The 56,705-nt window shown below is 71.0% G+C and carries 52 protein-coding genes, 1 tRNA gene and 4 pseudogenes (2 of these 57 running past the window's edge); 39 read left to right on the top strand and 18 right to left on the bottom strand.

All coding sequences use genetic code 11. From position 1 onward, the window contains the following. The 3 genes from OG332_RS46450 to OG332_RS46440 form a co-directional block, all read left to right on the top strand. Window positions 1-446, top strand: the 3' portion of a protein-coding gene (locus OG332_RS46450) for an acyl-CoA carboxylase subunit beta (protein ID WP_327411547.1). Its footprint begins 1,129 nt before the window's first position; the window shows 446 of its 1,575 coding nt (coding positions 1,130-1,575); its start codon lies off the left edge, out of view; it ends in the stop codon at window positions 444-446. After that, window positions 443-661: an acyl-CoA carboxylase epsilon subunit gene (locus OG332_RS46445; protein WP_327411548.1), complete on the top strand. Its 219-nt coding sequence runs from the start codon at window positions 443-445 to the stop codon at window positions 659-661. Before OG332_RS46450 ends, OG332_RS46445 begins: the two co-directional genes overlap by 4 nt. 66 nt (window positions 662-727) lie before the next feature. Next, window positions 728-1,534: an SDR family NAD(P)-dependent oxidoreductase gene (locus OG332_RS46440; protein WP_327411549.1), complete on the top strand. Its 807-nt coding sequence runs from the start codon at window positions 728-730 to the stop codon at window positions 1,532-1,534. 90 nt (window positions 1,535-1,624) lie between these two features. Here OG332_RS46440 and OG332_RS46435 read toward each other — a convergent pair whose 3' ends face one another. Continuing rightward, entirely contained in the window at window positions 1,625-2,623 is a 999-nt protein-coding gene (locus OG332_RS46435; protein WP_327411550.1) for an AMP-binding protein, read from the bottom strand. Window positions 2,624-2,944: 321 nt separating this feature from the next. Between OG332_RS46435 and OG332_RS46430 the strand changes: the two genes are divergently transcribed. From OG332_RS46430 to OG332_RS46415, 4 genes are all read left to right on the top strand, one after another. Further along, window positions 2,945-3,763 (top strand): NAD(P)H-binding protein, encoded by an 819-nt coding sequence (locus tag OG332_RS46430; protein ID WP_327411551.1) that lies wholly within the window; start codon window positions 2,945-2,947, stop codon window positions 3,761-3,763. Between the two features lie 158 nt (window positions 3,764-3,921). Then, window positions 3,922-4,557 carry a hemerythrin domain-containing protein gene (locus OG332_RS46425; RefSeq protein WP_327411552.1) on the top strand — a complete coding sequence of 212 codons (636 nt, stop codon included), beginning with the start codon at window positions 3,922-3,924 and terminating at the stop codon, window positions 4,555-4,557. Further along, complete coding sequence (locus OG332_RS46420; RefSeq protein ID WP_327411553.1) at window positions 4,554-5,048, top strand: anthrone oxygenase family protein; 495 nt, start codon at window positions 4,554-4,556, stop codon at window positions 5,046-5,048. Before OG332_RS46425 ends, OG332_RS46420 begins: the two co-directional genes overlap by 4 nt. A 131-nt stretch (window positions 5,049-5,179) precedes the next feature. Then, window positions 5,180-6,178, top strand: coding sequence for an AraC family transcriptional regulator (locus OG332_RS46415; RefSeq protein ID WP_327411554.1), 999 nt, complete (start codon window positions 5,180-5,182; stop codon window positions 6,176-6,178). Window positions 6,179-6,228: 50 nt separating this feature from the next. Here the strand turns inward: OG332_RS46415 and OG332_RS46410 are convergent, their stop codons facing one another. The 6 genes from OG332_RS46410 to OG332_RS46385 all read right to left on the bottom strand — a co-directional run bounded on the left by OG332_RS46410 (window position 6,229) and on the right by OG332_RS46385 (window position 12,336). Next, a complete protein-coding gene (locus OG332_RS46410) occupies window positions 6,229-6,930 on the bottom strand; it encodes a 4'-phosphopantetheinyl transferase family protein (protein ID WP_327411555.1) in 702 nt (233 codons plus the stop codon). Then, entirely contained in the window at window positions 6,927-7,763 is an 837-nt protein-coding gene (locus OG332_RS46405) for an alpha/beta fold hydrolase (protein WP_327411556.1), read from the bottom strand. Before OG332_RS46405 ends, OG332_RS46410 begins: the two co-directional genes overlap by 4 nt. After that, complete coding sequence (locus tag OG332_RS46400; protein WP_319732797.1) at window positions 7,760-8,233, bottom strand: SRPBCC family protein; 474 nt, start codon at window positions 8,231-8,233, stop codon at window positions 7,760-7,762. Before OG332_RS46400 ends, OG332_RS46405 begins: the two co-directional genes overlap by 4 nt. A gap of 96 nt (window positions 8,234-8,329) precedes the next feature. Continuing rightward, the gene (locus OG332_RS46395; protein WP_327411557.1) at window positions 8,330-9,856 is read right to left on the bottom strand and encodes an FAD-binding protein; all 1,527 of its coding nucleotides are present in this window, start codon (window positions 9,854-9,856) and stop codon (window positions 8,330-8,332) included. A 10-nt stretch (window positions 9,857-9,866) separates the two neighbouring features. Then, a complete protein-coding gene (locus tag OG332_RS46390) occupies window positions 9,867-11,429 on the bottom strand; it encodes a flavin-containing monooxygenase (protein WP_327411558.1) in 1,563 nt (520 codons plus the stop codon). 10 nt (window positions 11,430-11,439) lie between these two features. Beyond that, window positions 11,440-12,336, bottom strand: coding sequence for a class I SAM-dependent methyltransferase (locus tag OG332_RS46385; protein ID WP_327411559.1), 897 nt, complete (start codon window positions 12,334-12,336; stop codon window positions 11,440-11,442). Window positions 12,337-12,541: 205 nt separating this feature from the next. On the opposite strand from OG332_RS46385, the gene OG332_RS46380 reads away from it, so the two are divergent. The 3 genes from OG332_RS46380 to OG332_RS46370 are packed head-to-tail and all read left to right on the top strand — an operon-like array spanning window position 12,542 to window position 14,547. Further along, window positions 12,542-12,796 carry a hypothetical protein gene (locus OG332_RS46380; protein ID WP_327411560.1) on the top strand — a complete coding sequence of 85 codons (255 nt, stop codon included), beginning with the start codon at window positions 12,542-12,544 and terminating at the stop codon, window positions 12,794-12,796. 15 nt (window positions 12,797-12,811) lie between these two features. Then, window positions 12,812-13,798, top strand: coding sequence for a 3-oxoacyl-ACP synthase III family protein (locus tag OG332_RS46375; RefSeq protein ID WP_327411561.1), 987 nt, complete (start codon window positions 12,812-12,814; stop codon window positions 13,796-13,798). Further along, window positions 13,795-14,547: an SDR family NAD(P)-dependent oxidoreductase gene (locus OG332_RS46370; RefSeq protein ID WP_327411562.1), complete on the top strand. Its 753-nt coding sequence runs from the start codon at window positions 13,795-13,797 to the stop codon at window positions 14,545-14,547. Before OG332_RS46375 ends, OG332_RS46370 begins: the two co-directional genes overlap by 4 nt. 185 nt (window positions 14,548-14,732) lie before the next feature. On the opposite strand, the gene OG332_RS46365 is transcribed toward OG332_RS46370, so the two are convergent. Further along, complete coding sequence (locus OG332_RS46365) at window positions 14,733-15,650, bottom strand: AfsR/SARP family transcriptional regulator (protein WP_327411563.1); 918 nt, start codon at window positions 15,648-15,650, stop codon at window positions 14,733-14,735. 294 nt (window positions 15,651-15,944) lie between these two features. Here OG332_RS46365 and OG332_RS46360 point away from each other — a divergent pair, with 294 nt between their 5' ends. From OG332_RS46360 to OG332_RS46305, 12 genes are all read left to right on the top strand, one after another. Beyond that, a complete protein-coding gene (locus OG332_RS46360; RefSeq protein WP_327411564.1) occupies window positions 15,945-17,156 on the top strand; it encodes an aminotransferase class I/II-fold pyridoxal phosphate-dependent enzyme in 1,212 nt (403 codons plus the stop codon). A gap of 47 nt (window positions 17,157-17,203) precedes the next feature. After that, on the top strand, window positions 17,204-18,457 hold the full coding sequence (locus OG332_RS46355; protein WP_327411565.1) for a beta-ketoacyl-[acyl-carrier-protein] synthase family protein: 1,254 nt from the start codon (window positions 17,204-17,206) through the stop codon (window positions 18,455-18,457). Next, on the top strand, window positions 18,454-19,311 hold the full coding sequence (locus OG332_RS46350) for a MaoC family dehydratase (RefSeq protein ID WP_327411566.1): 858 nt from the start codon (window positions 18,454-18,456) through the stop codon (window positions 19,309-19,311). The genes OG332_RS46355 and OG332_RS46350 overlap by 4 nt, the downstream gene beginning before the upstream one ends. Further along, window positions 19,308-20,909, top strand: a complete 1,602-nt coding sequence (locus tag OG332_RS46345; RefSeq protein ID WP_327411567.1) for an AMP-binding protein — start codon at window positions 19,308-19,310, stop codon at window positions 20,907-20,909. Before OG332_RS46350 ends, OG332_RS46345 begins: the two co-directional genes overlap by 4 nt. Further along, on the top strand, window positions 20,906-21,163 hold the full coding sequence (locus OG332_RS46340; protein ID WP_327411568.1) for a phosphopantetheine-binding protein: 258 nt from the start codon (window positions 20,906-20,908) through the stop codon (window positions 21,161-21,163). Before OG332_RS46345 ends, OG332_RS46340 begins: the two co-directional genes overlap by 4 nt. A gap of 45 nt (window positions 21,164-21,208) precedes the next feature. Beyond that, the gene (locus OG332_RS46335; RefSeq protein ID WP_327411569.1) at window positions 21,209-22,252 is read left to right on the top strand and encodes a hypothetical protein; all 1,044 of its coding nucleotides are present in this window, start codon (window positions 21,209-21,211) and stop codon (window positions 22,250-22,252) included. 100 nt (window positions 22,253-22,352) lie between these two features. Next, window positions 22,353-23,198, top strand: a complete 846-nt coding sequence (gene trpA / locus OG332_RS46330) for a tryptophan synthase subunit alpha (protein WP_442816321.1) — start codon at window positions 22,353-22,355, stop codon at window positions 23,196-23,198. Between the two features lie 75 nt (window positions 23,199-23,273). After that, complete coding sequence (locus OG332_RS46325) at window positions 23,274-23,648, top strand: ectoine synthase (RefSeq protein WP_030721055.1); 375 nt, start codon at window positions 23,274-23,276, stop codon at window positions 23,646-23,648. A gap of 62 nt (window positions 23,649-23,710) precedes the next feature. Next, a complete protein-coding gene (locus tag OG332_RS46320) occupies window positions 23,711-24,862 on the top strand; it encodes an acyl-CoA dehydrogenase family protein (protein WP_327411571.1) in 1,152 nt (383 codons plus the stop codon). Further along, complete coding sequence (locus tag OG332_RS46315) at window positions 24,859-25,713, top strand: N-(5'-phosphoribosyl)anthranilate isomerase (protein ID WP_327411572.1); 855 nt, start codon at window positions 24,859-24,861, stop codon at window positions 25,711-25,713. Before OG332_RS46320 ends, OG332_RS46315 begins: the two co-directional genes overlap by 4 nt. Next, entirely contained in the window at window positions 25,710-26,432 is a 723-nt protein-coding gene (locus OG332_RS46310) for an indole-3-glycerol-phosphate synthase (RefSeq protein ID WP_327411573.1), read from the top strand. The genes OG332_RS46315 and OG332_RS46310 overlap by 4 nt, the downstream gene beginning before the upstream one ends. After that, complete coding sequence (locus OG332_RS46305) at window positions 26,429-27,262, top strand: alpha/beta hydrolase (protein ID WP_327411574.1); 834 nt, start codon at window positions 26,429-26,431, stop codon at window positions 27,260-27,262. Before OG332_RS46310 ends, OG332_RS46305 begins: the two co-directional genes overlap by 4 nt. A 109-nt stretch (window positions 27,263-27,371) precedes the next feature. Here OG332_RS46305 and OG332_RS46300 read toward each other — a convergent pair whose 3' ends face one another. From OG332_RS46300 to OG332_RS46290, 3 genes are all read right to left on the bottom strand, one after another. Beyond that, window positions 27,372-28,007, bottom strand: a complete 636-nt coding sequence (locus OG332_RS46300) for a DUF6875 domain-containing protein (RefSeq protein ID WP_327411575.1) — start codon at window positions 28,005-28,007, stop codon at window positions 27,372-27,374. Next, a complete protein-coding gene (locus tag OG332_RS46295; protein WP_327411576.1) occupies window positions 28,004-28,606 on the bottom strand; it encodes a hypothetical protein in 603 nt (200 codons plus the stop codon). Before OG332_RS46295 ends, OG332_RS46300 begins: the two co-directional genes overlap by 4 nt. Before the next feature lie 107 nt (window positions 28,607-28,713). Further along, window positions 28,714-30,108, bottom strand: coding sequence for a pyridoxal phosphate-dependent decarboxylase family protein (locus OG332_RS46290; protein WP_442816088.1), 1,395 nt, complete (start codon window positions 30,106-30,108; stop codon window positions 28,714-28,716). Window positions 30,109-30,423: 315 nt separating this feature from the next. On the opposite strand from OG332_RS46290, the gene OG332_RS46285 reads away from it, so the two are divergent. From OG332_RS46285 to OG332_RS46250, 8 genes and pseudogenes are all read left to right on the top strand, one after another. After that, complete coding sequence (locus OG332_RS46285; protein ID WP_327411577.1) at window positions 30,424-31,893, top strand: multicopper oxidase family protein; 1,470 nt, start codon at window positions 30,424-30,426, stop codon at window positions 31,891-31,893. A gap of 199 nt (window positions 31,894-32,092) precedes the next feature. Continuing rightward, window positions 32,093-33,301, top strand: a complete 1,209-nt coding sequence (gene metK / locus OG332_RS46280; RefSeq protein WP_327411578.1) for a methionine adenosyltransferase — start codon at window positions 32,093-32,095, stop codon at window positions 33,299-33,301. 177 nt (window positions 33,302-33,478) lie between these two features. Continuing rightward, entirely contained in the window at window positions 33,479-34,459 is a 981-nt protein-coding gene (locus OG332_RS46275) for a carbohydrate kinase family protein (protein WP_327411579.1), read from the top strand. After that, window positions 34,456-37,919 (top strand): annotated as a pseudogene (gene metH / locus OG332_RS46270) (methionine synthase). The gene OG332_RS46275 and the pseudogene metH overlap by 4 nt, the downstream one beginning before the upstream one ends. Before the next feature lie 156 nt (window positions 37,920-38,075). Then, entirely contained in the window at window positions 38,076-39,239 is a 1,164-nt protein-coding gene (locus tag OG332_RS46265) for an IS701 family transposase (protein ID WP_327419062.1), read from the top strand. Window positions 39,240-39,410: 171 nt separating this feature from the next. After that, entirely contained in the window at window positions 39,411-40,292 is an 882-nt protein-coding gene (gene metF, locus OG332_RS46260; RefSeq protein WP_442816322.1) for a methylenetetrahydrofolate reductase [NAD(P)H], read from the top strand. Window positions 40,293-40,297: 5 nt separating this feature from the next. After that, complete coding sequence (gene ahcY, locus OG332_RS46255) at window positions 40,298-41,716, top strand: adenosylhomocysteinase (protein ID WP_327411581.1); 1,419 nt, start codon at window positions 40,298-40,300, stop codon at window positions 41,714-41,716. A gap of 159 nt (window positions 41,717-41,875) precedes the next feature. Beyond that, window positions 41,876-42,490 (top strand): anthrone oxygenase family protein, encoded by a 615-nt coding sequence (locus OG332_RS46250; protein ID WP_327411582.1) that lies wholly within the window; start codon window positions 41,876-41,878, stop codon window positions 42,488-42,490. Window positions 42,491-42,618: 128 nt separating this feature from the next. On the opposite strand, the gene OG332_RS46245 is transcribed toward OG332_RS46250, so the two are convergent. Next, window positions 42,619-43,116, bottom strand: coding sequence for an anthrone oxygenase family protein (locus tag OG332_RS46245; RefSeq protein WP_327411583.1), 498 nt, complete (start codon window positions 43,114-43,116; stop codon window positions 42,619-42,621). Window positions 43,117-43,278: 162 nt separating this feature from the next. Next, window positions 43,279-43,968, bottom strand: coding sequence for a nuclear transport factor 2 family protein (locus OG332_RS46240; RefSeq protein ID WP_327411584.1), 690 nt, complete (start codon window positions 43,966-43,968; stop codon window positions 43,279-43,281). A gap of 179 nt (window positions 43,969-44,147) precedes the next feature. On the opposite strand from OG332_RS46240, the gene OG332_RS46235 reads away from it, so the two are divergent. The 4 genes from OG332_RS46235 to OG332_RS46220 all read left to right on the top strand — a co-directional run bounded on the left by OG332_RS46235 (window position 44,148) and on the right by OG332_RS46220 (window position 49,617). Then, a complete protein-coding gene (locus OG332_RS46235) occupies window positions 44,148-44,888 on the top strand; it encodes a hypothetical protein (protein WP_327411585.1) in 741 nt (246 codons plus the stop codon). A 432-nt stretch (window positions 44,889-45,320) separates the two neighbouring features. Beyond that, entirely contained in the window at window positions 45,321-46,235 is a 915-nt protein-coding gene (puuE, locus tag OG332_RS46230; protein WP_327411586.1) for an allantoinase PuuE, read from the top strand. Between the two features lie 865 nt (window positions 46,236-47,100). Continuing rightward, entirely contained in the window at window positions 47,101-48,498 is a 1,398-nt protein-coding gene (locus OG332_RS46225; RefSeq protein ID WP_327411587.1) for an IS1380 family transposase, read from the top strand. 276 nt (window positions 48,499-48,774) lie between these two features. After that, a complete protein-coding gene (locus OG332_RS46220; RefSeq protein WP_327411588.1) occupies window positions 48,775-49,617 on the top strand; it encodes an IS5 family transposase in 843 nt (280 codons plus the stop codon). A gap of 19 nt (window positions 49,618-49,636) precedes the next feature. On the opposite strand, the gene OG332_RS46215 is transcribed toward OG332_RS46220, so the two are convergent. Then, window positions 49,637-50,080, bottom strand: coding sequence for a transglycosylase SLT domain-containing protein (locus tag OG332_RS46215; protein WP_327411589.1), 444 nt, complete (start codon window positions 50,078-50,080; stop codon window positions 49,637-49,639). A 641-nt stretch (window positions 50,081-50,721) separates the two neighbouring features. Here OG332_RS46215 and OG332_RS46210 point away from each other — a divergent pair. The 4 genes from OG332_RS46210 (at window position 50,722) to OG332_RS46195 (ending at window position 52,626) form a co-directional block, all read left to right on the top strand. Further along, on the top strand, window positions 50,722-51,357 hold the full coding sequence (locus OG332_RS46210) for an alpha/beta hydrolase (RefSeq protein WP_327411590.1): 636 nt from the start codon (window positions 50,722-50,724) through the stop codon (window positions 51,355-51,357). Between the two features lie 165 nt (window positions 51,358-51,522). After that, a tRNA-Trp gene (locus OG332_RS46205) sits at window positions 51,523-51,597 on the top strand. A 264-nt stretch (window positions 51,598-51,861) separates the two neighbouring features. After that, window positions 51,862-52,284 (top strand): VOC family protein, encoded by a 423-nt coding sequence (locus OG332_RS46200; protein WP_327411591.1) that lies wholly within the window; start codon window positions 51,862-51,864, stop codon window positions 52,282-52,284. Window positions 52,285-52,377: 93 nt separating this feature from the next. Continuing rightward, window positions 52,378-52,626 carry a DUF4240 domain-containing protein gene (locus tag OG332_RS46195; RefSeq protein ID WP_327411592.1) on the top strand — a complete coding sequence of 83 codons (249 nt, stop codon included), beginning with the start codon at window positions 52,378-52,380 and terminating at the stop codon, window positions 52,624-52,626. 30 nt (window positions 52,627-52,656) lie between these two features. Here the strand turns inward: OG332_RS46195 and OG332_RS46190 are convergent. From OG332_RS46190 to OG332_RS46180, 4 genes and pseudogenes are all read right to left on the bottom strand, one after another. Beyond that, a pseudogene (locus OG332_RS46190) lies at window positions 52,657-53,568 on the bottom strand (IS3 family transposase); the annotation flags it as partial. A 67-nt stretch (window positions 53,569-53,635) separates the two neighbouring features. Beyond that, window positions 53,636-53,857, bottom strand: a pseudogene (locus OG332_RS48105) (transposase); the annotation flags it as partial. Between the two features lie 191 nt (window positions 53,858-54,048). After that, window positions 54,049-54,969: an IS3 family transposase gene (locus tag OG332_RS46185; protein ID WP_327411594.1), complete on the bottom strand. Its 921-nt coding sequence runs from the start codon at window positions 54,967-54,969 to the stop codon at window positions 54,049-54,051. After that, on the bottom strand, window positions 54,966-55,469 hold the full coding sequence (locus tag OG332_RS46180) for a transposase (RefSeq protein ID WP_327411595.1): 504 nt from the start codon (window positions 55,467-55,469) through the stop codon (window positions 54,966-54,968). Before OG332_RS46180 ends, OG332_RS46185 begins: the two co-directional genes overlap by 4 nt. On the opposite strand from OG332_RS46180, the pseudogene OG332_RS46175 reads away from it, so the two are divergent. After that, window positions 55,395-56,705 (top strand): annotated as a pseudogene (locus OG332_RS46175) (IS4 family transposase); it runs 317 nt beyond the window's last position. The gene OG332_RS46180 and the pseudogene OG332_RS46175 overlap by 75 nt on opposite strands.

The raw sequence follows: 56,705 nt of genomic DNA, 5'->3' as shown, positions 1-56,705 counted from the left end.
GTGTCGGCCAGGAGCACGGCGGCATCATCCGGCACGGCGCCAAGCTGCTGTACGCATACTGCAACGCCACCGTCCCGCGGATCTCCCTGGTCCTGCGCAAGGCGTACGGCGGCGCCTACATCGTCATGGACTCCCGCTCCATCGGCGCGGACCTCGCACTGGCCTGGCCCACCAACGAGATCGCCGTCATGGGCGCCGAGGGCGCGGCGAACGTCATCTTCCGCCGGGAGATCGCCGCCGCCGCCGACCCCGACGCGACGCGCGCGCAGAAGATCAAGGAGTACACGACCGAGCTCATGCACCCCTACTATGCGGCCGAACGCGGCCTGGTCGACGACGTCATCGACCCGGCCGAAACCCGCTCGGCGCTCACCTCGGCACTGGCCATGCTCCGTCCCAAGTACGCCGACCTGCCGTCGCGCAAGCACGGCAACCCGCCGGTATGACGGCCCGGGAGGCAGCCGCCGCCAAAGCGGGGGCGGAGCCGTGGAGGATCACGCGCGGTCACCCCGACGCGGCGGAGACGGCCGCCGTGCTGGCGGTCCTGAGGGCCCTGCTGGCCGGCCAGGCGGGCGAGCGGCCGGAGCCCCCGCGCGCCCGGGCCGCCGGATGGGACCGCACCGGCGGGTTCCGGCGCGCGGGGACCTGGCGCGAGCGCTGATCCGTCGCGCCCCGAGTGCTCTGCGGCACGCTCTGGACGTCCTGGTGAGCGACGGAGGGAACAAGGATGACGGTCAAGGCGAGAACGCAGGCCCCCGAACGGCCCGTGGCGCTGGTCACCGGGGCGACCAGCGGCATCGGGCTGGCCGTCGCCCGGGACCTGGGCGCCCGCGGCCACCGGGTGTTCGTCTGCGCGCGCACCGAGGCAGCGGTCAAGCAGACCGTCGCCGACCTGCAGTGCGAAGGGATGAGCGTGGAGGGCGCGGCCGCCGACGTACGCGACCGCTCGGCCGTGGCGGCGGTGGTCGCCTCGGCGGTGGCGGTGTACGGGGCGCCGGTCAGCATCCTGGTCAACAACGCCGGCCGCAGCGGCGGCGGCGCCACCGCGGACATCACCGACGAGCTGTGGCACGACGTCATCGACACCAACCTCAACAGCGTGTTCCTGCTGACGCGCGAGGTCCTCAACGGCGGCGGCCTCGGGGCGCAGCCCTGGGGCCGCATCATCAACATCGCCTCCACCGCGGGCAAGCAGGGGGTCCTGCTCGGCGCCCCCTACACCGCCTCCAAGCACGCCGTGGTCGGCTTCACCAAGGCGCTCGGCAAGGAACTCGCACCGACCGGGACCACCGTCAACGCGGTCTGCCCGGGATACGTGGAGACGCCCATGGCGGCGCGCGTGCGCAGCGGGTACGCGCAGGCGTGGGACACCACCGAGGAGTACGTCCAGGAGCAGCTCGAATCCAAGATCCCGCTCGGCCGGTACTCCACCCCCGAGGAGGTGGCCGCTCTGGTCGGCTACCTGACCACCGATCTGGCCGCCTCCATCACGGCCCAGGCCCTCAACGTGTGCGGAGGGCTGGGGAACTTCTGACGCGGCCGCGGGCGGGGAGGCGCAGGGGGGAGGGCCGCGGACGGTCGTCGTCCGCGGCCCTCCCCCGCTGTCTGTCGCCCGCCCCCTGGCTCACAGGACGGTCGGCGGCCCCGAGACGTCCCAGGCGACGGCCTGCGGGGCGATCCGTGCGTCCCGCCAGCCGGCCAGGGCGGGCGCGTCCACCTGCTCGTCCGAGAGCAGTACGTGCCGCAGCGCCGGCAGGCTGCTCCGGCTCCCGCGCGCCGCCGCGGCCAGCCGCGCGAAGGCGGACGGCAGTTGCGTCAGCACGGTCACCTCCTGCTCGGCCAGGAGCCGGGCGAAGGCGCGGGCGTCGCAGGCCGTGTCGCGGTCCACGACGACGGCGCGTCCGCCGGACAGCAGGGGTCCCCAGATCTCGCGCATGCCCAGGTCCAGGCTGAGGGAATGGAAGCAGGTCCACACGTCGTCCGGTCCCGACTCCAGGAGCGGGAGCAAGGCGTCCACCCAGGACAGCACGTCCATGTGGCTGACGGGCCGCACGGCCAGCGCCCGGCCCGGGTCGCCGCCCGTGGGGAGCGCCAGGAAGGCCGTGGCCGGCGGGATCTCGCGGCGCCACGCCGCCTCGGGCCGCGCCGCGATGACGAACCTGCCCGCCTTGGCCAGCGGGATCTCCTCGCGCAGCAGTCCGCCGTCCGAGATGACCATCTCGGCGCCGGCGTCGCGCATCAGGAACTCCTGGAGGCCCGCGTTGTGTCCGGGCTCGAGCGGCAGTACCGCCGCCCCGGTGCGCAGTGCGCCCACCACGGCGGCGGGGGCTGAGCAGGTGCGCTGTGCGCGCACGGCGACCACCGTACCGGGCCCCGCACGGCCGGACAGGCGCCCGGCGATGTCGTCGGCGAGCCAGTCCGCTTCGAGGTAGGTCGTCTGCTCTTCGCCGTCCCGGGCGCATACGCGGGCCGGATGGCGGGCGGCGGCGGCCGCGAAGCGGATGTCGATGCGGTCCCGGCGCGCGGACCGCCGGGCGGCCGGGTCGAGCCCGATCCGTCCGAGCAGGCCGGTCAGGTCGGCGGACAACTGGTCGAGCTCCGGATGATCCGGAGTGGCGTTCATGCGGCCTCCCAGCGGGCGGGTCGTGACTCCGGGGCCGATGGTGTCGCAGGAGACCGGAGAACGGCTCAAGTCCTGCCGTACAGGACGGCTTGACGGCTGGTCAGGAGGTGCTGGACGTTTGCTCGAGGGTCTGTCCACAGGGGGTCGAGGATCGCTGGGGAGGCCTGGCCGGCCTCCTGGGGGCATGCCTACGCTTCTGGAGCTCACGCCGAAGCCACCCTCTCTCCGTCGCGCTCCGAGGTGACCTCTCGTAGACGCAGGCATATGGAACTGAGCTTTGTGGCTATGGCCCGTCTCGCGAGACTGGACTTGACTGTACTCATGACTCAGAACACGCAGATCACCCTCGTCATCGGCGGTCACGGCAAGACCGGCCGGCGCGTCGCCGAGAAGCTTTCCGCCCAGGGCCGCGAGGTCCGGATCGGTTCGCGCAGCGGCCAGCCCGCCTTCGACTGGCACGAGCCCGCCACCTGGGGACCGGCGCTGGAGGGCGTCGACCGGGTGTACGTGACCTACTACCCCGACCTCGCCTTCCCGGGCGCCGCCGAACAGGTCGGCGCTTTCGCCAAGGTGGCCGTCGCCGGCGGTGCGCGCCGCCTGGTGCTGCTGTCCGGGCGCGGTGAGGAGGCCGCGGAGGTGTCGGAGGAGAACCTGAAGGCCTCCGGCGGCGACTGGACGATCGTCCGCTCGAGCTGGTTCAACCAGAACTTCAACGAGAGCTTCTTCCTGGAGCCCGTGCTGGCCGGCGAGATCGCCCTGCCGACCGGTGACGCCGTGGAGGCCTTCGTCGACGCCGACGACATCGCCGACGTCGTGGTGGCGGCGCTGACCGATGACAAGCACATCGGCAAGACCTACGAGCTGTCGGGTCCGCGCCTGCTCAGCTACAGCGATGTGGCCGCCGAACTGACCAAGGCCACCGGGCGCGAGATCAAGTACATCTCGGTCACCAACGAGGAGTACCGCGCCGTGCTGCGCGAGAACGGCCTGCCGGAGGAGTTCGCGGACCTGTTCACCATGATCCTCGACGGGCGCAACGCGCACCTGGTGCACGGTGTCGAGGAGGCTCTGGGCCGCAAGCCCAAGGACTTCTCCGACTTCGCGCGCGACGCGGCGGCCTCCGGGGTCTGGAACGTCTGACGGCACGGCGCCTCACCACCTGCTCGATCCCTTATCGCTCCTTGACCGGGCGGCGACTCTGCTACGGCCGCCGCCCGGTGCTCGGGGTGTCCGGGCACGCACGACCGCACCACCGCACACCGGCACCACCGCGCACGACAGACAGGCAGGAGGCTCCCGTGCCGGCTCCCCCGTCGTATTCCAGCGAACACGGGCTGGAACACCTTCCCCCGCACTTCCACGGCTTCGCCCTGATGCACGTCGCGATGCGGCGCGACGCGGCCCGGCTGCGCGCCGCGGCCCCCGCGTGGAGCGGCGCGGGCACCGCGTGGTGGCAGCGGCTGCGCGAGGTCATCGAATGGCACCACACCAGCGAGGACGACGTCCTGTGGCCCGGACTGCGCCGCCGGGACGCCGACTTCGACGCGCAGGCGCGTGAACTTCACGAGGATCACGAGGAGTTGGATGCGGCGATGGCGGCCGTGTCGACGGCGATCGCCCGCCGCGGCGACGGCCTGGTCCGGGCGGCGCAGACCTTCGAGGGCGTGCTGCGCGACCATCTGCGCGACGAGGAGCGGATCGTCTTCCCGGTCTTCGACCGGCTCGGCGAGCGGGCCTACCTGGCCGAGGAGCGCAAGGTCGTCTCCAGTGCCCCGATGCGCGTGATGACGTATCTGCAGCCGTGGATGTTCGACGGCGCGTCCCGGCAGTCGGTCGCGCACGTGTCCGCCACGATCCCGCCGCCGGTCCGGCTGATCGGCGCCACGCTGCTGAACCGGCGGTACGAGCGCACGTTGAAGGGAATCCTGAAGTGAGCAGCACGACCACGCAATCGGTGACGCTGGTGGCGGCGACGGTGGGGACCGGGCTGATGGCCGGCCTCTACTTCGCGTTCGACATCTCGGTGATGCCGGGTCTGGGGCGCGGCGACGACCAGACGTATGTGACCGCGATGCGGAACATCAACGAGGCGATCGACAACGGCCTGTTCGGCCTGCTCTTCCTGGGCGCGTTCCTGGCGACGGGGGTGGCGGCCACGCAGCAGCAGCGCGGCGGCCGCCTCGACGCGGCGCGCTGGGGTTGGCTGGCCTTCGCGCTGTACGGGCTGTCGCTGGCCGTCACCGCGATCGTGAACATTCCCCTCAACAACCAGCTGGCCCGGGCCGGCGCCGACGCGGCGGCGGCCCGCTCCCGCTTCGGGGGCCGCTGGGCCTCGGGCAACGTCGTGCGCACGGTGGCCTGTACGGCGGCGCTGGCCGCGCTGGGGCGCGCGCTGACGTTGCACGGCCGCGCGTCGGCGGCGTAGACCCCCGCGATCGGCGCCCGCTCTCTTTCCGTCCCCCGCGGGAGAGCGGGCGCTTCGGCGCGTGCGGGCGGGGGCGCGGGAGGCGGGGGCGGGGGTTTCGGAGCGGGCGCACGACGCGAGAGGATGGGCGTATGGACACGCTGACCGGACTGCTGGAGGGCCCCAAGGCCCGGGGGGCCTTCCTGCTCAAGTCCGTCTTCAACCCGCCCTGGTCGCTGCGGGTGGAGGACCGGGCGCCGCTCTCGGTCGTCACGATGGTGCACGGCAGCGCATGGCTGGTTCCCGCCCTCGGCACTGCGGTCGTGATCCGGCCGGGCGACGTGGCGGTCGTACGGGGCCCGGAGCCGTACACGGTCGCGGACTCCCGGGACACGCCGGTCCAGATCACCGTCGGCCCGGAGCAGCGGTGCAGCACCGAGGAGGGCGAGGACGTCACCGAGACGATGGCGCTCGGCGTGCGCACGTGGGGCGACGACTTCCAGGACGCCGGCTCGGCCGTGATGCTGAGCGGCACCTACCAGGCGCCGAGTGAGATCGGCCGGCGGCTGCTGAGCGCGCTGCCGACGATCCTGGTGCGTCCGGCGGAGGCCGCCGACACCACGCTGGTCGCGCTGCTCGCCTCGGAGATCTCCAAGGACGAGCCGGGCCAGGAGATCGTGCTGGACCGTCTCCTGGACCTGCTGCTGATCGGGGTGCTGCGCACGTGGCTGGCGGCGCCGGGCAGCGGCGCGCCCTCCTGGTACCGGGCGCAGAGCGATCCGGTGGTCGGCCCGGCGCTGCGGCTGCTCCACGAGAATCCCGCGCACGGGTGGACGGTGGAGGAACTCGCCCTGAAGGTGGGGGTGTCGCGGGCTTCCATGGCCCGCCGGTTCGCCGACGTCGTGGGTGAGCCGCCGGTGGCCTATCTGACCGGGTGGCGGCTCGCGCTGGCTGCGGATCTGCTGCGGGAGCCGGACGCCACCATCGCGACGGTGGCCCGGCGTGTGGGCTACAGCTCGGCCTTCGCCCTGTCGACGGCCTTCAAGCGGGTGCGGGGCATGAGTCCCCAGGAGTTCCGTACGGGTGCGCACCCCGTGGCCGCGCCGAAGGCCCCGCAGGAGGTGCGCACGGTGGTGCTGCCCCGGCCCTGACCGCCGGCCGGCAGCGCTGCGGCGGTCAGGGCCGGGTTCGGGCCCGCGCGCTACGAGGGCGCTCCCGAGGAGATCAGCGCGGCTGCCGTGGCGCTCGGGGGCGGCTGGTGGCCCTGGCGCGCCACCGCGGTCAGGATCAGGTCCGGGCCGGCCAGCCAGCGGCCCTGGTAGACCGGGTCCACGGGTGGGGGGAGCGGGGGGTGCAGGGTCGCCGCGAAGCCGCCGTCGGGGAAGAGGGTGAGGGTGGCGTCGCGGAAGCCGAGCCAGATGCCGGTGGCCGGGTACCAGGCCTTGTACGCCGCCTCCTTGGCGGAGAAGAAGACGCGGTCCCAGGGGATGGAGGGGTCGGTCGAGGCGAGGGCGGCCAGGTGGGCTTGTTCCGTCTCGGACGCGATCAGGGCGAGGACGCCCCGGGGCAGTGGGCCCGCCGGTTCCGCGTCGATGCCGACGGCGGCCATCACGGAGGCGGGGGCCGCCACCGCGGCGCGGTAGCCCTCGCAGTGGGTGATGCTGCCGACCACTCCGGTCGGCCACTGGGGGGCGCCGCCCGGTCCCGGGAGCAGGGCGCCGGCGGGGCGGCCGAGGTCCGACAGGCAGCGGCGGGCGCAGGCGCGGGCCGTGGCGAACTGCCGGCGCCGGTGGGCCCGTCGGCCCTGCATCAGGGCGGCTTCGGCCGGGAAGAGAGGAGCGGGCGCCGCGTCGTCGAAGGCTTCCGACGACGTGACGCCCGGGGGGAGGAGTTCCTCGATCATCGTGAGGCGAGCTCGGTGACGGCCGCGACCGCGAGGAGCGGACGCTCCAGTGCGAGCATGTGTCCCGCGCCGGGGACCGGTTCGAAGCGGGCGCCCGGCAGGACCTCGGCGAGGGTCCGGGCCAGGGCGATGTCGATCACCTTGTCGCCGTCGCCGTGCAGGACCACGGCGGGGGTGGCGACCGCCTTCAGTGCCTCGCGGACGTCCCAGCCGCGGGTGCAGCGGAAGAAGTCCGCCCGCACGCGCGGTGTGGTGGCGGCGAACATCTGCCGGTTCACGTCGCGCACGACGGGATCCACGCCCTTGCCCATGGTGGAGCCGAGCAGTTTGCCGCCCAGCCAGGGCCGGCGCAGGGCCCGGGAGAAGAGCCGGCTGCCCATCATCTTCACCTCGCTGTCCGGGGTGTCCTGGCCGTGCGCCGCCGTGCCCAGCAGCACCAGGCCGCGCAGGCGGCCCGCCGAGGGGGAGGTGGCGGCGTAGGAGAGGGCGGTGAACCCGCCGCCCGAGTGGCCGACGAGCACCGCCTCGCGGGCGTCGGTCTCGCCCAGGACCGCCGCGAGGTCCGCGCTCAGGCGCTCCACCGAGACCGGGGTGCGGCCGAGTGTGGACGCGCCGTGGCCGCGCTGGTCGTAGAGCACGACCCGGTGTCCGGCCCGGATCAGCCGGTCGGCGACGGTGCCCCAGGCGCGGCGGGTGTGGGCCCAGCCGTGCAGCAGGACCACGTCGGCGCGGGCCGGTGCGCCCGCGAGCGGTGCCAGTACGGTCACGGCCAGGTCCGCGCCGTCGTCGGTTGGGACCGTCAGCTCGCTGGTGAGCTCCGGGGCGGCGGTCACCGGGGTGCCGCCGACAGCTGCCGGTCCAGCGACTCGAATGCGGCGAGGGTGGCCTTGGAGTGCTCGGCGCCGAGGTCCGCGACTTTGGCCAGGGCCTTGAGCCAGCCGTGCGGGCTGCCGGTGAAGTGCATCGAGACGCGGGTGCGGCCGCCGGGCAGGGGTTCGAGCAGGAAGGTGCTCGGGCCGCGGAAGACCCCGTCGACGTACTCGATGTCCAGGCGGCGGCCGGGCTCCACGGCCACCGTGCGGGAGGTGAAGCGCAGCTTCAGTCCGCCCTTGTCGACGCCTTTGGTGTGCACGACCACGCCCACCGTGCCGCCGACCTCGTCGGGGGCGCCGGAGAGGGCGGTGAACGTGTTGTGCGGGACCCACCACTTCTTCGCGCCGCGGAATTCGGCGACGAGCGCGTCCCAGACGGCATCCGCCGGGGCGTCGATCACCGCCTCGTCGATCAGGTCGTACGTGCTCATCTCAGGGGCCTCCACTCGATACGGGAATGGCGGTGGGGGCGGGGGTTGCTCTCCCCCGCCCCCACCGCCGGGACTCCACGGCCGGCCGGCCTGCCGTCAGGCGAAGAAGCCCTGGCCGGGCGTGAAGATGTTGTTGGGGTCGAACTTCTTCTTGGCGTTGACGAAGCCGGCCCAGCGGTTGCCGAAGTGCTTCTGCCAGTCGGCGCCCGTCATCGGGATCGAGCCCACCAGGTAGCGCTTGGCGCCGCTGGCCACCGCGATGTCGTACAGGCGGCGGTTCTGGTCGATCATGCCCTGGATGTTGGGCTCACCCGGGTTGGGGAAGCGCAGCAGGTCGAAGAGGTAGGCCACGGACTCGCCCGGCATCATCGCCAGCGGCCGCTTGATCTTCGAGGTGAAGAACGGGTAGAAGAGCAGGAATCCGCCGCCGAGGGAGTTCGCGTCCAGCTCCTGCTCGACGCGCTTCATGAACGCCTTGGTCTTCGAGGCGGGCAGGAACATGCTCAGCCACGGCTTGGGCGTGTACCAGTGGCCGCCCTCCTTCAGGTACGCCTCGTAGGCGTCGAGGCGGAACATGTAGTCCCGGAAGGACACGTCCTCGATGACCGCGTCGGCGCGGACGTCCTTCAGGTCGCACAGCAGCCTGGTCCGGTTCGGCGGCGTCGTGTTGTAGGTGGCGCCGACCTCCAGCTTGTACCGCCAGCCGGAGTTGTCCGGGGTGCGCAGCATCTCGCCGGCGTGGACCTGGAACCGGCCGTCGGCCAGTACCTTCTCCGAGTCGGCGAGGTACTGCTCGACCGTGCTGTAGAAGAGGCTGAAGATGACGGCCCGCTTGGGCGCCGGGATCAGTTTGACGGTGGCGCGGACGATGATGCCGACCTGGCCGCCGCCCGACAGTGCCGCGTTGAACAGTTCCGAGCGCTGGGAGGCGCTGGCGGTGACGAGCCTGCCGTCGCCGGTGACGATGTCGATCGACTGGACCGTGTCGCACAGCAGGCCGTATTTCTGCACGGTGCCGCCGATGCCGCCGATGCTGATGGTGCCGCCGACGGAGATGTACAGGTAGTCGGGCAGGGCCGGCGGGGTCTTGCCCGTCTTGAGGGCGGCGTCGGTCAGCTGGCCCCAGGTCACCCCGGCCTCGACGACCGCGGTGTCGCTGCCGATCGAGATGATCTTCGACATGCCCTTGGCGTCGATGGAGATGCCGCCGGGGACGCGCGCCTGGCCGTAGACCGAGTGGGACTCGATGTCGTTGCCGGTGCCGCCCTGGCCGTTGACGGCGACCTTGATGTTGTTCGTACGGGCGTAGTCGACGATCTTGACGATGTCGTCGATGCCGCCGGGACGCAGCACCGCCCACGGCTTGCTCGGGGCGCCGTCGAAGAGGTGTCCGAAGTCGTTGGCGAAGGCGTCGACCACGCCCGGGGTCGTCTCCAGGGTGCCGGCCAGTCCCGGCACGGGGACGACGTCGGAGGTGCCGGCGGCCTCGGCGGCCGTCGCCCAGGTCTGGGACACGGCGTTCCAGCCGACGACCGCGACGGCCGTGGTCGCGATCCCGCCCAGGACCCGGCGGCGGGACGGCTCGGCGGCGGTGCCCGCGGCAGTTCTGTGGGTGCTGCTCATCGTGCGTCTCCTACTGGTGAGGTACCGGCTTGGTGCTGCGCACCCGGGAAGCGAGCTGGTACTCGCTCAGGTCGAGGCGCTTGGTCCCGCGACGGAAGCGCCAGGTGTAGGTCGGGAAGATCGATGTGTTGCGGCCGTTCGCGTCGAGGTACCAGCTCTTGCAGCCGCCCGACATCCAGACGGTGCCCTCGAGGTGCTGGTCGAGTGTGCGGTTGTAGGCGTCCTGCGCCTCCTGGCGGACCTCGATGCTGGCCAGGCCGCGCTTTTCCACCTGCTTCAGCGAGTCGACGACGTACTGGACCTGCGCCTCGATCATCACGGTCTGCGAGGAGTGCCCCAGTGCCGTGTTCGGGCCCAGCAGCATGAAGAGGTTCGGGAAGCCGGCGATGGTGGTGCCCCGGTGGGCGGCCATGCCGTCCTGCCAGGCCTGGCGCAGCTGGAGGCCGCCCCTGCCCCAGATCCGGCGGGCGACGGGGCGGTCGGTGGCCTGGAAGCCGGTGCCCAGGATGATGGTGTCGACCTCGCGCTCGACGCCGTCGCTGCCGACGATCGACTTGGGGCGGACCTCGGCGATGCCGTCGGTGACGATGTCCACGTTGGGCTGCTGGATCGCCGGGTACCAGGTGTTGGAGAACAGCAGGCGCTTGCACGCCACCAGGTAGTCGGGTGTCAGCTTGGCGCGCAGTGCCTGGTCGGGGACCGACTTGGCCAGGTGGTCGCTCGCCATCTTCTGGACCTTCTCGGCGAGCTTGGGGCGCTTCCAGAAGAAGGCCAGGATCTCCCGGCCCCACATGTTGAAGCCCCGCCGGAACTGCTGGTAGCCGGGCAGTGAGCGGAGCATCTTGGTGTGCAGCTCGCTGTTGGCCTTGTCGGGCTTGGGGCCGATCCACGGGGGCGTGCGCTGGTACAGGTCCAGCTGCCCGACCTCGGGCTGGATCTTGGGGACGAACTGGATGGCGGAGGCGCCGGTGCCGATGACGGCGACGCGGCGGCCGGCCAGGTCGTGGTCGTGGTCCCAGTTCGAGGAGTGGAAGATCTTGCCCTCGAAGTCCGCCAGCCCCTTGATGTCGGGTACGGCCGCCTCGCTGAGGTAGCCGGTGCCGGTGACCAGGAACTGGGCGGTGTAGTGGCCCTGCGAGGTCTCGATCTTCCAGTGCCGCTCGTCCTCGTCCCAGCGGGCGGCCTCCAGTTCGTGCCCGAACCGGATGTGGGGGCGTACGCCGAAGCGGTCGGCCGTGTCGCGCAGGTAGGCGTACAGCTCGTCGCGTGAGGCGAACGTCGACTTCCAGTTCGGGTTGCGGGCGAAGGAGAACGAGTAGAGGTGGGACATGACGTCGCACGCACAACCCGGATAGCTGTTGTCGCGCCAGGTGCCGCCGACCTCGTCGGCCCGCTCGAACACCAGGAAGTCGTCGATGCCCGACTGCAGCAGTCGGATGGCGGTGCCCAGGCCCGAGAAGCCGGTGCCGATGACCGCGACCCGCAGGTGCCGGGTCGGTCCGCCGCCACCGGGATGCGTCTCGGTGCCTGTACGTGCTCCGCCGTCCTTGGCCGGCTCAAGAATGCTCGTCACGTCGGCCTCCTCAGCGGCGCGTGATGGTGACGCGGAAGTTGTTGAAGAACTTGTCCTCGAGCGTGTACGCGAAGATGTCGAGGTAGCGCTCGAAGCGCGAGACGACCTCTTCGCCCTCCATGGCCACGGCCTCGTCCCGGCGTTCGGCCAGCAGGACCAGCCAGGCGCGGCAGGCCATCGCGAAGGACTCGCGCTCGTTGACGATCTCGTCGATCTCGAAGAGGCCCTCGGCGGCGGCGGACAGCTCGCTCAGGTGGGGGATGTGGCAGCCCTCGAACTCGGAGCGCTGGAGGAACTTCAGGTCGTCGAGGAGGGCGCGGTTCATCGGCAGCGCCTCGGCGGTCATGGTGTGCAGCACGAACTTCGCGCCCGGGTTGAGGGCGTTCGCGACCTGCTGGAAGAAGTACCGGTAGCGCTTGGTGCGCTCCTTCGGCGGCAGGTTGGAGGAGACGAAGTGCTCCAGGGCGTTGATGCAGAACGCGGCGTCGTACTTCTCGCTGTCGTCGGCGACCTTGTAGTCCGCCCAGCTCTGGACCAGCGTGGTGATCCGCGGGTTGTTCAGGCCGTCGATGAAGGCTTCCTGGGTGCGGGACAGGGTCAGGCCGACGGCCTGCTCGGCGCCGTGCACGGTGGTGAGGCGGTTGAGCATGGTGCCCCAGCCGCAGCCGATGTCCAGGACGCGCTTGGCGCCGCCGGCCGCCACGTTCGCGAGCTGGGCGAACGTGTCGAGCTTGCGCTCCTGCGCCTCGTCCAGGGTGGCGACCAGGTCCTCGCCGTCCTCCCAGTAGCCGCCCGAATACATCATCGTGGGGCCCAGCAGGAGCCGGTAGAAATCGTTGCTGACCTCGTAGTGGTGCCTGATCGCATCGACCTCGGGGTCCACCGACTTGGGGGCGACCGTTGTCATCCTGATCCTCTTTCCTGCGTGTCCGGCGGGCCGTGTTTCCGAATTCGCGACCGAGAAAACCCGATGCCCCGCAAGGTGTGCGCAAGAAGGCCGGGAATCAGGATCCGGGGCGGTGTTGCGCCTTCCTTGCGGGGGCGGAGCTTTTATCACTCTCGAAAACCAGACACGCACTGCCGAGTTGCATTGCCGAGAGAGGACCGACCCCATGTCGCTGCCCACCATCGAAGAACTGGCGAGCCAGCTCGAGGCCGTCTCGGGTGCCGCGGAGGTCAGCCCCGACACCCCGCTCCAGCACATTGCGGACGTCGACTCGCTGGACCTGATGGAGTGGCTGTACGGATTCCAGAACCAGTACCCGCACATCCCGGCCGACGAGTCCCTCTTCGCGGACCTCGACGACACCACCACGCTGCGTGACGTCTACGCGAAGATCGTCGACCTCGTCCCGGCTCAGGCGTAGCGGGGGGGGGGTGACGTGACCGGCTTCGACATCACCGGGTGGGGCATGTCCGTACCCGAACGCATCGTCACCAGCGCTGAACTCGCGGCGCGTTTCGGCGTCGACGAGCACTGGGTGGTCAGCCGCTGCGGGATCCGCGAGCGGCGGGCGGTCGACCCGGGGCAGACCACCGCCTCCCTGGCGGTCGAGGCCGGCCGGCGTGCGCTGGAGAAGGCCGGGCTGACCGGCGCCGACATCGCCCACCTCATCGTCGCGACCGCCACGCCCGAGCAGCCGTCCCCGGCGACGTCCGCGTTCGTCCACCACGAACTGGGCATCTCGGGGAGCGCGCACGACGTCAACTCCGAGTGCGCGGGGTTCGTCTACGGGTTGGTGTCGGCGATGGCGCTGATCGCCATCGATCCCCGGCCGATCCTGCTGATCGGCTCCGACACCCACACCCTGACGGCCAATCCGGCCGATCGTGACCTGTCCATCCTCGTCGGCGACGGTGCGGGTGCGGTCGTCCTGCAGCCGGGCGCTGAGAACCGGGTCAAGGCGTGGAACCTGGGCGCCGACGGTGCCTGCACCGGCTCGCTCAAGGTGCTCGCCGGCGGCAGCCGGATGCCGACCACCCAGGAGACGCTGGACGCGGGCCTGCACTACGCGCAGATCAACGGCAACGAGATCTACCTCAACGCCGTCCGTTACACCGTCCGTACGGTGCGCGAGACGCTGGAGAGCGCCAAAGTGGATGCGGCCGATGTGGACCATGTTGTTCCGCACCAGGCCAACATCCGGATCATCAACTCGATCCTGTCGCACACCGGCCTGCGGCAGGAGGCTCTGATCACCAACCTCCAGAAGTACGGCAACACGGCTTCGGCGTCGATCCCGATCGCGCTGACCGAGGCCCTGGAGGAGGGCCGTATCAAGGCCGGTGACAAGGTCCTGCTGGCGGGCTTCGGAGCCGGTATGACCTGGGGTTCGATCCTGATGGAATGGGGCGGTGTCGCGGCATGAGCAAGAACAGTGCGGGGCAGCGGCCCGAGTCCCCCGTCGCGCTCGTGACCGGCGCCTCGGGCGGTCTGGGCCAGGCCCTGGCGCTCGAACTCGATGCGCTGGGCTGCCGGGTCGCGGTCCACTACAACAGTGCCCGCGAGGCTGCCGAGGCCGTCCGGGAGAAGCTGGTGAACCCGTCGGTGCTGGTCACCGGGGACGTCGGTTCGTGGGAGGCCACCCAGGCCCTCCACGAGGCGATATCCGCCGAGCTCGGCCCGGTGGACGTCCTCGTCAACAACGGGGCGATCCGCAAGGACAGCCTGATGGCGATGCAGAACCCGGCGGACTGGGCGCAGGTCATCCAGACCAATCTGATCGGGTCGTTCCACACCGCCCGGGTGTCGGTGCCGCACATGCTGCGCCGGCGGTGGGGCCGGGTGATCAACGTCGTGTCCCCGTCGGGCATCATCGCGACGGCCGGCCAGACGGCGTACTCGGCGTCCAAGGCGGGTCTGATCGGCTTCACCCGTACGCTCGCGTCCGAGTGCGGCCGGCGGGGGGTGACGGTGAACGCGCTGTCCCCCGGGTTCATGATCACGGGTATGACGAACACCCTCCCGGACCGGGTCGTCGAGGGCATGGAGGGCAAGGCCCCCATCCCCCGTTTCGTCACGGTCGAGGAGGTCGCGCGCAGCGCCCGTCTCTTCCTCGAGCAGGACTGCATGACGGGCCAGGTCATCAGCATCGACAGTGGCGTGTCCATCACCTGACCCCCGGCCTTTCCCCTCCCCCGGCCCCGGCCTCCCACCCCCAGGGGAGGCCGGGGCCGCTCGTCGTGCCCCCGGGGGCGGCCGCCTGGACCGGGCGCGGGGGGAGGAGGATGGGGGGCCGGCCAGGGGCCGGAGGTGCCCGAAGGCCGCCGCGGGGTTCGCGGCGGCCTTCGGCGTGTGCGGGGTCAGGCGGCGGGGAACGAGGTGACGGGGCGGGTGACGGGGTGGGTGACGCAGCCGTGGTCGACCAGGGAGCACGGGCGGGGGGCCGAGGCGCGGTGGTCGATCTCGAAGACGCCCATCAGCAGCGGGTCCAGGCGGGCCGCGGAGCGCGGAGCGAACGACCGGGGTTCCGGTGTGCGCAGCAGTTCCAGGTAGGCCGCCTCCGTCTCCGGTGCCGGGTCGATCCCCAGCTCTTCCGCCAGTACCTCGCGCAGCTGCTGGTAGCTGCGTAGTGCCTCGGCCCGGTTGCCGGCCCGGGTGTGGGCCGCCATCCGGCAGCGGTAGGCGCTTTCCCGGAAGGGGGCCCGGCGGACCGCCTCCTCCGCGTAGCGCAGGGCGTGGTGCTCGTCGCCGAGGGCGGAGGAGGACAGGCTCGCGGTCTCCAGTGCCTTCAGGCGCAGCTCTTCGAGCTGTTCGCGCATCGCGTTGACCCACTCGCCCTCGTGCGAGGGCAGGAAGGATCCGCGCAGGTTGGACACGGCGCCGGCCGCGAGCTGCTGCGCCACGGCGTAGGCGCCCTCCGCGTACGCTTCCGCGGCCTCGGTGACGGCGGTTTCCGCGCACTCCACGTCCACGGCCGCGTCCTGCGGCAGCCGCAGGAGGTAGCGGCCGCCCTGGGCGACCAGCGGGGTCACTCCCGGCTGGTCCTGTGGTGTGGTGACGAAGGTGCGTACGCGGCTCACGAGGCTGCGCAGCGCGGAGGCCCAGGTGTCGGGCAGTCCTTCGGGCCATATGGTCTCGGCCAGTTGGTCACGGTCGGTACCGCCGGTCCGCTCGAGGAGCAGGCGGGCGAAGGCCACCTGCGCCTGGGCGCTCGACAGGTGTTGCGGCGCTGCTCCGTCCGGCTCGATCGTGACAAGACCTATGAGTCTGATCAGCACTATGCACTCTCCGAAACGGTCGGCTTCCGGCCGTGTCCCCCTAGCTCGTGCGATTCAGAGGATACCGGCGGGTCGTCTCCGCATGTCAACAGCGGTCGGTAAAACATTCCTTCGCGAATGAAAGCCGAGGTCCGGGCATTGTCGTTCGCTTTTCGAGTACGGCTATGGCCTTCCTCTTGCGCCGCTATTGCGCCCCCCGAGTCTTAATGGAATTCCACTAGAGCCCCGCCGGAACAACGGCAGAGCGCCGATGGAGTTCCGGGTCAGCCGGACGATCGCGACGAGGAGAAGCACGTGAACGCATCCGCCGCCTGGAGCCGACTCGAGCCGAAGCTGGCCTACTTCCGCGACCGCGTCCGGTCGCTGGAGTACGAGCCCAACCGCAAGAACAGCTTCGTCGCCTACACCGTCGAGCGGGATTCGGCGTACGCGGACCAGGACGGGCGGCGCCTGCTGATGATGTCGGGCTACAGCTACCTCGGTCTGGCCGGTGACGAGCGCGTCGTCTCGGCTGCGAAGGCCGCCGTCGACCGCTACGGCACCGGCAACCACGGGGTGCGGGCGCTGGCGGGTTCGACGCCGCTGCACGAGGAACTGGAGGTCGAGGTCGCCAAGTTCGCGGGGCGTGATCAGGCCCTGGTGTTCGGTTCGGGCTATGCGGCGAACGTGGGCACGGTCGGTGCGATCGTCGGCCCGGGCGACACGGTGTTCATCGACAAGTACGACCACGCGAGCATCGTCGACGGGTGCAAGCTCTCCGGTGCCACCGTCACCCGTTTCCGCCACAACGACGTCGCCCACCTGGAGCGGCGGCTGGCCGCCGCCCCCGACACCGGTGTCCGTCTGGTCATCGTCGACAGCGTCTACTCGATGGACGGTGACATCGCCCCGCTGGTCGAGCTGCGCAAGGTCTGCGACGCGCACAACGCGCTGCTGATGGTCGACGAGGCGCACGCGCTGGGTGTCATCGGCGCCACCGGCAAGGGCATCGAGGAGCACTTCGACTACGAGGTGAAGGTCGACGTCAAGCTCGGCACCCTCTCCAAGGCCATCCCCTCCATGGGCGGTTGGGTCGCCGGCTCCGCCGAGTTGATCCACCACCTCAAGTACGCGGCCCGCCCGTTCCTCTTCTCCGCCGCGCTCGGGCCCGCCCAGAGCGCCGCGGCGCTGGAGTCCCTGCGGATCCTGCAGCGTGAGCCGGAGCGTGTGGAGTTCATCCAGGGCGAGTCCGCGCGCTTCCGGTCCATCCTGCACGAGGCGGGCATGAGCACCGTCGACAGTGAGACCGCCGTCGTCCCGGTCGTCGCCGGGTCCGACATCGCCGCCTACGACTACGCCACCGTGTGCCGCAAGAACGGTGTCATCGGCCTGCCCGTGGTCACTCCGGCCGTCCCCAACGACCTGGCCCGGCTACGGATCGCGATCACCGCGGCCCACACCAAGGCCGACATCGACTTCGCCGCCGAGGCCTTCATCAAGTCGGCGCGCGAGTGCCGCATCATCTGACCCCCCTTTTTTTCACGACGACCGCTCTTACGCCTTAGGGAGCAGACATGCCTGGACCGTCCAGGGGCAGTTCGGCGCTTGCGCCCGTAGCCATCACCGGCATGGGTGTGGTCACCCCCGGCGGGTGCACCCCGGACGAGCTGTGGGACACGCTGTGGGCCGGCCGGTCCACCGCCGCCGAGCTCACCCACTTCGACCTCAGCCGCCACCGGGTACGGATCGGCTGCCGCGTCCGCGGCCTGGAGGGCCTGGCCGGGCTCGTCCCGGCCAAGGAGGCCCGCCGGATGGACCCCTTCGCCCACTACGGGACGGCCGCTGCGCTGGCCGCCCACCGCGACGCGGGATCTCCCACCGCCGAGGCCGGGCGCACCGCCATCGTGGTGGGCAATGCCGTCGGCGGCCGGGCCAGCAGCGACCTGGAGTCCGCCCACTTCACCGAGGGCGGCCCGGCCCGGGTCAATCCGCTGATGCCGCTGATGACCATGCCCAATGCGGCCGCCGCCCACATCGCCATCCGGCTCGGCTGGACCGGTCCTGCACTCACCGTCGCCAACACGTGTGCCAGCGGCGCCGATGCGATCGGGCACGCGCTGATGCTGCTGCAGACCGGCCGCGCCGATCTCGTCATCGCCGGCGGCGCGGAGCACACCCTCACCCCGGTCACCCTGGCCGGCTTCGGCAACCTCAACGCGGTCTCGTTCCGCAACGAGGACCCGGAGCACGCCTCGCGCCCCTTCGACAAGGACCGCGACGGCTTCGTGATGGGCGAGGGCGCGGGGTTCGTCGTCCTGGAACGGCTGGAGGACGCGCGGGCGCGGGGGGCCAGGACGTACGGCCTGGTCGCCGGGTACGCCGCCACCGCCGACGCCCACCACCTCGCCATGCCGCTGCCCGACGGCGCGGGAGCCGCGGCGGCCATGGCCTCGGCCATCGCCGACGCCGGCCTCGACCCGTCCGACATCGTCCACGTCAATGCCCACGGCACCTCGACCCCGCACAACGACCGGTCCGAGGCCGCCGCCCTCACCAAGGTGTTCGGCACCGCCCAGCCGCCGGTCACCGCACCGAAGTCGGTCATCGGGCACCTGATCGGCGCCGCCGGAGCCGTGGAGCTCATCGCGACCGTGCAGGCCATGCGGCACTGCGAGGTACCGCCCACCGCCAACCACGAACAGCTGGAGCCAGGAATGGACATCGACGTCGTCCACGGCACACCCCGTGCCGTGCGCTCGGGCCCCGCGATCACGAACTCCTTCGGGTTCGGCGGCCACAACTCCTGCGTGGTGGTGGTGCCGGTATGACGCTGCTGTCCCTGCCCTCCCCCGTCCGCACGCTCACCGTCACCGAAGGCGAGATCACCGACTACCGCGGCGCCGCCCGGCGGGGGCTGCCCACCGCCCGGCCCGGCCGGGCCTCGCCCGTGCACACCTTCGTCCTCGCCCACGCGGTGGCCGAGCAGACCGTCGCCGCGCTGACGGCCGCCGAGCCCGGACCGGTCTCCGTGGTCCACCTCGGTCAGGACATCCGCACCGTGCGGCCGGTCAGGCCGGGCGAGCAGGTGAGCGTACGGCTGGAGGTGGCCGGTATCCGCAAGGAGCCGCGTGGCGCCCGTATCGCCCTGCGGGTCCGCCTCGTCGGTGAGGACGGCCCCGAGCCGTTCGCGGAACTGGCCATCTCCGCCCTGCTGGTCGGTGCGACGCTGCTGGAGCCGTTCGGCGACATCGCGGGCGGCCCCGCCGCCCCCACCCCGCTGGGGGCGGGCGAGGCGCAGAGCGCGGTGCACGAGCTGACCGGCGACTGGATCAGTACGTACGCCCACGCGTCCGGCGACCTGAACCCCATCCACCTCGACGAGCAGGCGGCCCGCGGGGCGGGCTTCGACACCGTCATCGCGCACGGCATGAGCGTGGTCGCCCTCGCGGTGGAGGAGGCCGTGGACCGCTTCGCGGGCGGCGACTGCGCCAAGGTGCGCGGTCTCGGCTGCCGCTTCTCGGCTCCCGTACCGCCCGGCGTCCCGCTGGAGATCACCCTGCAGCCCGATGCCGAGGCCCGCGTGGTCCGCTTCAGCTGCAAGACGCCGAAGGGCGCGGCCGTCAAGAGCGGCTGGATCGCATTCGAGCGGCCGGCCGCGGCGCAGGCGGGTGAGCTGCCGTGACCACCACCCAGGCCACCCCGGGCATCCCGGCCGCCCCGGTCGTCGAACTCGGCCTCCTCGGCGGGTTCCTGACCCAGGTCCGCGACCGCCCGCACGCCACGGCGCTCGTCTTCAACGGGGACGAGACCAGCTACCGGGAGCTGTACGAGCTCGCCGGACGGGAACGGGACCGCCTCACGCTCCTGGAGCTGGCCCCCGGAGTCCCGGTCGGTGTCCTGGCCGACAAGTCACCGGCCGCCGTGGCCCTCGTCCTGGGCTGCCTGCTGGCCCGCCGGCCGCTGCTGCTGCCGTCCCCGGCCCTCGCCGACACGCTTCTGGCCGATCTCTTCGCCCAGGCCGGCTGCGCCCACGTCCTCGCCCCCGGCGGCGAGGCCGCCCGGGTCGCACCCAACCCGGACGTCGCCGCCCAGCCGCTGCCGGCCGACGAGGCCGCGGACGTGGCCTTCATGCTCACCACCTCCGGCTCCACCAGCCTGCCCAAGATCGTCCCGATCGGCCTGGACGCCGTGGACCGGTTCACCCGGTGGGCCGGCAACGCCTTCGAGATCGGCCCCGACCGGACCGTCCTGAACTACGCCCCCCTCAACTTCGACCTGTGCCTCCTCGACGTGTGGACCACCCTGGCCCGCGGCGGCCGCGTGATCCTGGTCGACCCGGCGCTGGCCGCCCACGGACGCCACCTGCGCGACCTGGTCCAGCGCCACGCAGTGCACGTGGTGCAGGCCGTCCCGATGGCCTTCGGGCTGCTCCAGGACGCTGCCGACAAGAGTGGCGACGTCTTCCCCGGCGTCGAGCACGTCATGTTCACCGGCGACGCCATCCCCGACCGCACCTTCGCCGCCCTGCCCACCCTCTTCCCCAAGGCCCGCATCCACAACATCTACGGCTGTACGGAGACCAACGACAGCTTCGTCCACGAGGTCGAGCCCGCCGGGATCACGGCCGCCGCCTTCCCGCCCGTTCCCATCGGCCGCCCGCTGCCCGGCGTGCGCGCCCTGGTCCTGGACCCCGACACCCGTGCCCTCGTCGAAGGGCCCGGCAGCGGAGAGCTATTCGTCTCCACGCCCTTCCAGACCCGCGGCTACCTCGACCGGACCCGGCACGCCGACAAGTTCACCGCTCATCCGCTGGGCCTGGACGACCGGCGCTGGTTCCGCACCGGCGACCTCGTTCGGCGCGACGCGGCCGGCACCCTGCACCTGACCGGACGCACCGACTTCCAGGTCAAGGTCCGCGGAGTCGCCGTCAACACGGCCGAGATCGAACGGGTCCTGCAGGAACACCCCGCCGTACTGGAAGCGGGCGTCGCGGCCCTGCCCGACCCGATCGCCGGCAAGCGGCTCGTCGCCGCCGTCCACCGCGCCCCCGGCGCCACCCTGACCGGCCTGCAACTGCGCACGCACTGCGCCCGGCACCTGCCCAGGGCCGCGGTCCCCCACCAGCTCACCCTGACCGACACCCCGCTGCCCAAGACCGCCACCGGAAAGGTCGACCGCAAGGCGCTCGACCGGCTCGACCGGCCCGACTCCCCCACAGCCACGCCCGCACCCGCCACGACACCTGTCGTCACACCTCTCGCCGAAGGAATCCCGTCATGAGCAACATCGACACCATCAAGAACTTCGTCATCACCGAGTTCCTCCCGGGCAGCGCGGCCGCCGAACTCGCCGTCGACCACGACCTGCTCAACGACGGGGTCATCGACAGCCTGGGCGTCCTGAAGCTGATCGCCTGGGTCGAGGACCGCTTCGAGCTCGCCATCGGCGACGCCGACCTGGACCCCAACAACTTCCGCAGCGTCGAGGCGATCGACACCTTCATCGCGGAGGCCCGCCGCACGGCGGCCGCGTAGAACCACCCACCACCACCCCGACGTCAGACGAGACGGAGAGCGACCGTGCACGACGCACTCACCGGCCTGCTGGAACAGCGGGCCCCGGTCAGCCGGGAGACCTGGCGGTCCTGGTGGGACCAGCTCGGCGACGGCCGGCTGGACAAGGCCGAGGTCCTCGCCCTGCTGGCCTCCCTGACCAGCCGGCTACCGGACCACCAGACCCTGCGCCACCTGCTGGATTCGCTCGCCGAGCGCCGGCCGGCCGCGACGGTGACCACCTCCTGGGAGGGCACCGTGAACGTCGTCGGCACCGGCGGCGGGCCCCGGACCTTCAACATCTCCACCGCCTCCGCCTTCGTCGCCGCGGCCGCGGGGGTCAAGGTCGTCAAGACCGGGTCCAGGGCCTACACCAGCTCGCTGGGCTCCGTCGACCTGCTGGAACGGCTCGGTGTCCGTCTCACCTCCTCCTACGCCCAGACCGAGGACACCCTCGCCGCCCACGGGATCGCCTTCGCCGGACCCTTCGTCTACCCGGCGCAGCTGACCCGGCTGGCCCGGACGGTGGCCCCGTACGCCATGAAGCCCTTCGGCCGCTTCCTGAACGCGCTGGGCCCCTTCCTCGCCGACCTGCCCGTGGCCGCCCAGGTCACCGGGGTCTCGGCGGCAGCCCCCCTCGACACCCTGCGCCGGCTCGCCGCGACCACGACGACCCGCCGGATCTGGCTGACCGCGAACGACACCGGCGCGGACGAGCTGCTGCCCTTCGCCACCAACACCGTCCACGGGGAACACTCCCTGCCCCGGGTCATCCGGCCGGGCGAACTCACCCCGGGCGACGGCTCCTTCGCGGACCTGCGGCCGGCCCCCGACCCCGGCGCGGCCGTCGACCACTTCCTGTCCGTCCTGGCCGGCACGGCGGGCCGGGTGGCCACCCACACGGTCTGCCTGGGCGCGGCCGCCCTGGTGGTGGCCTGCGGCGTCCGCCGGGACTGGCCCTCCGCGGTCGCCCTCGCCGAGGGCGCGGTCCGCTCCGGCGAGGCCCACGACCTCGCGCGGCGCCTTGCGTCGGCGTCGGCCCCCCGCACACCGGCGGTGGCCCGTGCCTAGGCCTGCGGCGCTGACCGGGCGCACCCCGGCCACGGCCCGAACCAGCGGCCCGCCACCGGCGGCGGCCGCGCAGTGGGCGGGGACCTGGGCGGCCCCGACCTTGGCGGCCCGCCCCGCCCAGGCGTCGCCGGCCGGCGGCCCCGCACCCTTCTTTGCGACCCGGCGGCCCGGCGCTACCCCGGGGCTGGCCCTGTTCCTCAATGCGGGCGACCCGCCGCTGCCCCTCCTGCGGGACCTGGTCCTGATGCTCGACGAGGAGGGCGTGGACTGCCTGGAGTTGGCGGTCCCGTTCCCCGACTCGGTCACCGACGGCCCCGTCGTGCGGCGCTCGGCGCGCCGGGCGCTGGAGGGCGGCGGCGCCGGCCTGGACGACGTACTCGCCTTCATCGCGGGTGTTCGGCCGCACCTGGCGCACCTGCGGATCGCCCTGCTCGCCGACTGGAGCCACTCGCTCAAGGGCCGGGACCTCGCGGCCGCCACCCGCGAGATCGCCTCGGCGGGCGCGGACGGGCTCCTCGTCCACGCGCTGCCCCCGCGGCTGCGCGAGGCGCACCTGGAATCGGCGCGGGCGGCCGGGCTGCCGGTCGTCACCACCTGTTACGCCAGCAGCCCGGCGGACACCCGGGCGCAGGCCGCCGCCCAGGCCCGCGCCTACCTCTATCTCGTCGCCCACTACGGGCGCAGCGGGACCGCACCGGCCGCCGGCCATGCCGCGCTGGCGCAGACCGTCGCGGGCCTGCGGGCGCACACGACGTCCCCGATAGCCGTCGGCTTCGGGGTCAGCACACGGCAGGACGTGGAGGCCGTCGGGGCCGCCGGCGCGGACGCCGCGATCATCGGCTCCGCCGCGGTGGCCGCCGTGGAGCGGGCGCAGGAGGGCGGCCGGGATGTGACCGGCGCCTTCCGCGAGTTCGTCCGCTCGGTCCTGCCCGCAGCACCGCACTGACCTTCCCTGCCAGCGGAAGTGGGCTCCACCCCTCAGCAGCACCATCCGTGCACCACCTCACACCGGGAGACTGCCATGATCGTTCGTGACATCGAGTCCGTGAAGACCGTCGAGTGGGGCAACGGCCTCAGCCGCCGCTTCCTCCTGGCCGAGGACGGCCTGGGCTACTCGCTCACCGACACCACCGTCCTGGCCGGCACCAAGTCCCGCCTGGAGTACGTCAACCACCTGGAAGCCTGCTACTGCATCGAGGGCTCCGGCGAGGTCATCGAGCTCGACGGCACCTCGCACGAGATAGTCCCGGGCCGGATGTACGCCCTCGACCAGCACGACGCCCACTTCCTCGTCGCCAGCCCGCACGAGGACCTGCGCCTGGTCTGCGTGTTCTCGCCGGCGCTGCGCGGCGACGAGGTCCACAGCCTCGACGCCCACAGCTCCTCCGCCTACTGAGGCGCGCCTCGCGCGCGCACCGCTCGTCCGAACCGTCAGCCGAATCAACAAAGGGGTCCCTCGTGATCCGTTGGAACGCCGACCAGGCAGATCTGCGCGAAGGCCTGGAGTCGTGGGGAGACGCACTCAGCGCAGACCACATCGAACTCGACGAGCAGTCCGCCTTCTCGCAGGACAAGTGGAAGCTCGTGCAGAAGACCGGGATCCTGTCGCTGCCCTTCGACGAGGACTACGGAGGCCTCGGGCAGTCGCTCCTGACCACCATGTACGTGTTGGAGGGCCTCGGCGAGTACAACCGTGACTCGGGCCTGAGCTTCTCGGTCACCACGTCCCTGTGCTCCACCGGAATCCCGCTCCAGCAGTTCGGCACCGTGGAGCAGAAGGAGCGCTGGCTGCCGCGGATCTGCTCGGGCGAGGCGATCGGCGCCCACGCGATCACCGAGGCCGAGGGCGGCTCGGACGCCATGGCGATGACCACCCGGGCCGTGCGTGACGGGGACGACTTCGTCATCAACGGCAGCAAGGCCTTCGTCAGCAACGGACCGGTCGCGGACGTGATCGTGGTCTACGCCCGGACCCACCCGGACGGGGGCCCGCTGGGGACGACGGCGTTCCTGGTGGACCGCGACAGCCCCGGGCTGAGCGCCGGCAGGCCCGTCAAGAAGATGGGGCTGCGGACCTCTCCGCTGAGCGAACTGTTCTTCGACGATGTACGGGTGCCCAGGAGCGCGGTGCTCGGCAGGGTCGGAGGCGGGTTCCTGGTTCTGGACCACGTGATGAAACGGGAGATCCTCTTCTCCTTCATCGTCAACGTGGGCGAGATGCAGCACCGGCTGGAGCGGTGTGTCGACTACGCGAAGACGCGCAAGTCCTTCGGAAAGGCGATCGGTTCGTACCAGACGATCGCCAACAAGATCGTCGACACGAAGATCCAGCTGGAGACCGCCCGCAAGTGGCTCTACGACACCGGGGAGAAGCTGGAGGCGGGCGAGAACGTCACCGTGGACCTGGCCATCGCCAAGCTCGTCACGAGCGAGAGCAACCTGGCCACCAGCATCACCGCCGTGCAGATCTTCGGCGGCCACGGCTACATGTCGGAGTTCGGCCTGGAGCAGGACGTGCGCAACGCGCTGGGCGGCACGATCTACTCGGGGACGAACGAGATCCAGTACAACCGCATCGCCTCGATGCTGGGGCTGGGGCTGGGCAAGTGAGCACCGTGCGCCCGCTGTCCCAGACGCTGCTGAAGGTCTGCGGGGCCACGCAACCCCGCGACATCGAGGCGGCGGCGGCCGCCGGGGCGGACTGCGTCGGGCTCTGGCACGGCGTACCCGGCGGCCCGTCGGAACTCGCTCTGGACGGGCTCGCCGCCCTTGTGGCGGCGGCCCGGCCGGCCGGGCTCCTGCCGGTCCTGGTGACGTTCTTGGCCGACCCCGGCGAACTGGACCGGATCGTGCGGGGCACCGGTGTCGCCTGGGTCCAGCTCCACGCCTACCAGCCGCCGGCCGTCGTACGGGCGCTGCGCGAGGCGCTGCCGGCGGAGGTCGGCCTCGTCAAGGTGCTGCACGTCGACGAGGGGGGCGGCTGTGTGGAGCGCCCGCTGATCGGTGCGTACGAGCGGGCGGGCACCGATCTCTTCCTCCTCGACACCGCCACCGGGGACGGCCGGATCGGCAGTACCGGCGCCTGCCTGGATCCGGTCCGTCTCACGGCGCTGCTGCCCCGGCTCACCCGTCCCTTCCTCCTGGCCGGCGGTCTGACCCCGGCCAACCGCCCCGCCTACGAGGCGGTCGTCGGCCACAGCGGATTCCGCGGCATCGACGTGGACACGGCGGCGCGCGACCGGGCGACGGGCCGCTTCGGCGTCCCGGAGATCGCCGCCCTGGCCCGTGCCTGGCGCACCGGCACCCCCCGCACCGCCGGCACCTCCCGCACTACCGGCACCTCCCGCACTACCGGCATCTCTCGCACCACCGGCACCTCTCGCGCCGCCGGCACCGACCTCCCCGCCGGCACCGCCGGCGCTGCCGTCCCCGACCTTCCCCGACTGGAGCTCTCGCGATGACGAAGCAGAACCGGAACGGCTTCCCTTTTCTCGAGGCCCTCCTGGCCTGTGCGACCCCCGTGGTGATGGAGGTGAAACGGCGCGACGCCCACGGCTACGACATGCTCGGCGGCCGGACCCCCGCCGCGCTCGTGGAGGCGTACGAAACGGCGGGCGCCCCGTGCATCTCGGTGGTGACGGGCCGCTGGTTCGGCGGCTCGCCCGCGCTGCTGCGGGACGTGGCCGCCCTGAGCGGCCTTCCGCTCCTGCAGAAGGACTTCATCACCAGGAAGGACCAGGTCCGCACGGCGAAGGAGCTCGGGGCCTCGGCGGTGCTGCTGACGGCGGCGCTGCTCCCGGCGTCGAGCATGCGGACCCTGGTGACGGAGTGCCTGCTGGCCGGGCTCACCCCGTTCGTGGAGATCACGACGGAGGCCGAACTCGAAACGGTCCACCACCCCGAGGAGTGTGTGATCGCGGTCAACAACAAGGACATCAGGACCCGCGAGCGGGGCGCCGGCGACCTGGGCCGCTCCCTGGACCTGCTCCCGGCCCTGCGCGCGGCCGGCGCGGCCTGCCCGGTGAGCGCGAGCGGCATCGACGGCCCGGCGAGCGCCGCCCGCCTCCTCGACGCCGGCTTCGGCGGACTGCTGGTGGGCACCTCGCTGCTGCGCACGGGATCCCCCGTCGAGTGGGTGGACGCGATGGCGGGCGCCCGGAAGGGGCTGGCGCTGCGATGAACTCCCTTGCGGGCGGCGCACGCCCCCACACGCTGAACGCCGCGGGCATCCCCCTGTCGGGGCTCTGGGCACTGCCCGCGGGCGGGGAGGTCCGCTCCACGATCCTGGCCGTCCACGGCCGGGGCATGCGGGCGGCGTACTGGAACTCCTTCGTCCCCCTCGCCACCAGCCTGGGCCACGCGGTCCTGGCCCTGGACCGGCCGGGCTACGGCGACTCGGCAGACCTGCTCCCCGAGGGCCAGAGCCTGGCCGGCCAGGCGGAAACCCTGACCGCGGCCCTCAAGGAACACGCGGCCGCGCACACCATCGGCGCCGGCGTCTTCCTGCTGGGCCACTCCGACGGCGGCAAGGTGGCCCTCCACACGGCGGCCACCGACGGCGCCGTCCCCCTCCTGGGCCTGGACGCCTCGGGCGTCGGCTACCGCTACGACCCGCGGGCCCTGCACTTCCCCTCCACCCTCGGCGGCGGCGCCTCCACACTCAACTGGGGCCCCCTGAACCTCTACCCGCGCGGCACCTTCCAGGCCAGCCGTGCGCTGCTGGCCCCCACCCCGCCGCGCGAGTCCGCGGAAACCCTCCGGTGGCCGGGCCAGTACGAGGAGCTGGCCCCCCGCGTCCGCGTCCCGGTCCGCCTCACCTTCGCGGAGCACGAGGCGTGGTGGCGCCTGGACGGCTCCACCCTCGCCTCGATGGCATCCCTGCTGACCGCGGCCCCCCGGGTGAGCCTGGAACACCTGGCCGCGGCGGGCCACAACATCAGCCTCGGCCACGCGGCCACCGCCTACCACCTGCGTGTGCTGGCCTTCCTGGAGGACTGCCTGCGCTCCTAGCCCCCACGGCTCACGGCTCGCGCGGCTCGCGCGGTTGGCCGCGTACGCCGGCCGGCCGCGCCCCACGGAAAAGGGGCGCGGCCGGCCGGTCATCGGGAGGGCTGGGCGGTCAGGCGGCCACCACCCGGCTCACCAGCTGGTCGCGGATCCGGGCCGGGAGCGCCGGCGCGAACCGCTGCAGGTAGTGGTCCATGTGGGAGTCGTCGCTCATCAGGAAGGGGAGGTCGAAGACCAGGAGCTTGCGGACCGCCAGCAGCGGCAGGGGGGCGCGCAGCGGGCGGAAGTCCTCGTTGTAGAGGCCCGGTTCCTCGCAGACCGGGTGGAACTGCCCGATCATCAGCCCCTCGGCGACGAACTCGTCCTTCGCCTTGCGCTGGAGTTCGTCCAGCTCCACCGAGTCCGTCGGGTCGAAGCCGGGCAGGACCAGCAAGATGGTGAGGAGTTCGCGGTCCTGCGGCGACAGCGGCTGCGAGAGGGCCGCGTGGCGGGTGCGCAGCGAGTCGACGGCCATGGCCAGGTCCTCGCATCCGGCGGACGGCAGGGCCAGGTGGAAGAGTTCCTTGCGCAGTGAGGGCTGGGTGTACGGGCACACCGGTCCGGTGCGGCCCAGTTCGGGGTGGCTGGAGACGAGGAAGTCGCGGCTCCACATGAGTACTTGGAGCAGCGGTCCGATGGCTTCGGGGGGCGCCTCGCCGCGGGCGACCTGGCCGGTGGTCCAGGACTGGATCAGGTCGTCTCCCCTCATCGGGGGTTCCTCCACATCGGTCGCAGTACGGGTCCGCCGTCGGGCAGGGTGATGTCCGTGCCCAGGCGGTCGAAGCCGGCGCGCCGGGTGACGGCTTCGCCGCCGGGTGAGCTGGCCTCGGTGTAGGCGCCGACGCCGTCGGCGTCGGCGCGGGCGGTGATCTGGGCGAGGAGGGTGGACATCAGGCCGCCCTGCTGGCGGCCGGGGCGGACGGCGCCGAAGGAGGCGTAGTAGTGCGGGGTGTGCGGGTGGCGTTCGGCCTGGAGGCGGGCGATGGTGCGCAGCGCGTGGGTGTGGCGGCCCAGCGCGTGGGCGAAGGCGGCGTCCAGGGCGGTCTCGTCCACCTCGGCGCCGGGCGGCAGGAACAAGAGCACCGCGTCGCCGTCGTCGGTGGTGAGCACCCCGTCGTGGGCGGCGGAGAGTTCGACGAAGACGTGGAAGAACCCGGGGAGCAGTTCGGTGCGCAGCCGCTGGTCGGGGATCATCCAGCGGGTCAGTGCGTCGTCGTGGAAGGCGGCGGACAGCAGGGCGGACAGGTGGGCGTGGGACGGCGGGTGGGGTCGGGGTAAGGCGGTCGGGCTGGGCGCGTTCGGGGACAAGGCGAGGACCTCCGGTCGGAAGGACGAGAAGAGAGGTGGGAGGGGGTGTAGGGGCCGGGAGGTGGGGGGTGCGGGGGAAGGCGGGGCGGGGGTGGGGTTGCCGTCGGTCAGGTTGTCGTGCGGGCGTGTGCGGCCAGTTCTTCCACGCGTGCGTGCAGGGTCGGCAGGTAGTGCTCGGACTCCGGCTTGATCAGGACGCTGCGGATCACGCGGGCCGCGTCCGCGTCCCGGGTCACGTGCGGGTGGCGGCGTAGGAAGGCGTCCGCGTCCGCGCGCAGCACGCTCAGGAACACGGGGTCCGCCTCCGCGGTCATGCCGTCGCGCAGCAGCCGGTTCGAGGCGGCGTCGATGGTGGACAGGGATGTGCCGGCCAGGGTGGGGAAGTAGGTGACGATGTCGAGGTCCGGGCGCTGGTAGAGGTCCAGTTCGTCGGAGGCGGTCAGCAGGTCGGCCCAGTGCAGTGCGGCCCGGCGGTTCGCGGCGAGGATCCGTCCGAAGCCGTCCGGTGTGAGCGGCAGCAGTTGCAGGGTCAGCCACAGGGCGGCGGCGGCCGCGCCCGCCCGTGAGCATTCCAGGCTGATCTCGCCCAGGTGGAGGTCGGCGTCGGTGAAGTAGGTGTACGGCGAGTCGTGTGCGAAGTGCCGGCCGGCTCGCGGGTCGGGGAAGAGGACCGCGCCGCAGCCGTAGGGCTGCAGGCCCTGCTTGTGGGGGTCCACGACCATGGAGTCGCATGCGGCGATCGCCTGCCAGGGGGCCGCGTCGATTTCGCCGGTGCCGGCCCGGCCCAGGATGGCGTAGAAGCCGCCGTAGGCCGCGTCGACGTGGACGCGTGCCCCGTAGCGGCGGGCCAGTGGCAGGACTTCGTGGACCGGGTCGACCGCCCCGAGGCCGGTGGTTCCGGTGGTGACGACGACGGTGCCGATGCGTCCGCCGCGCAGGGCGGCCTCCAGCGCGTCGAGGTCGATGCGGCCGTGCGCGTCGGTGGGGATGCGGTGGCCCTGCATGCCCAGGACGTGGCACATCCGCTCGTGGGTGTAGTGGCATTCGCCGCTGTAGGCGATGCCGCGGTCCGGGTGGAGCTGGCGGGCGACGTAGAGGGCCTCCAGGTTGGCCATGGTGCCGCTGGTGGTGAGGTGTCCGACGTGGGCGTCGAGTCCGAACATGGCGGCGAGTTCGGCGACCGCCTCCCGTTCCATCTCGGTGGTCGCGGGCCCGCCTTCGGCGGCGTGGTTGTTGGGGTTGAAGAGCATGGCGGTGAGGTAGCCGGTGACGGCTGCCGGGTGCGGCGGTTTGACCATCTGTCCGGCGTAGCGCGGGTGGAAGAACGGGTAGTTGTGGTCCATCCGCTTGGCGAGGCGGTCGAAGGCCTCGGTGAAGGCGTCGGGGTGGACGCGGTGGGCGTCGTGGGTCCGGTACGGGCCGAACTGCCCTCCCCACCGCTGCGCCACGGTGAGCGCGCGCGGCAGCCAGTCGGTCAGGTCGTGCAGGTCGTGCAGGTCCACGGGTGCCTCCCCCAGCGGCCGCCCGGGTGGCGGCACGAGTCGGGCGTACGCGGTCGTACGTACGCAAGAGGAGGGTTACGAAGGCCCCGCAAGGCCCGCGCAACGCCTGACGCCCGCACACCATCTGGGCTCCAGTGATGCGCAAGCCGTATCTGGTGCACTCGCGGCGCGACAGCCACGCGGGGTACTCCCTGCTGCCGGCTGCTCCGGGGGGACCGGCGCACCGGGTGCCGGCCGTCCTCGGCGTGTTCGGCCCCGCTCGCGGGCGTCCGCCCGCACCGCGCCCCCATTTTTTCTTTCCAGGAGGAAGATTCCATGGTCACCAGACGCAGCTTGCTCGGCGGCGCCGTCGCCGCGACCGGCGCCGGCCTGCTCACCAGTGGTGGTCTGACGCCGCTGCTGCGTGCCCGGGGGGCCGAGGCCTCCGGTACGGGCGCGGCCGGGAGCGGGCCGGTCACCGTCCCGCCGCCGTTCAGCGTGCGGATGCCGATGGCCTCGGTGCTCCAGCCGATATCGACGGTGGGCGGCCAGGACACGTACGCGGTCACCATCAAGGAGGTGGCGCGGGAGATCATCCCCGGTGTGCAGACGAAGGTGTTGACCTACGACGGCCAGTTCCCGGGGCCGGTGTTGCGGGCGCGCAGCGGGCGCAGGGTGGTGATCCGCCACCGCAACGCCCTCACGATGCCGGTCTCGGTCCATCTGCACGGCGGGAGCGTCTCGCCGGAGAACGACGGCGGCCCGATGGACACGTTCGGGCCGAACACCTCGCGCACCTACACCTACCCGAACCAGCAGCCGGGCGCCGGCCTGTGGTTCCACGACCACGCGCACCACATGGAGTCGGAGCATGTCTTCCGTGGCCTGTCCGCCGCGTATCTGCTGTCGGACGAGGCCGAGCGGTCGCTGCCGCTGCCGTCCGGCCAGTACGAGGTTCCGATCGCGCTGCGTGACGCCCGCTTCGACGAGGCCGGCCAGCTGGTCTACGTGATGGACGACGTGTTCGGCCGGACCACCATCCTCGCCAACGGACGCCCGAGTCCGTACGTCGAGGTCGCGGCCCGCAAGTACCGCTTCCGGCTGCTGAACTCGTCCAACATGCGCTTCTTCCAGCTGCGTCTGTCGGACGGCGGGCAGATGGTCCAGATCGGTACGGACGGCGGTCTGCTGGAACACCCCTTCGCGACGGACACCATCGGGCTGTCGCCGGCGGAGCGGGCGGATGTGGTCATCGACTTCTCGCGCTACCGGGTCGGTACGAAGATCGTCTTGGAGAACACTTTGGGGCCGGGGACGCCCGAGCAGGTGGGCAAGGTGCTGCGCTTCGACGTCGTGCGGACGGCGTCCGATGCGAGCCGGGTGCCCGAGACGCTGCGCTCCCTGCCGGCCATGGCGAAGGCCACGGTCCAGCGCAGCATCGTCTTGAGCATGGACGAGGACGGCCGCCAGGAGCCGCAGGGGTTCATGGACGGGCAGGTGTGGGACTACCAGCGCATCGACCAGACCATCGCCCACGGGAGCTCGGAGATCTGGACGGTCACCAACGCCAACAAGGTCGTCCCGCACAACTTTCACATGCACCTGGTCCAGTTCCGGGTGCTGGAGCGCAACGGGGCGCCGGTGGCTCCGGGCGAGGCCGGGCTGAAGGACACGGTCCGGCTGTTCCCCGGCGAGAGCGTGAAGCTGCACGCCACTTTCGACACGTTCAGGGGGACGTACGTCTACCACTGCCATCTGCTGGACCACTCGGCGATGGGCATGATGGCCAATTTCCGTATCCGGTAGCGGTGCCCGCGGGGGATGCGCCGCTTGGAGCGGAGGTGGGGGAACCGGCCAGGTCCGCTCGACGCGCTCTCAAGGACGGGCCGAGGACCGGGCGGCAGGATCCTCGGCAACAGACCGTGTCCGGCCGTGTCCCCCACGCCCGACCCCTGACCGATCCGACCGTCGTACCCGAATCCGTGCCCACACCACCAGGAGTGAGATGTCCCGTCGTCTGTTCACCTCGGAGTCCGTGACCGAGGGACACCCCGACAAGATCGCCGACCAGATCAGCGACACGATCCTCGACGCGCTCCTCGCACAAGACCCGGCCTCGCGGGTGGCGGTGGAGACGCTGATCACCACCGGTCTGGTGCACATAGCCGGCGAGGTCACCACGCAGGCCTACGCCCCCATCGCGCAGCTGGTGCGGGCCAAGATCCTGGAGATCGGCTACGACTCCTCGCAGAAGGGCTTCGACGGCGCCTCCTGTGGCGTGTCGGTGTCCATCGGCGCGCAGTCCCCGGACATCGCGCAGGGTGTCGACGCGGCCTACGAGAGCCGGGTGGAGGGCGATGAGGACGAGTTGGACCGGCAGGGTGCCGGCGATCAGGGCTTGATGTTCGGCTACGCCTGCGACGAGACGCCCGAGCTCATGCCGCTGCCGATCCACCTCGCGCACCGGCTTTCGCGCCGGCTGTCGGAGGTCCGCAAGAACGGGACGATCCCCTACCTGCGTCCCGACGGCAAGACGCAGGTCACCATCGAGTATGACGGTGAGCGGGCCGTGCGCCTGGACACGGTCGTCGTCTCGACCCAGCACGCATCCGATGTCGACCTGGAGGCCCTGCTGGCGCCGGACGTCCGCGCCTCGGTCGTCGAGTACGTGCTGGCCCGGCTCGCCGAGGACGGCATCAAGCTGGAGACCGAGGGCTACCGGCTTTTGGTGAACCCGACCGGCCGTTTCGAGATCGGCGGCCCGATGGGCGACGCCGGCCTGACCGGCCGCAAGATCATCATCGATACGTACGGGGGGATGGCCCGCCACGGTGGCGGCGCGTTCTCCGGGAAGGACCCGTCCAAGGTCGACCGCTCCGCCGCGTACGCGATGCGCTGGGTCGCCAAGAACGTCGTCGCGGCCGGTCTCGCCTCGCGGTGCGAGGTGCAGGTCGCGTACGCGATCGGCAAGGCCGAGCCGGTGGGTCTGTTCGTGGAGACCTTCGGTACCCACACCGTGCCCACCGACCGTATCGAGCGGGCCATCGGCGAGGTCTTCGACCTGCGTCCGGCCGCGATCATCCGTGATCTGGACCTGTTGCGCCCGATCTACGCGCAGACCGCCGCGTACGGGCACTTCGGCCGTGAGCTGCCGGACTTCACGTGGGAGCGCACCGACCGCGCCGAGCGGCTGAAGGCCGTCGCCGCCGCCTGAGCACCCCGGGCGCGCGCACGGCCCCCACCAGCCCCCCACACCGCCCCGTCCCGCCCCGCCAGGCACCCCCACACCCCCCACACCCACACCCCCACACCCACACCCCGCCCCGCCCCGCCCCGCCTCGCCCCGCCCCGCCCCGCCCCGCCGGCATCAGACCAGTTCACAGGAGTCCACGTGCGTATCGCGGTGACCGGATCCATCGCCACAGATCACCTCATGGCCTTCCCGGGCCGGTTCGTCGACCAGCTGCTCCCCGACCAGCTGGAACACGTCTCGTTGTCGTTCCTCGTCGACACCCTCCAGGTGCGGCGGGGCGGAGTGGCGGCCAACATCGCCTTCGGCCTCGGCGGCCTCGGCCTCGACCCCCTGCTGGTGGGCGCCGTGGGCCCGGACTTCGCCGAGTACGAGGTCTGGCTCAAGGAACACGGCGTCGACACCGGCTCGGTGTACGTCTCCTCGGACCACCAGACCGCCCGCTTCATGTGCATGACCGACCAGGACACCAACCAGATAGCCGCCTTCTACGCGGGCGCCATGGCCGAGGCCGGCCGTGTCGACCTGCGCGCCGTCCATGACCGCGCCCCCCTCGACCTGGTGCTCGTCTCGCCCAACGATCCCGGCGCGATGGTCCGCCACACCGAGCAGGCCCGGGACCTGGACATCGATTTCGCCGCCGACCCCTCGCAGCAGCTCGCCCGCCTCACCGGCGCCGAGGTCCGCAGCCTGGTCACCGGGGCCCGCTGGCTGTTCACCAACGAGTACGAGTCCGCGCTGCTGCGTGAACGGGCCGGGTGGAGCCGCCAGGAGGTCCTGGACCGCGTCGGTACGTGGGTCACCACCCTGGGCGCGCAGGGCGTCCGTATCGACCGCATGGGCGCGCCGGCCGTCACGGTCGGCGCGGTTCCCGACGTCCGCGCCGAGGACCCGACCGGTGTCGGCGACGCCTTCCGCTCCGGCTTCCTGGCCGCCGTCAGCTGGGGCCTAAAGCTGGAGAGCGCCGCGCAGCTCGGCTGCGCGATGTCGGCGCTGGCCTTGGTGACGGTCGGATCCCAGGCGTACGAGGTCCGGCCCGAGCGTCTGCTGGCCACCGTTCGCGCGGTGTACGGGGAGCATGCGGCCGGGCTGCTGGAGGCGAAGCTGGGGCGGTCGGCATGACGGTGAACGCGCAGATGCGGGCCGATGCCCTGCGGGAGGCGCTCGCGACCCGTGTGGTGGTCGCCGACGGGGCGATGGGGACGATGCTGCAGGCGCAGGACCCCTCGATGGAGGACTTCCAGCAGCTGGAGGGCTGCAACGAGGTTCTGAACGTGACGCGTCCGGACATCGTGCGGACGGTGCACGAGGCGTACTTCGCGGTGGGTGTGGACTGCGTCGAGACGAACACCTTCGGTGCGAACTTCGCGGCTCTGGCGGAGTACGACATCGCGGAGCGCAATTTCGAGCTGTCGCAGGCGGGTGCCCGTATCGCCCGCGAGGTCGCCGACGAGTTCACGGCGTCGACGGGGCAGCAGCGCTGGGTTCTCGGCTCCATGGGCCCCGGCACCAAGCTGCCCACCCTGGGCCACATCACCTACGCGAAGATCCGCGACGCCTACCAGATCAACGCCGAGGGCCTGATCACCGGCGGCGCCGACGCGCTGCTCGTCGAGACCACCCAGGACCTCCTGCAGACCAAGTCCTCCATTATCGGTGCCCGGCGCGCCATGGAGGCCCTCGGGGTCACCGTCCCGCTGATCTGCTCCGTCACCGTCGAGACCACCGGCACGATGCTGCTGGGCTCCGAGATCGGTGCGGCCCTGACGGCGCTGGAGCCGCTGGGTATCGACATGGTCGGTCTGAACTGTGCGACCGGCCCCGCGGAGATGAGCGAGCACCTGCGGTATCTGGCGCGCAACGCCCGTATCCCGCTGTCCTGCATGCCCAACGCCGGCCTGCCCGTCCTGACCAAGGACGGCGCGCACTACCCGCTCAGCGCCCCCGAGCTGGCCGAAGCACAGGAGACCTTCGTCCGCGAGTACGGGCTTTCTCTGGTGGGTGGTTGCTGTGGGACGACGCCGGAGCATCTGCGGCAGGTCGTCGAGCGGGTCCGCGGCACCGCGATCACCGCTCGCACCCCCAGCCCGAGCCCGGCGCCGCCTCGCTCTACCAGACGGTTCCGTTCCGCCAGGACACCTCGTACATGGCCATCGGTGAGCGCACCAACGCGAACGGGTCGAAGAAGTTCCGTGAGGCGATGCTGGAGGCCCGCTGGGACGACTGCGTGGAGATGGCACGGGACCAGATCCGTGAGGGCGCGCACATGCTCGACCTCTGCGTGGACTACGTGGGCCGCGACGGCGTCGCGGACATGGCGGAGCTTGCGGGCCGCTTCGCCACGGCCTCCACGCTGCCGATCGTGTTGGACTCGACCGAGGTTCCCGTCCTCCAGGCGGGCCTGGAGAAGCTCGGCGGGCGTGCGGTCATCAACTCGGTGAACTACGAGGACGGTGACGGTGCGGAGTCCCGCTTCGCGAAGGTCACCCGACTGGCGCAGGAGCACGGCGCCGCGCTGATCGCGCTGACCATCGACGAACAGGGCCAGGCCCGCACCGTCGAGCACAAGGTCGCCATTGCCGAACGGCTGATCGGGGACCTGACGGGGAACTGGGGGATCCGGGAGTCGGACATCCTCATCGACACACTGACGTTCACGATCTGCACCGGGCAGGAGGAGTCCCGGAAGGACGGTATCGCCACGATCGAGTCGATCCGCGAGCTCAAGCGCCGCCACCCGGACGTCCAGACCACGCTGGGTCTGTCGAACATTTCCTTCGGGTTGAATCCGGCTGCGCGGGTCCTGTTGAACTCGGTGTTCCTGGACGAGTGTGTGAAGGCGGGTCTGGATTCGGCGATCGTGCACGCGTCGAAGATCTTGCCGATCGCGCGTTTCGATCAGGAGCAGGTCGCCACGGCGCTGGATCTGATCTATGACCGGCGGGCGGAGGGCTACGACCCGCTGCAGAAGCTGATGGCCCTCTTCGAGGGGGTCAACACCAAGTCGCTGAAGGCCGGGCGGGCCGAGGAGCTCCTTGCGCTGCCGCTGGACGAGCGGTTGCAGCGGCGGATCATCGACGGTGAGAAGAACGGCCTGGAGGGCGATCTCGACGAGGCCCTGCAGACCCGTCCCGCCCTCGGCATCGTCAACGACACGCTGTTGGAGGGCATGAAGGTCGTCGGTGAGCTGTTCGGCTCCGGCCAGATGCAGCTCCCGTTCGTGCTGCAGTCCGCGGAGGTCATGAAGACGGCCGTCGCCTACCTCGAGCCGCACATGGAGAAGACCGACGACGAGGGCAAGGGCACGATCGTGCTGGCCACGGTCCGCGGCGACGTCCACGACATCGGCAAGAACCTCGTCGACATCATCCTCACCAACAACGGCTACAACGTCGTCAACATCGGGATCAAGCAGCCCGTCTCCGCGATCTTGGAGGCGGCGCAGGAGCACAAGGCCGATGTGATCGGCATGTCCGGGCTGCTGGTGAAGTCGACCGTGATCATGAAGGAGAACCTTCAGGAGCTCAACCAGCGCAAGCTGGCGGCCGACTACCCGGTGATCCTCGGCGGTGCGGCCCTCACCCGCGCCTACGTCGAACAAGACCTCCACGAGATCTACGAGGGCGAAGTCCGCTACGCCCGCGACGCCTTCGAAGGCCTGCGCCTCATGGACGCCTTGATGGGGGTGAAACGCGGTGTTCCCGGCGTCGTGTTGCCGCCCCTGAAGCAGCGCCGCGTCGCCCGGCGCGATACGCCGCTCCTGGTGGCGGGGCCCCAGCCCGGCGGCCGCTCCGACGTGTCCGTCGACCACCCGGTCCCCACCCCGCCGTTCTGGGGCACCCGCGTCGTCAAGGGCATCCCGCTCAAGGAGTACGCGTCCTGGCTGGACGAGGGCGCCCTGTTCAAGGGCCAGTGGGGTTTGAAGGACAGCGAGACCATCGAGACGGACGGGCGGCCCCGGCTGCGCGGCTGGCTGGAGCGCCTGCACACCGGCGGGCTGCTGGAGGCGGCTGTCGTGCACGGCTACTTCCGGTGTGTCTCCAAGGGCGAGGACCTGATCGTCCTGGACGAGAACGGATCCGAGCGGACCCGTTTCACCTTTCCCCGCCAGGGCCGCGGCCGCCGGCTGTGCCTGGCGGACTTCTTCCGCTCCGAGGACAGCGGGGCAACCGACGTCGTGGGCTTCCAGGTGGTCACCGCCGGCAGCCGCATCGGGCAGGAGACGGCCCGGCTCTTCGCCGCCGACGCCTACCGCGAGTACATGGAGCTGCACGGCCTGTCCGTGCAGCTCGCCGAGGCCCTGGCCGAGTACTGGCACGCCCGCGTCCGCGGCGAGCTGGGCATCGCCGGATCGGATCCGGGGTCCATGGACGGCATGTTCCGCACCGAGTACCAGGGCTGCCGCTACTCGCTGGGCTATCCCGCCTGCCCCGACCTGGAGGACCGCGCGAAGATCGCCGCTCTTCTGCAGCCGGAGCGGATCGGGGTGCGCCTGTCGGAGGAGTTCCAGCTCCACCCGGAGCAGTCCACCGACGCGATCGTGGTCCATCACCCCGAAGCCAAGTATTTCAACGCCCGTTGAGATCGGATGAGTTGGAAAGGAGTCCGACATGCCGGCTGCTCTGGCCGCCACCACCGACCGCCCCCGCACCCTTAATACTGCAACCGCATGTGGCGTGACGGTCGGTGAGGTTGCTCGTTGTTGTGACTGTGTGATGAATCGCTGACGGTTGAGCAGATCGAGTCGTGGTCCGAGGGTGTAGCGGGGTTGCATGCCCGGTTCGGGCATCGTTTTGGCAGGTCGGAGCCACGTGATCGGGCTCTGGACTACATGACGGGCCTGCTTGCGCCGCTAGAGAAGAAGAACGGGTGGACGCTGGCCGAGCAGGTCGGCCAGCTCCGCCCGGACGGTGTGCAACGCCTGCTCAACCACTCCGAATGGGACGAGAACGCGGTCCGCGACGATGTCCGGGACTTCGTCGTGGAGACCATCGGCGCCAAGGATGGCGTGCTCATCGGGGACGACACCGGGTTCCTGAAGAAGGGCACCAGGTCAGCAGGGGTCCAGCGGCAGTATTCCGGCACCGCTGGCCGCACCGAGAACTGCCAGATCGGCACCTTCCTCGCCTACGCATCCGCCAAAGGGCGGGCGCTGATCGACCGGGAACTCTACGTCCCGAAGTCCTGGACGGACGACCGCGACCGCTGCCGGGCAGCCGGGATCGACGACACCGTGCCGTTCGCCACGAAGATCGAGCACCTCAAGTGGATGCTGCAACGCGCCATCGACGCGGCTGTTCCCTTCGCCTGGGTGACCGCGGACGAGGCATACGGGCAGGTCAAGCACTTCCGCGCCTGGCTGGAAGAACGCCAGGCCGCGTATGTGCTGGCCACCAAGGTCAACGACACCGTGATCACCGCCGACGGCCGGGACGCCCGCGTCGACGAGCTGATCGCGGCCCTGCCGAAGCAGGCATGGAAGCGGATCTCCGCCGGAGCAGGCGCCCACGGCCAGCGGATCTACCACTGGGCCCGCGTCGCGATCCGGCCCGCCTGGGAGGGCGGATTCGGGCACTGGGTGCTCGCCCGCCGCAATCTGTCCGACCCCACCGACATCGCCTACTACGTCTGCTATGGCCCCGTCACTTCCCGGCTGAAAGACCTGGTCAGGACCGCCGGAGCCAGGTGGGCGGTGGAGGAATGCTTCCAGACCGCGAAGGGTGAATGCGGGCTCGATCACTACCAGGTGCGGCTCTACCGGGCCTGGTACCGGCACATCACCCTGGCCATGGCCGTCCTGGCCTACCTCACGGCCATCCGTGCCGCAGAAGCCGCAAAAGGGGCAGCGGAGATGACGAGCAAGACCTCATACCCCTCAGCGTCCCGGAGATCCGCCGGATGATCGGGCACGTCGTCGTCACGCCCCGCTGCCACAGCAACGAGCACCGTCTGCACTGGTCACGCTTCCGGCGCCGCAGCCAGGCCCGAGCCCGCCGCTGCCATTACCAACGCCGAGGCCACGACCCACACATGCGGTTGCAGTATTAAGCCCGCCGCCCCGGGTGTCCGCGAGCTGCTGTCCCAGGGGCGGCGGACCTTCTCGTTCGAGTTCTTCCCGCCGAAGACCGATGCCGCGGAGCGCACCCTGTGGGCGGCGATCCGGCGGATCGAGCCGTTCGCGCCGTCCTTCGTCTCCGTCACCTACGGGGCCGGCGGCTCCTCCCGCGACCGCACCGTGGAGGTCACCAAGCGCATCGCGGCGCAGACGACGCTGCGCCCGGTCGCGCACCTGACGGCGGTGGGGCATTCGGTGGCCGAGCTGCGCCACATCATCGGCCAGTACGCCGACGCGGGTATCCGTGACGTGCTCGCCCTGCGCGGTGACCCGCCCGGCGATCCGAAGGGGCAGTGGACGCCGCATCCGGGCGGGCTGACGCATGCCCATGAACTGGTCACTTTGATACGGCAGTTGGGTGACTTCACGGTGGGTGTCGCGGCTTTCCCCGAGCGTCATCCCCGTTCGCCCGGCTGGAGCGAGGACATCCGGCACTTCGCCGCCAAGTGCCGGGCCGGCGCCGACTACGCCATCACCCAGATGTTCTTCCACGCCGAGGACTACCTGCGCCTGCGTGACCGGCTGTGCGCCGTCGGCTGCCTGACACCGGTCATCCCCGAGATCATGCCGGCCACCGATTTCCGCCAGATCCGGCGTTTCGCCGAGCTGAGCGATGCCCGCTTCCCGGCGGCGCTGGCCCGGCGGCTGGAAGCGGCGAAGGACGATCCGGCGGCCGGTCACCGCATCGGGGTCGAGTACGCGACCGCGATGGCCGAGCGTCTGCTCGCCGAGGGTGCGCCGGGCCTGCACTACATCACCCTCAACAAGTCCACCGCGACTCTGGAGATCCATCAGAACCTGAACGTCAGCCAGCACCCAGCCACCACCATCACGGAGTAGAACCCATGGACTTCAAGGTCGCCGATCTCGGCCTCGCGGACTTCGGCCGCAAGGAGATCACCCTGGCCGAGCACGAGATGCCCGGTCTGATGTCGATCCGCAAGGAGTACGCCCCCTCGCAGCCCCTCGCCGGGGCGAGGATCACCGGTTCCCTGCACATGACCGTGCAGACGGCCGTCCTGATCGAGACGCTGGTGGCGCTGGGGGCCCAGGTGCGCTGGGTGTCCTGCAACATCTACTCCACCCAGGACCACGCGGCCGCCGCCATCGCGGTGGGCCCGAACGGCACCCCGGACAGCCCGCAGGGCATCCCCGTCTTCGCCTGGAAGGGCGAGACGCTCCAGGAGTACTGGTGGTGCACCGAGCAGGCCCTGGCCTGGCCCGGCCACGCGGGCCCCAACATGATCCTCGACGACGGCGGTGACGCAACCCTCCTGGTCCACAAGGGTGTCGAGTACCAGAAGGCGGGCGCCGTGCCGGACCCGTCCACCGCGGACAACGAGGAAATGGCCCTGGTCCTGGGCCTGCTGCAGAAGACGTCCATCGACTGGACGGCACTTGCGGCGGACATCCGCGGCGTGACGGAGGAGACCACCACCGGGGTCCACCGCCTCTACGAGATGCACCGGGCGGGCGCCCTGCTGTTCCCGGCGATCAACGTGAACGACGCGGTGACGAAGTCGAAGTTCGACAACAAGTACGGCTGCCGCCACTCCCTGATCGACGGCATCAACCGTGCCACCGACGTCCTCATCGGCGGCAAGACGGCCGTGGTCTTCGGCTACGGCGACGTCGGCAAGGGCTGCGCCGAGTCCCTGCGCGGCCAGGGCGCCCGTGTCATCGTCACCGAGATCGACCCGATCTGCGCGCTGCAGGCGGCGATGGACGGCTACCAGGTCGCCACCCTGGACGATGTCGTCGAGAGCGCCGACATCTTCATCACGACCACCGGCAACAAGGACATCATCATGGCCGCCGACATGGCCAGGATGAAGCACCAGGCCATCGTGGGCAACATCGGCCACTTCGACAACGAGATCGACATGGCCGGCCTCGCGAAGATCGACGGCATCGTCAAGGACGAGGTCAAGCCGCAGGTCCACACCTGGAAGTTCCCCGACGGCAAGGTCCTGATCGTGCTGTCCGAGGGCCGTCTGCTCAACCTGGGCAACGCGACCGGCCACCCCTCCTTCGTCATGTCGAACTCCTTCGCGGACCAGACCCTGGCCCAGATCGAGCTCTTCACCAAGCCGGAGGAGTACCCGACCGAGGTGTACGTGCTGCCCAAGCACCTCGACGAGAAGGTCGCCCGCCTCCACCTCGACGCCCTCGGCGTCCGCCTGACCACCCTGCGCCCGGAGCAGGCCGCCTACATCGGCGTCCAGGTCGAGGGCCCGTACAAGCCGGACCACTACCGCTACTGACCACCCCCTGACCGGCGACCGAAAAGATCGAGCCACCGGCTCTCGAGGTTTGCTCGAGAGCCGGTGGAAAGCCCGTGGCCGGGTGTCCCCGGGAGTGTCACGATCGGATGTCCCGCGCCGAAAGAGCAGTGCTCCCACCACCCCAGACGAGGATGTCCCATGAACCCCAACCCGGCCGGCAGCCCCCAGCATTACCCCGCCCCAGGCCCGAGCCCGTACGCCACCCAGCAGCCCGGCCCCTACGCCCCGCCCCAGCCCCCCGCGCCCGCCGACCGCGGCAAGGCGGGCACCGCCCTCCTGCTGGTCTCCACGATCCTCATGGGCCTGATGGCCGGCCTCTTCTTCGCCTTCGACGTCTCGGTGATGCCGGGTCTGGCGGCGGGCGACGAACGCACCTACATCACCGCGATGCAGAACTTCAACGCGGCGATCGACGGCAACGCCGTCTTCGGCATGGCCTTCGTACTCGCCCTGCTCACCTCCGCGGCCTCGGCGATCGTCGAGTTCCGCAAGGGCCGCCGCACCGTGGCGATCTGGGTCGGGGCGGCCACGGCGGCCTACTTCCTCGTCCTGATGATCACCTTCTCGGTGAACATCCCCCTCAACAACGAACTCGCCGACGCGGGGGACGCGGCGAAGCTGACGGACTTCTCGATCGTCGACAAGTTCAAGGACACCTGGGCCGCCACCAACATCGTCCGCACCCTGCTGTGCACGGCGGCCCTGACGGCCCTGTCCCGTGCCCTGGTCCTGTACGGCCGCGCCACCCGCTGAACCGCGGCTCCCGTCCTCCCCCTCACCGCACCACCACGAAGTCCCCCGGCCACCCGACCGGGGGACTTCGTACATCCCGCCCGCCCCCGGCCGGCCGGGGGGACGGCCGGCCGGGGGCGGACAGGGGGTCAGCCGGCCTGGCCGTGCAGGTACAGCGCCCAGGACAGGAAGCCCACGGAGGCCGTGCACAGCAGGGTGCGCCACACATTCGCAACGGACCAGGGGCCCTCGAAGGCGCGGCGGACCGCTGCGGGGTCGGGGATCCGGTCGACGGGACCGGCCTTCTCCAGCATGTTGTTCAGCGGGATGTTCACCTTGTTGGTGACGCCCATCGAGACGATGTAGCAGACCAGGGCCGCGATCAGCGGCGGCAGCACGTCACGGCCGTCGGAGGGGATGTGGAGGGCCAGGGCCAGCGCGGTGAACAGGAACGCCCCGATGTAGCCGAGGACGAACCAGCCGTTGAGGATGGCCACGTTGATGCGCTGCATGACCTCGATGACCGTACGGTCGTCGGTGCGCTTGAGACCCGGCATCACGGAGACGGAGAAACCGTAGAAGAGGCCACTGACCAGTCCCGTGGTGAGCGTGGCGGCGATGAGCGAGGCCAGGCGTGCGGTCTCCATCGTGCGTCCCCCTGTTCGTCCGTCCGCCAAGTCTCTCGGTCATCGATTCTTCGGGAACGGGTCATCGAATCGTCAAGTCATGGGGATCATACGGGCGCAGGGGGCTCCAGCGGTGGGTGATTCGAGCCGCCTTCGAGTGGATCTCGAGCGGCCGGCCCCCTGTCAGGCGGCGGGCGGGGTCCAGTCGGCGGGCAGGCCGGACTGGGACAGGACCGCGGCCAGGCTGTAGTGGTCCCGGTCGAAGACGATCCGGCAGTGGTTGCCATCGAGGCCGAGGACGGTGGTCATCGGCACGGCGAAGGGCTTGGACGCGCCCTTGAGATGGCCGGAGTAGAGGGCCCGGACGGTGACGCGGTCCCCCTCGAGACGGGTGGAGCGGACGGTGACGTGGACGTTCTCGATGAGGGTGTCGGCACGGGCCTTCCACCCCGCGATCTCCTCCCGTCCGCGGAAGGTGACGGCCACGGCTTCGTCGGTGTAGGTGCCGTCGGCGGTGAACAGGGCGCCGAGGGCCTGGGGGTCGGTGCCGTTCCAGGCACGGGCCCAGGCGGTGACGATCCGCGGCACGTGCCGGCCCGCGGCGGGAGCAGCAGGGGCCGCGGAGGCGACGGCGGAGGTGGAGGCGGCGTGGGCCGTGGCGGCGACGGCGGAGGTGGAGGTGACGTGGGCCGTGGCGGCGACGGCGGAGGCGGCGTGGGCGGTGGCGGCGACGGCGGAGGCGGCGTGGGCGGTGGCGGCGACGGCGGAGGCGGCGTGGGCGGTGGCGGCGACGGCGGTGGCGGCGTGGGCGGTGGCGCACAGGGCTGCGGTGGCGGTCAGGACCGTCATCGTACGGATCGGGCGGGATGCCATGGCTGTTGCTCCTTCAGGCGGTGTGTGGCACACAGCCTCACGCCGGGCGCTGTCCACTGGCCAGACCCCGCAGGGCCTGGCCACTGCCCGACACTGTCCACGCCTGTCCACGGGATGCGCCGGCCGTGCACGTCCCGTCCGCCGCCACCGCTCCTTGTGCGGCCGCACGGGGGCGTCGGGTGCGGCTCCCCCGTCCGGAGGCCATCGCCGCCGCCCCCGGCATGGCGCCCGGGCTGGGCGGCGGCGCACGGCGGATACTGCGGGCGATGCCTCCCACCCTGCAGGAGGGGCCCGTGAGCGAGCCCGGCCCCCAAGGAAGTCGACGGCCCGGACCGGGCGGAGCGGGCGATGACGGCGCCGGTCAGGCCGGGGTCATCGGCATCGGGCTCGCCGCCGTACTGGCGTTCGCACTCGCGCAGGGTTCCTGGCAGTGGTTCGCCACCTACATCGGGGTGACGCTTTTCGCGGTGGTCTTCGCCTTCCGCGGCCAGCCCGTATGGCGGCCCGGCGTCCGGTCGGCGTACATGCGCGCTCTGGTCGCCTACTCACTCGTCGTCGGACTGTGCGTGGCGATCGCGCTGGCCCCCATGATGCAGCGCTGGGACTGGCTGTTCCCGATGCCGGGCACGCGCAGCGGGTGCGACGGGCTCGGCAGGTACGAGGTCATCCGCACGCGGGCGGCAGTCGCAAACCTGGCCGCAGGCGACGGCGCCGCCGTGGCGTACGCGCAGGAGGCCCAGCGCCGCAAGGCCGTCGCCGAGTGCCTGGCGTCCACGACGACCCTGTGGCTGCCCCTGTACGGAGCCGGGGCGGCCGTGCTGGTGGGCGCGGGCGCCTGGTTCCTGGACCGAAACCGTTCGAGGAAGGATTCCCGGCAGGACTCCTCCCCGCCGGGGCCTGCGAACGCGGGGCACCGGTAAGGCACCGGTATCCGGGCGGGCGCGGGTAAGACACCGGGCACCGGAAACCGGCAGGGCGCCGGTAAGACGCGGGGCACCGGCTGCCGGTCCACCCTCCCCACCCCTCCTCCCCTCCTCCCCTCCTCCCCACCCTCCCCACCCTCCCCCTCCCTTTCTCCCCGGCCCCTTCTCCCCGGCCCTTTGTTCCCGGCCCTTTCTTCCCGGCCCTTTGTTCCCGGCCCTTCCTTCCCGGCCCTTTGTTCCCGGCCCTTTCTTCCCGGCCCTTTGTTCCCGGCCCTTTGTTCCCGGCCTGGCGTCGGGTCACCTCCGGTGTCCCGCGCCCTGTTTGCCGGGGGGCCTGCACCGGGCGGTGTGGGCTGATCGGCCGCGGGGGCTGCCGCCCGGCGCGGCGTCGCCCGGGTCCGGGGGCGCGGCGGGGGTAGGGTGCGGCCCGTGTCCGAGGATCAGCGCGACCTCGTCGGTTACGGCGCCGGGCCGCCGCATGCCGCGTGGCCCGGCGGGGCCCGTGTCGCGGTCAGTCTCGTCCTCAACTACGAGGAAGGCGGGGAGCAGAGCGTCCTTGAAGGCGACCGCGCCTCGGAGGGGTTCCTTCACGAACTGGTCGGTGCGCCGCCCGTGGTGGGCGGGCGTGACCTGAACGCCGAGTCGATGTTCGCCTACGGTGCGCGCGCCGGTTTCTGGCGCCTCCACCGCACGCTCACGGCGCACGGCGTGCCGCTCACCGTCCACGCGGTGGGCCAGGCCCTGGAGCGCAACCCGGACGCGGCGCGCGCGATGGGCGCCGCGGGCTGGGAGGTGGCGGGCCACGGCTGGCGCTGGATCGACTACCGCCACGTGCCCGAGGACGTCGAGCGCGCCGACATCGCGCGTTCGATCGCCACGATCGAACGGCTCGTGGGACGCCGGCCCGTCGGCTGGTACACCGGCCGGACCAGCCCCGCCACGCGGCGTCTGGTCGCCGAGGACGGCGGTTTCCTCTACGACAGCGACGACTACTCGGACGACCTGCCGTTCTACGCGGAGATGGGCGGCCGCCCGCACCTCGTGGTTCCGTACAGCCTGGATGCCAACGATTTCAAGTTCCTGATCGTCCACGGCTTCACGACGGCCGACGACATGCTCGCGTATCTCATCGACACGTTCGAGGTGCTCCACGCCGAGGGCGGACAACGGCCGCGGATGATGAGCGTGGGCCTGCACTGCCGGATCATCGGCCGGCCCGGCCGTATCCGTGCGCTCGACGGCTTCTTGGAACACGTCGCGCAGCGGGGCGGGACATGGGTCGCCACCCGCGAGCAGATCGCACGTCACTGGCTCACCACCCACCCACCCCCGCCCCCGCCCTGAATCCTTCCGCAGACCCAGCCCCAGCCCGCAAGCCCGAGGGTCCGGGAACCCGGGAAGCCCGCAGGCCCAGGAGCCCGAGGGTCCGCAGGCCTGGGAGACCGCAGGCCCGGAAGCCCGGCGGCTCGGGGGTCCGGGAGCCCGGCGGCTCGGGGGTCCGGAAGCCCGCAGGCCCGGGAACCCGGAAGCCCGCAAGCCCGAGGGCCCGGGGGGCCGGAAGCCCAGCGGCTCGGAAGCCCGGCGGCCCGAGAGCCCGGGGGTCTGGAAGCCCGCAGGCCCGGGGGTCCGCAGGCCCGGGAACCCGGGAACCCGGAGGCCCGCAGGCCCGGGAGTCCGAGAGACCGCAGGCCCGCAGGCCCGAGAGACCGCAGGCCCGGAAGCCCGGAAGCCGGGAAGCCGGAGGCCCGCAGGCCCGAGGGCCCGGAAGCCCGGAAGCCCGCAGGCCCAGAGGCTCGGAAGCCCGGAGGCCCAGGAGCCCGGGGGCCGGGAACCCGGAGGCCCGGGGGGCCGGAAGCCCGAGAGACCGCAGGCCGTGAGGGGGTCCGGCGGCTCGGAAGGCCGGAGGCCCGAGAGACCGCAGGCTCGGGGGTCCAGGGGTCCAGGGGGTCTGGGGGGGCCGGGGGCCCGGGGGGCCGGGGCCCGGGGGCCCGGGGGCGGCTGGATGCACGGAAGACGCCCGGCCGGGAGAATTCCGGCCGGGCGTCTTCCGTGCGTCTGCTGTCCGTCTGCTGCGTGCCGGTGGCTTAGCCTCGATCCACCGAGCAATAGCCGGTCCAGGGCTTGGACATGAAGACGCGGATGCCCTCTGAGCTGGGATGATGGGACTTCCTACGGTTCCATTTCCACAGAGCAAGAGAACATCCGCGAGATGCAATCTTCCCATGCTGCTTCGGCGGTGTTTGCCGCGTTCGATGACGCGAATCTGGTCGCGCATGCCGGGCTGGTCCCGGTGATGCGGCTGGCCGAGCGGTGCGGGCTTGCCCGGCTGGTGGCCGAGAAGGTGAAGCTGACCGGCGCGAAGAACGGCGCGGGCGCGTCGGCGGACGCCAAGGTGACCAGCATCGTGGCCGGGATGGCCGCGGGTGCGGACAGCATCGACGATCTGGATGTGCTGCGGCACGGTGCGATGCCCGTGTTGTTCGCAGGCGTCCGTGCGCCGTCCACGCTGGGCACGTTTCTGCGCTCGTTCACCCATGGTCACGCGCTCCAGCTCCACGCGGTGCACCGCGGGTTCCTGGCCGCTCTGGCCTCGCACACCCCGCTGCTGCCCGGCGCGGGCGAGAAGGCGTTCATCGATGTCGACTCCACCCACAAACGGGTCTACGGCCGGACCAAGCAGGGTGGCGAGTACGGCCGGTTCAAGGGTGTCCGCACCCTGCACCCCCTGCTCGCCACGATCTGCACCCCCGCCGCGCGGCCGGTGATCGCCGGGGCACGGATGCGGCGGGGCAAGGCGGCCGACTCCCGCGGTGCCCCCAAGTTCGTCAGCGAGGCTCTGGCCACCGCCCGGGAGGCCGGCTGCACCGGCCTGCGGATCCTGCGGGCGGACTCGCAGTTCTACAACGCCGGTGTGATCGCCGCCTGCCGCCGGGCCGGAGCCCACTTCTCCATCACGACCGGCATGAACCCCTCCATCAAACGGGCCGTCCTGGCCATCCCGGACGGCACGTGGCAGCAGATCAGCTACCCGACCGCGGTGCCCGACCCCGACACCGGGGAGCTCATCTCCGGCGCCGAAGTCGCCGAGATACCCGCATACACCGCGTTCGCCGGCCGCAAGAAGAGCGAGCGGGTCACGGCCCGGCTGATCGTGCGCCGGGTCCGGGACCTGGCCAAACCCGCCGGCGTCGGTGAGCAGGGCGAGCTGTTCCCCGTCTGGCGCTACCACCCGTTCTTCACCGACAACCCCGCCGGAACGCTCCAGGCCGAGCGGGAACACCGTCACCACGCCGTCGTCGAGCAGGTCATCGCCGACAGCAAAGCCTCCGCCCTCGCCCACCTGCCCTCCGGACAGTTCAACGCCAACGCGGCCTGGCTGACCCTGTGGGCGATGACCTACAACCTGCTGCGGGCCACCGGTGCTCTGACCTCCGCCTTCCACGCCAAGGCCACCACCGCCACCCTCCGCACCCACCTGATCCACGTTCCGGCCCGGACCGCCCGCTCCGCCCGGCGCGTCACCCTGCACCTACCGCACAACTGGCCCTGGCAGCACGCCTGGACGCACCTGTTCGACACGGTCCACGGCCCACCCGGCCCGGCCTGACGCCCCCTGCCCACCCCGCCCGCCAGGGCCCAACCGGAACCAAGTCGTGGAAAAGCTGGGCAGACCAGCGGCTACAACCTGCCCATGCCCAACCACCGCCCCAAAACCGGCACAGACGCCCGCCAGAAGATCACCCTCAGACCACATCGGTGGATCGAGGCTTAGACCGACCGGCAGTAGGGCCGTGGGTGTCGGTGATCGGCGGCCCGAGCGCAAGGCAGGCACGAGCCTGAGTGATCATGGAGTTCTCTACGCTCAGTGATCACCGGAGGGCTCGTGCCTGTCCTGCCATCATGCCTGCTCGAACCCCTGTGGGACCAGTTCGCGGCGCTGCTGCCCGCGCACGTGGACGGCCATCCGCTTGGCTGCCACAATCCGCGCCTCCCCGACCGGATCGTCTTCGAGCACGTGATCGCTGCCCTCGTGCACGGCTCCGGCTACGAACGCATCGCCAGTCCCGGCTGCTCCGACCGCACTATCCGACGCCGCGTCAGACACTGGGCCGACCTGGGGATATGTCAGCAACTGCACGCCTTGGCCCTGGAGGCGTACGACCGCATGATCGGCCTGGAACTCGACGAACTGTCGGTCGACGGCTGCATCACCAAGGCGCCCTGCGGCGGCGAGAAGGCCGGCCGCTCCCCGGTCGACCGCGGCAAGCAGGGCCTGAAACGCTCGATAGCAGCCGAGGCCCGCGGTGTTCCGCTCGGCCTGGTCTCCGCCGGAGCCAACCGGCACGACTCGCCCCTGCTCATCCCCACCCTCGACGCCGTGAAAACCCAGGTCGGACCACTCCCCGAGCAGGTCAACGTCAACCTGGACCGCGGCTACGACAGCGCGAAGACCCGGACCGCGCTGGAGGAGTTCGGCTTCACCGTCGAGATCGCCCGCAAGGGTGTGCCCGCCCCAATCCAAGCCGGGAAACGCTGGGTGGTGGAGCGCGCACACTCGTGGATGAACGGCTTCGGCAAACTGCGGCGCTGCACCGAGAAGAACGGCAACGTCGTGGACTTCTACCTGCACCTCACCGCCACGATCGTCACGCTCCGCATGCTCATCCGCCGCGCGACGCTCCAATACCGCTGGGACACCCGCCCCACCACCCGACGACTCAAGTGACGCCTACTGCCGGTCGGTCTTAGTACCAGTGGTTGGCGGACCAGAAGTTCCAGGCGCCGACGGGGCTGCCGTAGCGCTCGTTCATGTAGTCCAGGCCCCACTTGATCTGGGTGGCCGGGTTGGTCTTCCAGTCCGCGCCCGCGGAGGCCATCTTCGACGCCGGCAGGGCCTGGGCCAGGCCGTAGGCGCCGGAGGAGGCGTTGGTCGCGGTGTAGTCCCAGCCACTCTCACGCGAAATGATCTTGTCGAAGGCGGCGAACTGGGCCGGGTCCTTGATCATCTGCTGCGCGATCGCCTTGGCGCTCGTCGGGGCAGCCTGCGCGGGAACCGCGGCAAGCATGGAACCGGCGACGCCCAGGGCGAGGACGGAACCCGCGAGGGCCTTCTTCGAAGCGGCGATGCGGCGGATGACGGCGTTGGACACGGATTGACCTTCCGAAGGGGACAGAGACGGTCGCCGCATGCCGAAGACATGCGTGAACCACTCACGCAGTGGAGAGGGGAACCGCAGGCGGCGGGTGAAACACCCGCACCGCCCGGCGACTCATCCAGTTCTACCGACGCCCCCACGCCCTGGCAACGACTCCACCTACTACCCGGCCTCGCAGCAACACACCCACACCCCCACCGCACCGCCACAGGGATCCACGCAGGCCAAAGCCCCCACAACGCGACCACCCCAAGCCCACCACCACCTACTAACCCAGGCCGTATGTGACGTGGGCCCTATGGGCCGAGTCACCCCCAAACCACCCCAACCTCACTAAACGTCACCACACACACCCCTCCAACGAGGTGGTTGATTTGTCAGAATTGCACCGGAATCGAAGGGGACAGGTGGACTACAGGCCAACCTTCCGTGCCCACCCCGCACCACCCCCGTCAGCACGACACCCCGAGCCACACAACTCCGACAGCCCCCACCAGACGCCCCACCCACCCCGCACCCAGCCCGCCCCGGCACCCGGCCCAGGCCGCCCGGCACCCAAGCAGCACAGCACCCAAGCAGCACAGCACCCGGCAGACCCCAGCCACCGACCCGCCCACCCCACACAAGAACAACAGAACCAAAACACCCGACACGAGAACACCCGGTACCGGCTGATGTTCAACATCAACGCGGGCAAGGAGATCTGGCCCGAGCTGGGGCAGGCCCTGCGGGCGGCGCAGGCACGGCAGGCCACGTTCCTGCTGAACCCGCCCTCCCCCGCGTCGTTCGACTTCCTCAACGTCAACATGGCCGTCGAGTGCGCCGACCGCGTCTATCCGACCAGTCGGCTGCTCCTGGACGCGCTGGTCGGTGCCCATGTCGCCTCGGAGCCGCTGCTGGGATCCGCCATCGGGCTCGGGCCGCCCACCTACGACCACAACCATGCGCCGACCTGCGCCCAGTGGCCGGCGGAACGCCCGAGCCGTTTCGAGGGCTCCTACCGGGCGGCGAGTTCCGCCCCGATCCTGGTCCTCGGCACGACCGGGGACCCGGACACCCCGTACCAGGACGCCGTGGCCCTGGCAGCGAGGCTGGACAACGGGCGGCTGCTGACCTTCGCCGGTGAAGGACACACCGCGTACAACCGGAGCGCGTGCGTCAGCGCCCTGGTCACGGAGTACCTCGCCACGCTGGCACTGCCCGCACGGGACACCGCATGCGCGGACGAGACGCCGACGGGGACGCTCGGCCGCCGCACCGCGGGCGTCGAGGTCGACGAGACGCGCGAGGTGATCCCCACGCTGCGCTGAGCACGCGCGGAGAGCGCGTACGGAGAGCGCGTACGGAGAGCGCGTGCGCTGGACAACGGGGGCCGGGCGGGTACCGCATCGGTTGGCCCCCGTGCTAGCCGCTCCAGGGCGGAGGGAGGGCATCGGATGGGGTCGGGGCGGGGTGGCTTAGGATGCCGGGCGGACGGAGCCGTAGCGCAGAGGTCGACGCGCGCGGTCTCCAAAACCGCGAGGACGCCGGTTCGAATCCGGTCGGCTCCGTCCGCAGACCACGGCAGGAGACGAGCCCGGAACCGCATCGAGGGCGCGGGCGCGGGCCGGGGCCAGTACGCCGGGGGCCGGCCCCGCCCCGGCGATCCCACACGTACGGCAGGCCCGGCACGGCCGTCCGGGTGCTCCTCCTCGCGGGTGTGCCCCGTACTGGGTGCCCGGGCTTCGGGCACGTGCGGGGCCCGGTCCGCCGGGCGGATTCGGTGGCGCGCGTCGACCGCCCGTCCGTGGCCGGTGCACGGGCACACTGGGGACATGAACGTGAGCGGCGACCTTCTGGCCAGGGCGCGCGTGGCGACCCGGCTTCCCGCCCAGGATCTGGGACGGGCCCGGCGTTTCTACGCCGAGCGCCTCGGCCTGGAGCCTGTCGACGAGCGGCCCGGCGGCCTTCTGTACCGGTGCGGGAGTGCGGAGTTCGTGCTGTTCCGGTCCACGGGATCCTCGCCCGGCACGTTCACGCAGATGGCCTTCGAGGTCGACGACCTCACCCGTGTGGTCACGGGGCTCAAGCGGCTCGGTGTGGTGTTCGAGGACGTCGACGTTCCGGGATTCAAGACCAGGGACTCGATCGCCGAGATCGACGGGAACTACCCGAGCAAGGGCGCCCGGGGCGAGCGCGGCGCCTGGTTCCGCGACAGCGAGGGCAATCTGCTGGGCATCGGCGAACCGGTCGTCTGAAGGCCCTGAAGGCCCTGCGCCCCAAAGCTGTGGGGCCGGATGCCGGCGGGTGGCCGGGATGGATTGTCACAGGGTCCTGGCAGAGTGCGCGGCATGGGCATCGACACGTTCTGGGAGATCATCGAAACTGCGCGGTCCGAGGCAGCGGAAGCGGGCGAGCCGTTCGACGAAGTCCTCGTCAACCACCTCGCCGGCAGACGGCCGCAGGAGATCCTGGAGTATGCGGAACGCTTTGACGAACTGCATGACGCCCTGTATCGCTGGGACGTGTGGGCGGCTGCTTACCTCATCGGGGGCGGGTGCTCCGACGACAGCTTCATCGACTTCCGCGCCGGTGTGTGAAGTTTCCCCGTGATCTTGGACACGGTGTTGTTACGCTGCGAGGGCCTGGTCTTGCCGGTATCGCAGGCGGGTTTCGTGGGGTGTGAGGTAGCCCCAGTGGATGTGCTTGCGTAGGCGGCGTCTGTTGTAGAAGGTCTCGATGAAGTCGAAGATGTCGGCGCGGGCGGTGGCCCGGTCGGGCCAGAAGCGGGTGCCGATCTCTTCTTTCAGGACGGCCCAGAAGCTCTCCGCGGCGGCGTTATCGAAGCAGCTCCCGGTCCGGCCCATACTTTGCCGGTGCCCCAACTTGCTGATTTTTGTGCGGAGTTGACCGGAGGTGTATTCCGATCCGCGGTCACTGTGGATCACACAGCCGGGTTCCAGGCGGCCCAGCGCGGCTGCCATGTCCAGCGCGTCGACGACGAGGTCGGCGCGGTGGTGGTCGGCCATCGAGTACCCGATCACCTCGCGCGTGGCCAGGTCCAGCCACGAGGCGAGGTAGAGCCAGCCCTCGGCGGTGGGGATGTAGGTGATGTCCCCGACGATTTTCGTTCCGGGACGGATGGCGGTGAAGTCCCGGCCGATCAGGTCCGGCGACGGGGCGGCCTTGGTGTCGGCCTTGGTCAGGCCGCGGCGTCCGGTGCGCCGGCTGTTCCCGGCGATGCCGTTCTCCCGCATGACCCGTGCCACCCGCTTACGGTTGACCACCCGGCCCTGCCGGCGCAGTTCGGCGGTGACGCGCGGGACGCCGTAGTTCCGCCGGGAGGCGATGTAGATCACCGTGATCTCGTGTGCCAGGGTCTCATCCGCCCGTCGCCTGGCTTCGCGGGCCTCGGCTCCGGCCACCCACGCGTAGTACGTGGACCGGGCGGTCTTCATCACCGTGCACAGCAGCACGATCGTGTAGTTCGCCTTCTCCGCGTGGATGAACCGGCATATCGTGCTCACCGGTCGCTCTCCTTCGCGAAGAAGGCGGTCGCTTTTTCAGGATCTCGATCGTCTTCGCCTGCTCTACGGTCAGCTTCCGCAGCCGCTTCAGTTCCTCGTCCCGGTCGTCGGCGGCCCGCACGGCGCCGGGTCCCGATCCGTTGTCCTGGGCGGCCCGGGCCTTCTTCACCCAGCCCCGCAGGGACTCCGAGCTGATCCCGAGTTCCCGGGCGACCTCGGTCACCGTCCGGCCCGACGACCGCACGAGCTCGATCGCGTCCCGCTTGTACTCGTCCGAGTACCGCTTCGTGTACTTGCTTCCCACCTGGCACTACTTCCTCTGGAACCTCAGATCCCAGTCTCCAGGTGTCCACGATCAAGGGGAAGCTTCAGTGATCGCTTCGGGACGTGACTGGTACCAGCGTGTGGACACGGCCCCGGACAGCCTGGCTGCGCACCCTGGTGCGATCCGGGCGGCCGCGCTCTGAGGTTCCCCCGCACTGCGGGAGGGGCTGACTAGCTGGTCAGGGTGGGTTGACGTGGTTTCAGGTTCACTTGTTCGGTCGCTGCCTGGTTGGCGTAGTGCTTCTCCTCGTACTCGATGGGGCTGAGGTAGCCGAGCCGTTTCTGGATGCGGCGGGGGTTGTAGAAGCCGTCGATGTACTCGAAGAGCGCGAGGTTCGCCTCGGCCCTGGTGGCGAAGACGCGGCCGCGGATGCACTCGGTCTTGATGACCATCCACAGGTTCTCCGCGAGGGCGTTGTCGTACGAGTCGCCGACCGAGCCCATGGAAGCCTGGATCCCGGCCCTGACCAGGCGTGTTGTGAGCTTCACGGACGTGTATTGACAGCCGTGGTCGGCGTGGTGAATAAGCTCTCCGGGGGCGACCTCGCGGCTGGCCAGGGCGTATTCCAGCGAGGTCAGGACCAGATCGGCGTCGGCGCGGGCGGAGGTCTCCCAGGCCACCACCCGGCGGGAGAACGCGTCGCGGATCGCGGACAGCCACAACGGCCCCTCCCCGGTGGGGATCATGGTCAGGTCGGTAACCCACAGCCGGTTCGGCCCGGCCGCGGTGAAGTCGCGTTGCACCAGGTCAGGGGCCAGATCGGCGTCCGGGTCACGGCGAGTGAAACCCTTGCCCCGGCGGGGACTGATCCCGGCCAGGCCGGCCTGGCGCATGAGCCGCTCGACGCGCTTCCTGCCGACGTGGACGCCCTCACGCTTGAGGACGGCGTGCACGCGGGGTGAGCCGTAGATCCCGCCGGACTCCTCGTGGACCTGCCGGATCCTGCTGGTCAGCTCGGCATCCCGGCGGCGCCGTTCGCACGGTTCGGTCTCGGCCTGGCGCCACCGGTAGTAGGTGGAGGAGGGGATGTTCAGTTCCCGGAGTACGGGCTCGACCCCCAGATACGGGTGCTCGTCAACGAGCGCCGTCACCTGGGCCGGGTCGGGTCGAGCTGGGCCGCGAAAAAAGCCGAGGCCGTCCGCAGGACCTCATTCGCACGCTTGAGCTGTGCATTCTCCTTCCGCAGGGCGGCAAGCTCCTCCCGCTCGCCAGTGGTGAGCACGTCGTCGCGTTCGCCGGCGTCGGCCTCTGCCTGCCGGATCCAGTTGCGCAGAGCCTCGTGGTGCACGCCGAGTTCCTCGGCCATGCGGCGGATCACGGGCTTCGGCTCGGCGGTCCGGTACATCCGTACCGCACGCTCACGCAACTCCAGCGGATACTTCCAAGACCACGGAGTTATGGCTTGTCGGCCGCTGTCAACAGGGGCGAGGTATTTGGGAGAAGTGCCGGTCAGGGCAACGGGACTCCTGGTAGAGCGAGGAAGCCGACCAAGGTCTTCCCGCCTGAAGGAGCCCCGTTGCCCGTTCAGTGTTCCACCGTCACGCTCACGTCGTCCATCACCGTCGCCGACGGGGTCTTCGCTCCGGGGCATCTGGGCGAGCTGACCCGGCACCTGCCCTTTGAACTGGTCGATGACGTGCTGGAACGTACTGGCGGAACCCAGCGGAGGCTGAGGCTGCTGCCGTCGAGGGTGGGTGTCTACTTCGTGCTGGCACTGGTTCTCTTCCCGCAGCTGGGCTACATGCGGGTGTGGGACAAACTCACCTGCGGCCTGCGCGGGCTCCTTCCACCGCGTCCGTCGGAGAAGGCGCTGCGAGAGGTGCGCCGGCGGCTGGGCGCCGCGCCGCTGCGGCTGCTCTTCGAGACACTGGCCGGTCCCGTGGCACAGCCGATCACACCAGGGGTGCGATACAGGTGCTGGCGCACAGTCGCCTTCGACGGCTGCAGCTCCACCAAGGCCCCTGACCGGCCGCGAGTCTGCGCCTGGCTGGGCAAACACAAGCATCGTTACGGCACGGACGGATATCCGATGCTGAAGATCATGGTGCTGTGCGAGACCGGAACCCGGGCCCTGCTCGGTGCGGTCTTCGGACCGACGCCCGAGAAGGAGACCGGCTACGCCGAGCAGCTGCTACCACTGCTGGACAACAGGATGCTGCTGCTCAACGACCGGGGCTTCGACTCCGACGACTTCCTCGCGAAGGCCGCGGCCACCGGCGCCCAGCTGCTGGTACGCCTCAAGGGAACCCGGACACCCGCACGCTGGGCACTACTGCCGGACGGGTCATTCCTGACCAGGATCAACGGGACCCGGCTGAGGATCATCGATGCGCACATCGCGGTGACGACCGCCAAAGGGCTGAGGCTGGAAGGCCACTACCGACTGGCCACCACGCTGACCGATCACCGTCGCTACCCCGCCGCAGAGCTGGTGGAGCTCTACCACGAGCGATGGGAGATCGAGTCCGCGTTCTACTCGCTTCGGCACACCCTGCAGCACGGCCTGGTGCTGCGATCCCAGGACGCGACCGGGATCCAACAAGAACTCTGGGCTCACCTGACCGTCTACCAGGCACTGCGCCGCGCGATGGCCGAGGCCGTCGAGACCCTCCCCGGCACCGACCCGGACCGCGCCTCCTTCACCGTCGCCCTGGAGACCGCAAAAGACCAGCTCATCGCCGCAGCCGACGTACTGCCCGACACCGGACCGGGACGAATCACACCGGCCCTGCTGCACGATCTGCTCCCACCCCGCCGGGCCCGCGTCAACCCACGCCGCGTCAAATGCCCGATCTCCCGCTACGCCGCCCCGCCCCACCAGGCACAA

The organism is Streptomyces sp. NBC_01233, assembly GCF_035989305.1.
Classification (GTDB): domain Bacteria; phylum Actinomycetota; class Actinomycetes; order Streptomycetales; family Streptomycetaceae; genus Streptomyces.
The sequence above is the reverse complement of the archived record's forward strand: the minus strand, read 5'-3'. Positions and strand labels throughout refer to the sequence as shown.

What these genes read in the sequence shown, in the direction of transcription:
- OG332_RS46305 (WP_327411574.1), top strand. Translation starts at nt 26,429, where the DNA reads ATGAACTCCCTTGCGGGCGGCGCACGCCCCCACACGCTGAACGCCGCG.
- OG332_RS46410 (WP_327411555.1), bottom strand. Translation starts at nt 6,930, where the DNA reads ATGATCGAGGAACTCCTCCCCCCGGGCGTCACGTCGTCGGAAGCCTTC.
- metK (WP_327411578.1), top strand. Translation starts at nt 32,093, where the DNA reads ATGTCCCGTCGTCTGTTCACCTCGGAGTCCGTGACCGAGGGACACCCC.
- OG332_RS46200 (WP_327411591.1), top strand. Translation starts at nt 51,862, where the DNA reads ATGAACGTGAGCGGCGACCTTCTGGCCAGGGCGCGCGTGGCGACCCGG.
- OG332_RS46240 (WP_327411584.1), bottom strand. Translation starts at nt 43,968, where the DNA reads ATGGCATCCCGCCCGATCCGTACGATGACGGTCCTGACCGCCACCGCA.
- OG332_RS46440 (WP_327411549.1), top strand. Translation starts at nt 728, where the DNA reads ATGACGGTCAAGGCGAGAACGCAGGCCCCCGAACGGCCCGTGGCGCTG.
- OG332_RS46325 (WP_030721055.1), top strand. Translation starts at nt 23,274, where the DNA reads ATGATCGTTCGTGACATCGAGTCCGTGAAGACCGTCGAGTGGGGCAAC.
- OG332_RS46225 (WP_327411587.1), top strand. Translation starts at nt 47,101, where the DNA reads ATGCAATCTTCCCATGCTGCTTCGGCGGTGTTTGCCGCGTTCGATGAC.
- OG332_RS46355 (WP_327411565.1), top strand. Translation starts at nt 17,204, where the DNA reads ATGCCTGGACCGTCCAGGGGCAGTTCGGCGCTTGCGCCCGTAGCCATC.
- OG332_RS46215 (WP_327411589.1), bottom strand. Translation starts at nt 50,080, where the DNA reads ATGCGGCGACCGTCTCTGTCCCCTTCGGAAGGTCAATCCGTGTCCAAC.
- OG332_RS46430 (WP_327411551.1), top strand. Translation starts at nt 2,945, where the DNA reads ATGACTCAGAACACGCAGATCACCCTCGTCATCGGCGGTCACGGCAAG.
- OG332_RS46435 (WP_327411550.1), bottom strand. Translation starts at nt 2,623, where the DNA reads ATGAACGCCACTCCGGATCATCCGGAGCTCGACCAGTTGTCCGCCGAC.
- OG332_RS46400 (WP_319732797.1), bottom strand. Translation starts at nt 8,233, where the DNA reads ATGAGCACGTACGACCTGATCGACGAGGCGGTGATCGACGCCCCGGCG.
- OG332_RS46310 (WP_327411573.1), top strand. Translation starts at nt 25,710, where the DNA reads ATGACGAAGCAGAACCGGAACGGCTTCCCTTTTCTCGAGGCCCTCCTG.
- OG332_RS46380 (WP_327411560.1), top strand. Translation starts at nt 12,542, where the DNA reads ATGTCGCTGCCCACCATCGAAGAACTGGCGAGCCAGCTCGAGGCCGTC.
- OG332_RS46250 (WP_327411582.1), top strand. Translation starts at nt 41,876, where the DNA reads ATGAACCCCAACCCGGCCGGCAGCCCCCAGCATTACCCCGCCCCAGGC.
- ahcY (WP_327411581.1), top strand. Translation starts at nt 40,298, where the DNA reads ATGGACTTCAAGGTCGCCGATCTCGGCCTCGCGGACTTCGGCCGCAAG.
- OG332_RS46300 (WP_327411575.1), bottom strand. Translation starts at nt 28,007, where the DNA reads ATGAGGGGAGACGACCTGATCCAGTCCTGGACCACCGGCCAGGTCGCC.
- OG332_RS46385 (WP_327411559.1), bottom strand. Translation starts at nt 12,336, where the DNA reads ATGACAACGGTCGCCCCCAAGTCGGTGGACCCCGAGGTCGATGCGATC.
- OG332_RS46195 (WP_327411592.1), top strand. Translation starts at nt 52,378, where the DNA reads ATGGGCATCGACACGTTCTGGGAGATCATCGAAACTGCGCGGTCCGAG.
- OG332_RS46370 (WP_327411562.1), top strand. Translation starts at nt 13,795, where the DNA reads ATGAGCAAGAACAGTGCGGGGCAGCGGCCCGAGTCCCCCGTCGCGCTC.
- OG332_RS46340 (WP_327411568.1), top strand. Translation starts at nt 20,906, where the DNA reads ATGAGCAACATCGACACCATCAAGAACTTCGTCATCACCGAGTTCCTC.
- OG332_RS46180 (WP_327411595.1), bottom strand. Translation starts at nt 55,469, where the DNA reads ATGCCCCGGAGCGAAGACCCCGTCGGCGACGGTGATGGACGACGTGAG.
- OG332_RS46415 (WP_327411554.1), top strand. Translation starts at nt 5,180, where the DNA reads ATGGACACGCTGACCGGACTGCTGGAGGGCCCCAAGGCCCGGGGGGCC.
- OG332_RS46395 (WP_327411557.1), bottom strand. Translation starts at nt 9,856, where the DNA reads ATGAGCAGCACCCACAGAACTGCCGCGGGCACCGCCGCCGAGCCGTCC.
- OG332_RS46350 (WP_327411566.1), top strand. Translation starts at nt 18,454, where the DNA reads ATGACGCTGCTGTCCCTGCCCTCCCCCGTCCGCACGCTCACCGTCACC.
- OG332_RS46285 (WP_327411577.1), top strand. Translation starts at nt 30,424, where the DNA reads ATGGTCACCAGACGCAGCTTGCTCGGCGGCGCCGTCGCCGCGACCGGC.
- OG332_RS46210 (WP_327411590.1), top strand. Translation starts at nt 50,722, where the DNA reads ATGTTCAACATCAACGCGGGCAAGGAGATCTGGCCCGAGCTGGGGCAG.
- OG332_RS46445 (WP_327411548.1), top strand. Translation starts at nt 443, where the DNA reads ATGACGGCCCGGGAGGCAGCCGCCGCCAAAGCGGGGGCGGAGCCGTGG.
- OG332_RS46245 (WP_327411583.1), bottom strand. Translation starts at nt 43,116, where the DNA reads ATGGAGACCGCACGCCTGGCCTCGCTCATCGCCGCCACGCTCACCACG.